Below are 57,671 nucleotides of genomic sequence, written 5' to 3'. Positions count from 1 at the left end.
GTAGGCTTAATTCTTACTTGCTTCGGTCTTGCTACAGTAATCGGTGGTAGAAAAGCCAGTGCTTTAAGGGAGGTATTAAATACTAAATTTGTTCCTTGTGCTGCAATTTTAGCAGTGGTTTCTCTAATGTCTTTAACCTTCTTCTCCTCCCCAATTGTGCTTTCTATTTCTTTGTTTGGCTTTGGCTACGCCTTTGTGTCCATTCATACTACTTTGGTTACCACAGCCCAAGGTCTTATGCCTAAACTTAGAGGTACTGTTATGTCTCTAGTTTCCTTTAATTTATTTGTAGGGGGTGCTATTGGTACTTCTATCAATGGTATCATTTTACAAAAAATCGGTATAGAATGGATATTTTCCTTAGCTATAATTTTTATGGCAGTTATTTTCTTTATTTCCCTATGGGTAATTGACCTTCGTCTAAAGCGCCCAGGAGACTCATCCTTAAAAAATCAGCTACCTCAAATATAGATGCAAAAATCCACAGTGTAAAAAATATCCGCCACAGCCCATCATTAAAATAATAGGTTGTGGCGGAACTGTTGGTGGAATCTTCACCTTAAAGTGCATTCTTAATAATTACTACACGAATATCTTCATAACTAATATCCTGAGGCAAAGCTTCTTTTATAGGTTTTAGTTTTTGTGCCCCTATTTTCTTAACCACCTCTATCACTGCCTCTTCCTTTGCTGGATCATCCATAAATCTTCTCCAATCAATTTCTAAGCCCTCCTGCTGACATCTTACTAGATGCTGAAGAATCGTTGCAGGCTTAAAATCTCTCTTACTAGCAATTTCTTCTAAGGACAAACCTTCTAAGTAACAATTGTAGGTTAGTTGATATCTACTATATTCTGTTTCTTCATTTGATTTATGAGACTTATCCTCCTGTAGGCTTGCATCTATTTTTTTCCTGATACAATAATCCTTAATCAGCTCAAGGAATTTTTCACCATAGTTTTCAAACTTCTTCATACCAACACCACTTATTTTAAGAAAAGCCTCTTGACTCTGAGGGAAACAAGATGCCATCTCTTTTAAGGTTCTGTCGTGAAAAATCATAAAGGGAGGCAAATTATGTTCTCCTGCTATGGTATGCCGCAGTTCCTTTAATAAGCTTAGCAATTCTTCATCATAGTCATCAGTTATTTTTTTACCTAAGACATCTTTTTTATTCTCTGATAATGATTTTTCTATCAAGTCTTTCTTATGGTAAACCTTTACTTTACCTTGAAGCACTTCTCTGGACTGTGAGGTTAACTTCAAAACAGGAAATTTATCCGTTGTGATATGGATGTAGTTCCTAGCAGATAAAGTCATAATGACTTCTCTTATAGCCTTCTCACTATAATCCTTCATAATATTATAGGTAGATACTTGGTTCAAACCTTGCTCTAATATTTTTTTGTTTTTGGACCCCCTCAGTACTTGTATAACAATATTCGCTCCATATCTCTGGTTCACCCTATAAATACAAGATAGTACTTTTTGAGCTTCGACTGTAATATCCATCATTTCAGATTGATCTAAACAGTTACTGCATTTACCGCAGTTTTCTTTTGTAACTTCTTCTCCAAAATAGCCTAGTATTTTGTTCCTAAGACAATCATTGGTATGACAGAAATCGATGAGATATTGCAGGTTTTTGTATTGTAATGCTTCGCGCTCTGCTGCAACCTCTTCCCCTGCTATCATCAGTTTTTGCTTCACCACATCAGAGGGAGAGTACATTAAAATACAGTGACTTTCCTCTCCATCTCTACCGCCTCTGCCGGCTTCTTGATAATAAGCCTCCATATTTTTAGGCATGTTATAGTGTATCACAAATCGAACATCTGGCTTATCAATGCCCATGCCAAAAGCATTGGTGGCTACAATAATTCTAGTTCTATTAAACATAAAACTTTCTTGATTCCTCTGGCGTACTTCCGTTTCCATACCACCATGATAGCCACTTGCAGAAATGCCCTTCTCCTTTAGTTTTTTTACCAAAGCCTCTACTGTTTTTCTTGTTGCACAATAAATAATTCCCGATTCCTCTTGAAAGTGGTTACTTAAATAATTTGTTAAGTAAGCCAGTTTATTTCCTTCCTTAACAACTTGGTAAAACAAATTAGGTCTATCAAATCCAGTAGTAACTTCCAAAGGCTTCTGCAAACCTATTAGTGCTTTTATTTCTACAATAATTTCCTTCGTGGCTGTTGCTGTAAAAGCTGCCACTACAGGCCTATCTTTAAATCTTTTAATAAATCTAGGGATTTCTAGATAGCTTGGACGAAAGTCATGTCCCCACTGACTAATACAATGGGCTTCATCAATAGCGATCAAAGAAACTTTTATATGTCTAATCATATTCATAAAACTATTGCTATTTAGCCGTTCTGGTGCTACAAATACTATTTTATACCTATTGGACTCTATTTCCTGCATTATTTCTACTAATTCACTGGTTTGTAGGGTACTGTTAATGCAAGCCGCCTCAATTCCCATCTCCTGCAATGCATCTACTTGATCCTTCATAAGGGATATAAGGGGTGAGACAACAATAGTTACTCCTTCTAATATTACAGCTGGCAGCTGATAACAAAGGGACTTACCTCCCCCCGTAGGCATGATGCCCAACACATCATATCCCTCTAATATTCCTTTGATTAACTTTTCTTGGCCCTTTTTAAACATATCATACCCAAAATAGGTTTTAAGCTGCTTATAGATATCCATAATTCTCCTCATTTCTTACTACCAATAAGTGCAAAGTATTAGATAACACTTTACTGCATCTAATAATTGTATAATAATATAGCAAAACTCTTCATAAAAACATTGATTCTATAGTAACATGTTTTTATCACTACTTCAAGAAAACCACTCTTTATTGCCTTGAAAAACATGCTTTGATTTATTTCTATCATAATAAGAAATGGTAGTTATGGATATCTTCTGCTTCCTTTACCTCCAATGGTTTACTAAAAAGGTACCCTTGAATATAATCACATTTTACTAGCTTTAACCGCTGATACTGTTGAGTATCTTCAATCCCTTCTGCCACAACTTTTAAGTTTAAACTGTGAGCTAGGGAAATAATACTCTCCATCACTGCAATATTGCTTAGCTCTAAGAATTTATCATTTAGAGACTTATCTAATTTTATTTTATGTACTGGCAAAAACGTCAGATATCTTAAGGAAGAATACCCTGTTCCAAAATCATCTAATACAATTTTCAAACCTAATGCCCTTAAGTTATTAAGAAATGTCATTGTTTCCTGCTTATTTTCTAAAAAAATACTTTCTGTAATTTCTATCTCTATATCATTAGGATCTACATTCTCTTCTTTAAATATATCCTCTAAAAAGTTGATATAACCTAAATCATTCATTTGTTTTGCAGAAAAATTAATAGCTATAGGTTTTATACTTATACCTTTCTTCTTCCAGCTAGTTATTTGTGAAGCTACTTCCTTGGTGATCCACCTTCCAATCTCTATGATCATACCCGTTTCCTCTGCTACTGGTATAAAGACAGCTGGGGATATAGCATGTTTTTTCAACCTTAAAAGAGCCTCGAAACCTATGACCTTTCTTGTAACGCTGCATACTTGAGGTTGATAGAGTAGTTTAAATTCCTCTTTCTCTATAGCTTCTCGTAAAACCGTTTCTATTCTCCTTTTTTCCTTCAAGTTATCAGTCAGTTCTTGATTAAACAGCTTGTAATTACTTTTTCCTGAGTTTTTAGCATGATACATAGCAATATCCGCATTCATAATCAGTTGGGTAACATCATTGCTATGGAGGGGATAGAGGGTTATTCCTATGCTACAACTTATATAGGCTTCTTCTTTAGTTGTAATTCTTTTTGTAAATATATCACTTATCTTTTGTGCGTAGTTTTGGATTTCAGCGATCTCTGTTTCTTCCTTTAGTAAAATAAGAAACTCATCTCCTCCAAATCTTGATATAAATAGTTTTTTATCTTTAATACTTAAAAGTTCTTGTGCAACTTTTCTTAATAATTTATCACCATATATATGGCCTAGCGTGTCGTTGATTCCTTTAAAATTATCAAGATCCAGTAACATTACAGCTCCAGACTTGTTTTTATCTATCTCTTTTTCCAACTCTTCCATAAACATAATTCGATTTGGTAAATCTGTTACGGGATCATGATAAGCAAGATGTTTTATATGCTTTTCCTGTTCTTTTAATTTTGTTATATCAAGAATAATACCGTTAATCATCTTTAATTGATTGTTTTCATCGAAAACTCCTTTTCCTCGAACTAGTATCCATTGTTGATTATTATTTTTATCTCTAATTTGCACTTGACTATAGATCTCTTCTTTTTTCCTTTTTATAGTCCATAAATTCTTTTATTAGCTTATCTTTTTCCTCTGATGTTAAAAGTTGATGGAAAATTTTTTCGATTTTTTCTTTCCCATCTATGGTTACACCATAAATATTTTTAAATTCTTCCGATAAGTAAATGCTTTTATCATTTAAATCATACTCCCATACAACACTGTTGGTACCTTGGATAGCTATCTGATACTTTTGTTTTAAACTTTCTAGCTTCTTTATGTAATTTTGAATTTCATCATATTGAGCCCTTAACTCTTCTTCAGAAGCTGTTAGTTGTTGATAAGCCACTGTAACTTCCTGGTTATAACTATTTAATACCTTTTGGTTTTCATTCAAGGTGTTATTGGCCTGTTTGAGTTCCTTGGTTTTTATAGCTACCATTCTTTTCAAAGTAGCTATCCATATAGCTAATAAAACCAATCCTATAGCTACAAAGCCTAAAATCCAACCATATTCCTTAATCTCTTGGATAAAGCTTTTTTCTTCATATACCCCTAACCACTTATCATAGATTTCTTGATATTCTCCTGTAGCCTTTAAAAGGTTTAATCCTCCATTTAATACGAAGAGCAGATCTTCATTATTACTTTGTACAGCCATACAATAGTCACTTTGGGCCATGGCTATATTGTTTGCCTGTAGATTTGGAATCCTTAGTTCTTCTATGATATAGTGTCCTGGAACTTTTAATACTGCTGCATAATCGTACTTTCCAATAGAAACTAGTCTCAAAGCTTCTTCGATTGTAGAAACCGGTATAAATGCTATATTTAAATTTTGTTTTCGCAGGTACTCATAAATTATATCATCTTCTTGCACTACTACAGCTAGTCCCTCTAGTTCCCTTATGTCCGAGATTTTTGTTCCCCTGCGGGTAAAAATATCTCCGCTAGTAACTGCGTGTCTTGTTGTAAAATCATAAATAACTTCTCTATCTGATGAATAAAACATCCCTGAAATCATATGAATTTCCCCTGCTGCTAACTGTCGCCTTATTTCGGTCCAATGATCTAGCCTGAATTCAGCCCTTAATCCCATTGTTCTTAAAACAGCTTCTGTCAGTTCAATATTAAAACCAGCAGGATTACCGTTTTTATCCAAAAAACTATAGGGGGGATAATTTATATCATCTCCAACAATGATGGTTTCCCTGAGAGAATTTTTTTTGTTTCTTGCATTGATGATTCTATATTTATAGGTATATCAGCATAGGAGTGTGTAAAACCAGCAAGTATAGCTATTATGCTAATAAAAACACATAGTGAAATAACATTTTTCATTTTCATTTTATCACCCCTCCTATCCGCCCCTTTAAATCATTGAATTATATGCAATAAACCTTCACGTTTAGAACATCATTGCATTTTAGTCATCTATGAAAATATTTATTTTTCCTTCAGAAAAATATTAATGTCAAATGCTCCGATTTGAGTTTTCAAAGGTAAAAGCAAGGCCTTTTCATTAGCCATAGAAAAGGATTTATATTCTCCTACAAAAATCTGTGGAGGCACAATATCACACTTATAGTTGTTTGATGCTAAAATTGTTACTGCATTACCTCCAATAATATTGGCTACTTCTCCTAATGCTGAAGAAACAAAACTGTCGATCTCATCCATTTCCATACCGCACATAATCTTCACCATTTCCAAAATCATCTCTTTTGGAAAGCTAAATAGAATGGTGCCTCTAAGGTCTCCAGTTACGCCTAAAACCACATTAGCATCTTTACTAAGGACCATGTCTTCTACAATCCCTAATTTTCCTTGTTCAATCCCCAAGTCCAACATCAATTTAAATACATCCTTTGTCGCTTGATAAAAGGAGTTTACACTTTCTGCTTTCATTATAATTCTCCTCTCTCTTGAGTATCTACATATTCTCCAATTTTTTGGTCCATTGCAGCAACGTGCATAATCAACCAAGCCACAAGTTTACCACTAAATTCCTGAACTAGCTCTTCACTGTAACCCTCCTCGTTAAAACGCTTAACGTAATTACCAACTGCTTCTTTAAATTGAATATGTTTTTGTTTGTGCTCATCCAAGTCAGGATACTGGATTTTTTCTTGATACATTTCTTCATCATCAAAATGAACTACCACATACTCCTGCATAAAAACCATAGTTTCTTTGACCTTGTCTATTTTTTCTTCCCATACACCTTTTTTTTGAACCGTATGAATAAAATCTGATACACGTTTAAAGAGTTCTTCGTGTTGCTGATCAACAATAGGTACCCCGATTTTATACTTCTCTTTCCACATCATTATTCATCCTACCCTTCATAATTAATAATCATTTTCTTTTACTGATGTTTCTAAACTAATAATTAAACGAAAAGTCTGAAAATTATTAGTTTAATTTTACCATTTTTACCCTCTGGTTTCAACTATCATGTCCTTTCTCATCTTTGTAAGTTGTAGATCCTAGGTACTAAAATTTTTAATCACAGATCTATGCCTATATATACCCCATAAACCTACCTTTAAAATATCTATATTATAGATTTTAAAAAGAAATTTTAAGCTATAACCATTGAGTTTTTAAAAAACCATTGAGTTCATCCTACTGTTATGGGGAGGATCTTTTATTGAAAAATAGAATCAGATGACTTTTGTCATAAAATTTATTATAATATCATTAGCGTTAATGTAAGCCATAATTTGTCATTTGGGGTAAAGGGAAGTCGGAAGTGATACGTATTCGGAAGGGGAGAGTAAACTTGATTATTAAAGCAAAGTGGGTTTCTCTTATAAGAGATTCTAAATATATTCTTAAGGACATCAATTGGTCTGTGTCAACTGGTGAGCATTGGGCTATTTTAGGATTAAATGGTTCAGGCAAAACTAGCCTTTTAAATATGATCAATGGATACATATTTCCTTCAAAAGGAGAAATGGAAGTTCTTGACAGTACCTTTGGAGCCTCTGATTTAAGAGAGTTAAGAAAATCCATTGGTTGGGTAAGCACAGCACTGCAAGAAAGGCTCTATGTTAAAGAATCTGCTGAGGAGATCGTTATGAGTGGTAAGTTTGCTATGATAGGCTTATTTGAAGAACCTAATAAAGCAGATAAGGATTTAGCAAATCATCTGTTGGAAAGATTAAATTGTGCTCATCTGGCAAAGCGTTCTTATGAGTCATTATCTCAAGGCGAGAAGCAAAAGGTGCTTATCGCAAGGGCTCTCATGTCCTCACCTCGTTTACTAATCCTAGATGAGCCCTGCACAGGCCTAGATATTTTTGCAAAAGAACAATTACTCTCTATGATTGAAGGTCTAAGCCAAGAAAAAAGTGCACCTACATTGATTTACGTTACCCATCGTACAGAAGAAATACTACCAATCTTCAACCATACGCTACTGCTGCGAAAAGGAGAAATCCACTCTTCTGGAAAAACAGAGGAGGTTCTAACCAGCAATAATCTTTCTAACTTTTTTGAAGCTCCTATCCTTCTTGAAAAGCTAAAGGGTCGAACTTGGTTACGGCTTGCTGATCAGTAGTACTAGACTTTTTTGAAAATGTTACAGCCCAGCTTTTCTATTGAGATGGGTCTATTTTGTTTTTAAGGTAGGTGGGATTTAAAATCAGGTGGAGTAGACTCTCCACCTGATTCCCTGATGTTTCAGCTTGCTGGAACAAATCCACTTGCTTACCTGAAACTTGCTGGTTTCAGTAGATTAGGAAAGTTTTTCTTCTTTTACGATAAAGTCTCCTAAAACACGCTTAACACTATAAGCAAAATCATCAGATGCACCCCAATCAAAGTTAAAAAACATACCCTGTGAACTCCCAGTGGCTATTGACCTAAGGGTTGATTCTCCTTTGATATTGTCAGCAATAACAATGAGTGCAGCTCTATTACCTGCTCTTAAATAGTACTTTTCAAAAACAAGTGTACCAGTAAACTTACCTTCTCCTAAATCAAAAAACTCTTCATGTACTAGATCTGCATCTTGCCCCTTTTTGACTAAGGCTAAAGCCTCCTTAGGTGTAATACTTATCTTAAAATTATATTTGCTCATTATAGCCCTCCTTTTTTCTATTTTTAGTTAAAGTATACCCCAAAACATAGAGATAACAGCTTAAATATCTATAAATCATATTGCTACATAGCTAATATGATTTATAGATATTTAAGCGTGGCTATTTCACAAATACTATCAATGAAGAAATGTTATAGAGTCAATGATCTTTTGAATAGTCCCTATACTCTCTTGATATTCGTTTTTATTACTTTGAAAGAATATATTCAATCTAATATTTTCTTTGTAAGCTATTATAATATCTTGTTTTATTATTGCATCTTTTTCTTCCTTTATGAAATGAATAGCATTACCAATGAAAGCATTGGCTATCATAATAGCCTGTTTTTCCTCTTGGTTTTCAACCTCAAATTGAAGTAGTATAGCTTCAAGGTCTTCCAATTTCTCAGGATTATATTTCATTTCATCAATAAAAATTTCCACTTCTTGGTATTCCTTTAAGTAGTTTTTTACTTCATTGTAAGAGGAGAGTTCTGCATTTAAGATGTAATAAAGCTGCTCAATCGTGCTATCCAATAGCTTGGTTTCTACTTTTAATTCTCTGGCCTTTTCTCCGTCTATAGTAATCTCTTGATCTTCAATTACCTTAATTGATATGATTTCTTCAGCCATCTTCCTATAACCTTCATATAAATCTTTTTCAATTTCTTCTTTTATTTCATCTTCATTTGCTACACCTTCTGCTGCTGCTTCTGCTTGAACTACAAATTGAAAATTAGCTTCCTTCTCAAAGAAAATCGTTTGATTATTGTGGGAGACATTGGTCTGTATGTGCCAATCAGATGGATAGTTCAAAGCAATGTAATCATTGGCATATTCTTCATATTCCTTTGCCTTGTCCTCTTGTTCCTTCACTGAACAAGCTGTTAGTATTATCAATACCATCAATATGGAAATTAAAATTGCTGTCTTTTTTTGCATAAACATTCCTCCTATGCTTTATCAAATTCCTCCATCCTATTTATCATTTATAGTTTTCTTATAAAGAACAAATATATTCGATTACTGGAGACGGTCTAGGTCGTGGGCAATTGCGAAAGGGATAAAAATAATGATTAGTATTAGCCCCAAATTTCTAGGAAGTATGCTTAGTCTATTCAAAAGCAAAACAACGCCCAAACAAAAAAGATACATAAACCTTTTAAATCTTTTATTTTTCTTTAATTCCACCAAGAACCACATCCTTTGACATAGTATTATATATTTACAATATAAGTCATCAACTTATGATTATAAAAAGAAGAAAATCGTGAAAAGTTCAAGAATTATTATCTGGAAAAGAAGATCTTATAAATAATTACTTCAACTTTTCTACTAGAAACCCTTTAATTTTCTATATTTTTTACCTTTTACTCCCCTAAGGATGACAAACTATGATTTAGGTTAAGGCAATGAAAAAAAGATACTTCCTTTAGGAAGTCAATTCCTAAAGGAAGTATCTTGAAGAACTTTTTATAATACTGTATACCCCTCTACAATATTTTAATGTAAGACCTCCTTAGCCCTTCAGAGAAGTCTCTCCCATCAAATATTCATCTATCGCCTTTGCTGCCTTTTGACCTTCCTCTATTGCAGAAACCACCAGGGATTGTCCTTTTCTCATATCCCCAGCTGCAAAAACTCTTTCAACTGTAGTTTCATACTTATGATTAGTAAATACATTACCTCTACCGTCTAACTCAACACCTAGTTGTTCTAATAAACCTGCTTTTTCTGGATGCAGAAATCCCATTGCTAGAAAAACCAAATCTACTTTTAACTCAAACTCTGAATCAGGAATTCTGTTGATAACCATATTTCCTGCATCATTCTTCTTCCACTCTACTTTACATCCATGCATAGTGGTTACTTTTCCGTTTTTTCCTGAAAACTTCAAAGTATCAATGCACCAATCCCTCTTACAACCTTCTTCATGAGAAGTACTTACCTTCAATGTTCTTGGGTATAAAGGCCATGGCATCGTGTCATCTCTAGTTTCTGGAGGTTTTGGCATGATTTCAAATTGATATACTTCTTTCGCTCCCTGTCTTACTGAAGTCCCAATACAATCTGAGCCTGTATCTCCACCACCAATCACCAGCACTGTTTTATTTTTAGCAGATATTTCATCTTCAATCGGTTTTCCTGCATTCTTTTTATTTTGCTGCGTTAAAAAATCCATTGCAAAGTGAATTCCTTTGAGTTCCCTTCCCTCTACTTGCAAGTCTCTAGGAACAGTAGAGCCACCTGTTAAAAGTACTACGTCAAAATCTTCCAGCAGCTGCTTTGTCTCATAATCAATTCCCACATGACTATTGGTTTCAAAAACAATGCCTTCTTCCTTCATAAGATCTACTCTTCTATCAATAACATACTTTTCTAACTTAAAATCAGGAATACCATATCTTAAAAGTCCTCCTACTTCATCAGCTCTTTCAAACACTGTAACACTGTGCCCAACAGAGTTCAACGCATAGGCAGCAGATAATCCTGATGGACCTGAACCAATGATGGCAGCTTTTTTCCCTGTTCTAACTCTAGGAGGATTAGGTTTAATCCACCCCTCTTTAAAGGCTTTTTCTATAATGTTTAGTTCAATTTCACGAATCGATACTGGTTCTCTGTTAATTCCTAATGTACAAGAACCTTCACATAGGGCAGGACAAATTCTTCCTGTAAACTCTGGAAAGTAGTTGGTAAGTCTCAGCCTTTGGTAAGCCTTTTTCCATTCTCCTCTATATACCAAGTCATTGAAATCAGGTATGATATTCCCTAGAGAACAACCCCAGTTGCAAAAAGGCGTTCCACAATCCATACATCTAGCCCCCTGCTGCATAAGGCTTTCTTCTGGAAATTCAAGGTATAGTTCTTTATAATCTTTGACTCTTTCTTCTACAGGTCGTTTTGGAGCAGTTTGTCTATTGTATTCTTTAAAACCGTATAGTTTTCCCATAACCTATGCCTCCTTACTGCTACAAACTTCCATTAGTGCAGTGTCTAATAATTTTCCTACCCTCTGCTGCTTCATTTTCTCAAGCACGGATTTATAAGCGGGAGATATGATTTTCTTTAACTTACTACTATATCCATCCCAATCTGCAAGAATATGACCTGCCTTTTCACTATTCGTAAGCTGATAATGTTCTTGAATCATACTATGAATTACTGCTAACTCCTCTATTTCCTTTACATCTTCCACCGTGACCATACTCTTATTACATTTTCCTTCAAAGTCTCCATCTACATCAAGTACATAGGCTACACCGCCACTCATACCTGCCGCAAAGTTTCTTCCGGTTTTTCCTAACACTACTACCATACCACCAGTCATATATTCACAGCAATGATCTCCTACCCCTTCAACAACAGCTAAGGCACCACTATTCCTAACAGCAAATCTTTGTCCTACAATCCCATTGATAAATACTTTTCCGCTGGTAGCCCCATAAAGAATAGTGTTTCCTGCAATTACATTCTCATCTTGTTTATAGGAAGCTGTTCGAGGAGTTTTGATAACCAGCTTCCCTCCTGATAACCCTTTACCAACATAGTCATTTGCTTCTCCTTCAAGAATTAAAGTTAAACCATTAGCACAGAAAGCACCAAAGCTTTGACCTGCTGAACCAGTAAGCTCAAAAACAATTGTATCCTCTGGCAACCCCTCTTCCCCATACTTTTTAGCAATCTTACCACTTAACATAGCACCGACAGAACGATCTACATTTTTTATTTCAAAACTTGCCCGTACTTTTGCCTTACTGTCAATAGCATATTGTGCTACTTGAAGTAACTTGTAATCCATCAGTTTATCTAAACCGTGATCCTGAGATTTTACACAGTAGGGTTTAATTCGCTTTGGCATATCTGGCTTATAAAGAATTGATGACAGATCTACTTTATTTGCTTTCCAATGCCTTAAATTTTTATTAGGCTCCAAAAGATCTACACGACCTATCATTTCATTCATAGTTCTGAAACCAAGCTGTGCCATGATTTCTCTTACCTCTTGAGCAATAAAGGTGAAGAAGTTAATGATATACTCTGGCTTTCCTCTAAAGTTCCTTCTGATTTCTGGGTCTTGGGTAGCTATACCCATCTCACAGGTATTTTCATGACAATTTCTCAGCATGGTGCAGCCTAAAACTACTAGAGCCGTGGTAGCAAAACCAAATTCTTCTGCACCCAATAGGGCAGCGATAGCCACATCTCTTCCGGTTTTCAATTGTCCATCTGTTTGAAGTCTCACTCTACTTCTTAGATTATTTAAAAGCAATACTTGTTGGGCTTCTGCCACTCCTAGTTCCCAAGGTGTTCCTACATGTTTTATTGATGAAACCGGCGATGCTCCAGTTCCTCCGTCATGTCCACTTATGAGGATAACATCTGCATGAGCCTTTGCAACACCAGCAGCTACTGTACCTACACCAACTTCAGATACTAGCTTAACACTAATTTTTGCAGAGGCATTTACGCTTTTTAAATCAAAAATCAGTTGAGATAAATCCTCAATAGAATAAATATCGTGATGTGGTGGTGGTGAAATCAAATCAATCCCCGGAGTAGAATTTCTTGTTCTAGCAATCGCCTTATCAACCTTACTTCCAGGCAGTTGTCCACCTTCTCCTGGTTTTGCCCCTTGTGCCATTTTAATTTGAATTTCATCAGCATTCACAAGATACTCTGCAGTTACCCCAAAGCGAGCAGAAGCTACTTGCTTTATAGCACTCCTTCTCAAATCTCCATTTTCTTCAATTTTGTATCTTTCAGCATCTTCTCCACCTTCTCCAGAGTTACTTCTAGCCCCTAATCTATTCATTGCAATAGCTATGGTTTCATGGGCCTCTTTACTAATAGATCCGAAAGACATGGCACCCGTACAAAATCTTTTTACGATTTCACTAATTGGCTCTACCTCATTGATAGGTATCGGATTATTCTCTTTAAACTTCAGTAATCCTCTAATAGTGCAAAGATGCTGATTTTGATCATTAATAACTTCTGCATACTCCTTATAAATACCATAGTCATTACTTCTTGTGGCAACCTGTAGTTTGTAAATCGTTTCTGGATTAAACAAGTGATACTCTCCATCTTTTCTCCAAGAATAGATTCCACCTGCATCAAGTTCTGCGATTGGCTTTCTTATTTTATTGAAGGCATTTCTGTGACGTATTAATACCTCTTCTCCAATGGTTTCAATGCCTACCCCTTCTACCCTAGAGGGTGTTCCTTCAAAATAGTCATTGATAAATTCACTAGATAACCCGATGGCTTCAAATATTTGAGCCCCGTGATAACTTTGCAGCGTTGAAATTCCCATTCTAGAAAGAATTTTCAATAAACCTTCTGATAATGCTTTTACATAATTTTTCTCAGCTTTTCCGAAGTCTATATCCTTTATATCGCCTTTTTTAATCATAGAATCTATAGACTCAAAAGCAAGATATGGGTTGATTGCTGTAGCCCCATAACCAATCAATAGTGCCATGTGCATAGTTTCTCTTGCTTCTGCTGTTTCCACGATAATAGAAATTTTTGTTCTGGTTTTTTCTTGAATAAGGTGATGCTGCAGGGCTGAAACTGCCAACAAACTCGGTATCGCTGCATCGTAAGATCCCACATTTCTATCGCTTAAAACAACGATATTGTACCCTTCCTCGATCCTTTTGGAGGCTCTTTCGCAAACTTGTTGTAAAGCAGCTTTAAAACCTTCTATACCAGTGTCATATTTAAAGGTAATTGGAATTGTCGTTGTCTTGAAATCTTTGTTCCGCAATCCTTTTATTTTTGCCATTTCTAAATTCGTTAGTATTGGTGTTTTGATTTTTATAAAGGCTTGGTTGGGAAGATTTTTGTTTAGTATATTTTCCTGTGTTCCAATAAAGTTTGTAAGGGACATTACCATTTCTTCTCTTATACAATCTATAGGAGGATTGGTTACCTGAGCAAACAATTGTTTAAAGTAGGTAAACAAAAGTTGTGGTCGATTGGATAAGACTGCCAGTGGAGTATCATTTCCCATAGAACCTATAGGTTCTTTACCGATACTAGCCATTGTTCCTAAAATCAACTTTAAATCCTCTAGTGTATAGCCAAAGGCCTGCTGCTTTTCTACCAAGCTCTCCACTTCGACTTCTGATTTTTCAACGTTGCTTTCCAATTGATCCAAAGTCATTCTGCAACTTTCAATCATCTCTTCGTAAGGCTTTTCTGTGCAGATTTTTTTCTTCAACTCATGGTCCGGTATAATTCTACCTTCTTTCGTATCCACCAAAAATATTTTTCCTGGTTTTAATTTTCCCTTAGACTCGATTTCTTTAGCGTCAAGTTCTAATGCTCCTGCTTCTGAAGCTAAAACTACAAGACCATTTTTGGTAATCACATATCGTGCAGGTCTTAAACCATTTCTATCTAAAACTGTACACACCTGCTCTCCATCTGTACAAGCTACTGCAGCAGGTCCATCCCACGGTTCCATAAAAGAAGCATGATATTCATAAAAAGCCCTTTTATAGGGTGCCATGACATCATTATCTCTCCATGTCTGAGGAATTAACATCATTAATGAATGGGCTAAACTTCTGCCGTCTGCAACAAGAAGTTCAAGAACATTATCAAAGGATGCTGAGTCACTGGCATTTGCTCCGATTATAGGGAATAGCTTATTAATTTCTTTTCCAAATACTTCCGATTTTAATACACCTTCCCTAGCATTCATCCAGTTTCTATTTCCTCTAATGGTATTAATCTCTCCATTATGAGCAATGTATCTAAAAGGATGGGCTAAATCCCATGTAGGAAATGTGTTGGTACTATACCTTTGATGTACTAGTGCAATAGCACTTTTGAAGTTAATATCGTTTAAATCTACATAGTATTGATTAATCTGATCTGCTAGTAAAAGTCCTTTGTAAACAATGGTTTTGCTAGACATGCTGCAAATGTAAAAATATTCTGAATTTCTTTCAATCAATCTTTTCACTTCATTTTCCGCTTTCTTACGGATAATATAAAGTCGTCTTTCAAAAGCCTCTTGATCTATGGCTGATGCTTTTTCTACAAACACCTGCCGAATAGTTGGTTCTGTTCCCTTTGCTGTTTCTCCAATACTCCTATTGTCTGTTGGAACATCCCTCCAGCCCAGTACCTTTTGCCCCTCTTCCTCCACAACACGTTCTACAATTCCTTCACATCGAAGGCGTAGGGCTGGCTCCTTCGGTAAAAATATCATCCCAATACCATACTCTGTAGAGCTAGGAAGACTAATACCTAAATTATCACAGTATATTCTAAAAAATTCATCTGGAATCTGTGTGAGAATTCCTGCACCATCACCTGTTTTAGGATCTGAACCTACAGCACCTCTATGCGTTAAGTTCACAAGAACCTTAAGACCTTTTTTTACAATGTCGTGGGTTTTTTCACCCTTAATACTGGCAACAAAGCCAACTCCACAGCTGTCTTTTTCAAACTGGGGATCGTAAAGTCCTTGTTTTGAAGGATACCCAATATTGTTCGTCATTTTTCTTTCCCCCTTTATTTAATTTTACAGTTCATATTCACCATAGCTTGTGCATCTGCAAAATTCCAGATTTATATCTCTCAATACATTATCTGCTTTATTTTTTTGTATGGTTCTTATAAGAACTTAGTTTTTATTCTTTATATATTACCACAAAATTTTAAATTTTCATAAAACAAAATCAAAAAATCTTGTTTTTTTTTCAGAACATTATAAATAATAATTTAAAACCGTCAAAACAAAACCTTCATCTTTAATAGACCTTGCTTAAAGCAATAAAAAAACTACCTCTTCTTTTTGCAAAAGGTAGTTAGAAAAATACGCCCTATTTGTATTGCTAGTTTTAAAGGGAACTTAAATTTTCTTGCGTAAGTTTAATAGGTTTCCAACTATTATGATTTATCTTCTCCAGTACCAATTTATAAATGTCTTCTCCCTCTACCTGCAAAAACACCTTTACAGAGTTGGCACTTTCTACGTTTGGAGCTAAATGAGCCATACCACTTAGCCAAAATTGAATTTGTCCAATTGTTATCGCTTTATTCGCCAACTCTCCTGAAAAAAGTTTTCCCATCTGGATTTTCTCTACCACTTCCTGTAGGATCTCTTCTACTTCTTCTCTTTCTGGGGAGTAAGGAAAAGTACTAAAACCTGTCACATACCAGTTGCCCTGGTACTTTATTAATTCCATAGCGTAATCCATTACAACCCCTCGACCATAAGGATTTCTTGTATTTACCCCGATTGTAACAGATGCATTATTAGTACCGATGTCATAGCTCTTTAGATGAATCTCCATGACAAAGTCTGAAATCTGCGATTTAGCATCTCTTTCTTGAAGTATCTTTTCCATGTCGAAATAAGCCCATTGTTCCGGTAGGCTGGTGTTTTTAAAGTACTTTTGTAAGTTGATCCTGCTTCCTTCTCCCTTTAACTCTAGGTTATAAAATGTAGTCATAGCTCCTCTAATGGTTGTGTAAATCTGTTGAAGTTCACCTATTTCTTCCTCTTCTATAAAGTCTAAGTCCTCAACGAACTTATTTTCCACAAAGTCTACCCTCTGCCATTTTGGTCCACTAATAAAACCTGACTTTCCATCTGGCAACACAGCAATACTACCACCATGTACCTTTAGCTTTTTCAACTCACTCCCTGTATTACTAACGATGTGTAAATAAAATAAGTTAGTTTCTATATCTTCTGCTTTAGTGGTATAAGCAATCTTTCCATCATCTATAAATTTAACATCATAAATATATTCTTTTGTCAAAGTTATTATCCTATCAGAAGCATTGATGTCTGGCATATAATATAACCCAAACCCTCTTTCACCAACTACCACCAGAGATTTTTGGTATGCATCTCTAAATCTTCCTGAAGTCAAGATTTTAATTATTTTTCCCTGCTTATCTAAGATTACTGTTTTTGTATCATCATTAGCCAAATCCCACTTTGTTCCATAGTAATAATTACTGTCTAGCTTTCCCTTATAGTAGGTCTCTTCCCTTGTTTCATAAGCCTCCACTTTTTTTTGGGAGTCTAAGTAATAAATGCTAGCGTTGGCTAAATCAAGCTGTTCGGAATAGAGTTTATTTTCATCGGTAGGGGACCAAAAAAAATTGGTAATTTTATCTTGTGCCAGTTTTTCTTCCACAACAACAGAGTTGTTCTTCACATCATAAATCGTTAACCTACCTCCGCCACCAAAAGCCACCATACTCCCCTCACTGTTCCACACTATCTTAGAAATAAAAGGAATGTTTTCTACGATTACCTGCTGTTCCTTACTGTTTATATCTTCCTTAACAATGATAACTTCTTCTCTTGTCTCTCCTTTAATTACCTGTAATAAGTTATCTGTTTCAACTCTCTCCATAAAATAAATTTCTTTTCCATTTGGAGAAATAGTTAATAGTATTCGACCTGAGTCATATTGATCTATCAAACTTTCGTTAACATACTTTTGAAAAGGAATTCTTCCCTCAATATTTACCATATCACCCAGCTGTTCTTCAGGGTGGTTATTATCCTTCATGACATAAACTTGTCCTTCTTTGATTTCCTGTTGTGTACAACCTACTAAAATAAAGATAAAAAAAAGCACAAAAACGATTCTTTTCATTCTACCCTTCCTTCCACTGGTTTCTCCCTTATTATACATTTTTTAAGGAATAAAGAAAAGAGACCTCTTTTAAAAGAGATCTCTTCTTCATTGATCTTAATTGATCTTATTAGTTTTCTTCAGCTTCTTCGTCTGTTTCTACATCTGTTTCTTCAACTTCTTCTACATCTGTTTCTTCAGCTTCTGCATCTTCTTCAGCTTCTGCATCTTCTGCATCTACTTCAGCATCTACTTCTTCCTCTAATTCAACTTCTTCCTCTACAGCTGGCTCATTTTGATCTGCTGGCTCCTCACTTTTAGTACAACCAACTAACATAGTTAGTCCAAGCATAAGAGCTAATAAGATTGCTAATATTTTTTTCATGTATAACATCCTCCCTCTCTTTTTATTCTACAAGAGTTATTATAGCAGGGAGTTTTATCCAACTTGACTCTGATTTGTAAAATTTTTGTAACATTTATCAGGAAAAATAATTTTTATTTTTGTTCCTATGCCCACAGTACTTTCTATATCCAGTCCAGCACCATGCTCCTCAATGATTTGATAGCAAATAGCTAAACCTAAGCCTACACCCCCTTCTTTTCTAGACCTTGCTTTATCTACACGATAAAATGGTTCTATTACCTTCTTTGTTTCCCACTCCTCCATACCTTTTCCTTCATCTGCCACAAAAACACGTATTTCCCCCGATACCTTCTCTACACCAATTGTTACCTTTTGTCCTGGGGCACTGGCATTTATCGCATTATCTACTAGATTGGTGATAACTATCTTAAATAAGTCCTTATCCAGCAGAACTTCTGCTTCTTCTCCTTTGATTTCTAGTAGTACCCCTTCTTTTTCTGCCTTTACTTCCATAATACGTTGTATTTGCACCAACAATGGCTTAAGTTTTTCTTTATTCAGTTGCAAGGGATTTTCACGGATCAAAATCATATCCATTAAAGTTTTAGCTACTTTTGACATTCGATTTCCTTCTGAATAAATATAGGTTAGACTCTTTTTGAAGACCTCTGGATTGTACTTTGCCTTTAGTAAATACTCAGCATAACCAATGATAGATGTAAGAGGGGTTCGAAGTTCATGGGTAAGATTATCGATAAAACGCTGCTGCCGCTGTCCTTCCGCCTTTAGTTGATTCATTTTCTGTTCAATCTTATCTGCCATAATATTAAGCTGTTCTGCCAAAAGCCCTACCTCATCTTTTCTATTAACCTTTGCCCTCACATGATAGTTTCCTGATGCAATATTTTTAGCGGTGGAATTTAATTCTCTAAAAGGCTTTAGAAGAAATGTACTTAAAGCCCATGTAATCAATGCCACAAAAGCTAAGCCTATTAATCCCGTTCTTATAAAAAGCAAATACTGTTCTCTTCTATGATGATCTAAATAAGTAATATCTTTTATAAGAGATAAGACAATTTTTTCATCATCAATTTCTAAAACATTTGAAACAAACAAATAAAGTCCTTCCTCATCCCTTCTTAAAACAAAGTTTTTCTGACCCTTTAAAGCTATATCTAGCTCCTCACGAGAAAAAAACCAAGCTCTTGGAGCATTTGTAGCCAAAAGACTCAATTTTTCGTCAAAGATTTCTAGATAATTTCTATCTGTCTTAATCATATCAACCATACTCTTGCTATAATTTTTTAATTCAATTTTTTCTAAAGCAATTCTTTGATTATTTAGTAGATATAAAGCCAATGTAGAATGGAGATTGCTTTCTTCTTCTAAACTTCGTTCAACTTCTTTTTTTAATAAGCTTCTGTATGTATTTTCTGTAACCACCATGCCGGTTACCGTTAAAGAAGCTACATAAATCCCCATACAGAGGAGGAAAATTTTCCAACTAAATTTCATCTTCTAATCCTCCATCCGATAACCAACTTTGTAAATGGTTTTGATCTTATCTGTACCCAACTTATTTCTAAGTCGCTGTATATGCATATCTACCGTTCTGGTGTTGCCTTCAAATTCATACCCCCAAACCAGCTCCAACAATCTTTCCCGAGACATAACATTCCCTTTATTTTCAATCAATAAACGTAGTAAATCAAACTCTTTATAAGTCAAATCTACCTCCTGTCCTCCCTTTAAAACCTTCCATTGCTCTAAACAGATTTCGATATCATCCATTACAATCTCTGTTTTTTCTTTCCCAGTTCTTCTTAAAACAGACTTAATCCTGGCCAACAACTCCACAGCTTCAAAGGGTTTTGTGACGTAATCGTCTGCACCCATATCCAAACCCTTAACCTTATCCTTCAGTCGATCTTTTGCCGTCAACATAATAGTAGGGATATTTTTCTTTAAAAGGATAGGTAAAAGCTCATAACCATCTTGCTTAGGAAGCATAATATCTAAGAGCACTAGATCTACCTTTTCATTGTTGATACATTTAAGACCCTCTTCTCCATCACAAGCTTCTAGTATTTCATAACCTACCATAGATAGGTTCAACTTAATCAGTTCTCGGATAGGTTCTTCATCTTCTATAACTAAAATTACACTCATCTTTTCACCTCATTTTAACTATTTTCTATACTTCACCTAGAATTTTATTTTATTCAAGATACTTTTGCAAGGAGATTTTTACAAAATAGAAATGAGTAGAGCTTGGCTTTTAGGGATACCCTCCAGCAGCCAAACTCTACTCATTTCTATTTTTTATATATATTGTCCTATAAATTCTTCTATGGCTTCAGCAGTACTCATTGCTAATACTTTATCTACTACTTGCCTCATCTTACTATAAGATAAGTTTTGTATTTGTCTTCTTGCTGAAAGAATCGATCCTGCACTCATACTAAATTCATCAAGCCCCATCCCTAGCAGTATTGGAATTAGACGTTTGTCTCCTGCCGCTTCGCCACACATTCCAACCCATATACCTGCCTTATGACCGTTATCAATGATGAGCTTTATCAGTCTCAAGACAGCAGGATTGAAGGGGTTGTATAGGTAGGAAACATTTTCATTCATTCGGTCTACAGCAGTTGTGTATTGAATCAAATCATTGGTCCCTATACTAAAGAAATCTACCTCCTTCGCTAATAGGTCAGAAATAATCGCAGCGGCTGGAATTTCAATCATAATACCTACTTCAATATCTGATGAATACCTTATACCTTCCTTCTCTAGTTCACTTTTTACTTCTTCTAGTATTTTATTGGCTTGTCTAATCTCCTCAATAGAAGAAATCATTGGATACATAATTTTCAGATTACCATACACACTTGCTCTAAGCAATGCCCTTAGCTGGGTTCTGAAGATCTCTTTTTCCTTTAGACATATTCTAATAGCTCGATATCCTAAGAAGGGATTCATCTCCTTGGGCAGGTTCATGTAGGGTAGTTCTTTATCCCCACCAATATCCAGTGTTCTAATAATGACTGGCCTTTTCCCCATAATTTCTAGTGCTTTTTTATATGCTGCAAACTGTTCTTCTTCTGTCGGCAGAGCCTTTCTATCCATATACAAAAATTCTGTACGATACAAGCCAATACCCTCTGCACCATTTTCACTGGCTTTTTCAGCATCCTTTTGCCCTCCTATATTTGCTCCTAATTCTACTGTTTTTTCATCCTTAGAAACAGTGGGCGTATTTACCAGCTTCATTAATTCTCTCTTCTCAAAGATTTGTTTTTCTTTGGATTTTTCATAGGCTGTAATTACCGATTCTTCTGGATTAATCATCACAGTTCCTTCATTACCATCAAATACAATAAAATCGCCTGTTTTCACTTCTTTTGTTATATTTCCTAACCCTACTACAGCAGGAATTTCCATGGATCTTGCCATAATAGCACTATGAGAGGTCCTGCCTCCAATATCCGTAATAAAACCTAACACTTTACTATTGTCCATTTGTGCAGTATCAGAAGGGGTAATATCGTAAGCCACAATGATCACTGGCTCCGTTAATTCTGCTAAGTTTAGCATTTCTTTTCCAAGAAGATTTGTCATTACTCTTTGTCCCACATCTCGAATATCAGCAGCCCTTTCCCTCATATATTCATCTTCCATTGATTCAAAAATAGAGATAAAGGTTTTTAGCGCATCCTCTAAAGCAGCTTCCACATTCAATTTTTTTGATGAAATTTTCTCTTCTACACTGCTAATAAACTCAGGGTCCTCCAAAATCATAATGTGAGCATCTAAAATAGTTTTTTGTTCATCCTTAGATTTATTTTTAATAGACTCAATTTGTTGTTTTGATAGGTTTAAAGCCCTCTGAAATTTACTTTTCTCCTCTTCAATATTATCTATAACAACAGACTGAATCACCACCTCATCTTTTTCTAAAACTAGAGCTTTTCCTACGGCAATTCCTGAAGAAGCACCAATTCCCTTAAACATATTTTCAACTCCTACTCTTCGCTAAAGTTAGATTCAAATAAATTTATGATTGCTGTCAATGCTTCTTTTTCATCTGGTCCTTCAACTTTGATTTCTATTTCTTCTCCTTGTTTTGCAGCCATAGCCATAAGTCCCATAATACTTTTTGCATTTACCTCATGTTCGCCTTTAATAAAGGTGATATCGCTTTGAAATTTAGATACTTCTTTAACAATCAATGTAGCTGGTCTTGCATGTATTCCTGAAGCATTTTTAACCGTTATATTTTTTATAATCATTTTTTCCCCTCTTTCTAATTGATCCACCCTATCATCTCATATGGGATAAAAATAGAATAGAAAAGCCTTCTATTCTATTTTTATAAAATTTTCTATACCTCATTAACTTTTTTCTTGAGAAAGCCTACTAAAAATGCCGTCACTATAGTACCTATTGCAATTGCCACCATATATCCAAATAAGTTTCCTACAGCGTTTGGTATGGGTAATACAAAAATTCCTCCATGAGGTGCTCTTAATGTTGCCCCCAATGTCATAGACAGAGCCCCTGCTACTGCTGAACCCGCCATAATAGAAGGTATCACTCTAAATGGGTCTGCTGCTGCAAAGGGGATAGCTCCCTCAGTAATAAAGGAAATTCCCAATACCCAAGCTGCTTTACCTGCCTCCACTTCAGCCTTTGTAAACTTATTCTTAAATAACACTGTTGCTAAAGCCAAACCTAGAGGAGGTGTCATTCCAGCCGCCATTACCGCTGCCTGCGGTTCAAAAACATTGGCACCTAAAAGACCCACCGCAAAGGTATATGCTGCTTTATTCACAGGCCCTCCCATATCAAAAGCCATCATTGCACCTAATATCGTTCCCAATAGTAAAGCATTTGTACCGGTTAAGCTTTGAAGCCATGCTGTCATAGCATCCATGATGCCTTTTACTGGTGCTCCAATCACATAAATCATTAGAAGACCTACAACTAACGAAGATATCAAAGGTAAAATCAGCACTGGTTTTAAACCTTCAAAGGTTCTAGGTAATTTAATTGTCCTCTTTAAAAAATCAGCTGTATAACCTGCAATAAAACCTGCAATAATTCCGCCTAAAAATCCTGCTCCTGTTTGTGAAGCAATCATTCCACCAATTAAACCAGGTGCCAATCCAGGCCTTTCTGCAATAGAATAGGCAATATATCCAGCAAGAACTGGTACCATTAAGGCAAATGCGGCTCCTCCACCAATCTGCATCAGTGCAGCAGCTAAAGTTCCTTCTTGTTGAAAGGCTTCTATACCAAATATAAAAGATAGAGCAATGGCTAATCCACCTGCTACCACCAAAGGCAGCATAAAAGATACCCCTGCCATTAAGTGTTTATAAGGGCCACTTCGCTCCTCACTTCTCTGCTTTTTAATTTCTTCCACTTGTTTCGATAAATTTTGTTTTCCAGCCTCTAATTTCAGTGCTTGATCAATGATATTTCCTGGATTTTTTATTGCTTCAGAAACTGCAACCTCTAGAATAGGTTTTCCTTCAAATCGCTCTCTTGAAACCGTTGTCCCAGCTGCAATAATTACTGCATGAGCTTTTTGAATGTCTTCTAAGGTTAGTTCATTCTCCACACCAACAGAGCCTTGGGTTTCAACCTTTATGTCAATTCCCTTTTCTTTAGCAGTTTTTTCTAAAGATTCTGCTGCCATGTAGGTATGAGCGATCCCTGTAGGACAAGAAGTTATTGCCACTAATTTCATAATAAATCCCCCTTTTTATAATAAGTAATCAATCAAATACTCTTATCACTTCTTCTTCACTTGTTGCTTGCATCAATTTAGTGCGCGTTTCTTCATGCATTAGCTTTCTTGATAGCTGGCTCAATACTTTTAAATGCTCATTATCTGATCCCTCTGGAACAGCAATGAGAAAAAAAATGTAACTTGGCTCACCATCCAAAGCTTCATAGTCTACACCTTCTTTTGACTTTCCAAAAACAATTGATGGCCTTGTCACCATGTCTGACTTTCCATGAGGTATGGCAATTCCCATGCCTATACCTGTTGTTGATAGAGTTTCCCTGTGCATGATTGTTTCAAAAAAGCTGTCTTGATTCTTTACAATTCCTTCCTTAACCAGTGGTTTAATTAATTCTTTTACTACCTCTTTTTTGCTTTGTGACTTTATGTCTAAAATCATTAACTTTGTATCAAGTACATCTTTGATTTCCATAGTAAACCTCCTTATTATTTTAATTTTCTCATCCTTACTTTTTCTTTAAATCCTTCTATTTCATGGATCTGATGCAGTGTAGTTCCCTTCTTAACACTTAAGGTTGCCGCTGCTACCGCCAGCTTGAAGGTTTCTTCTAGTGAATAGTCCTTCATCATGCCATAAGCAAAGGCCGCCACCATTGAGTCTCCTGCTCCTACTGTACTCTTTACTTCTACCGAAACTTTTTCTGCCCTTAGTACATGTTTGTTGCTGACTAACAATGCACCTTCTTCCCCCATGGATACTACAACAATGTGAATACCCTTTTGAATAAAATCTTTACAATAAGTTATAAGATCATCTTCATTATTTATTTTAACTTTTAGTGCATTTTCTAATTCATCAATGTTTGGCTTGATCATATAAGGCTTGGCACCAATTCCTTGTAGCAATTGCTCCCCTTCTGCATCTAGTATTGTTTTACATCCTTTCCTTCTGGCGACTTCAATTAAGTCTGTATAAATGGTATTTGTTAACCCATCAGGAATACTTCCAGCAAAAACCATTACTTCGCTTTTTTCAGCCCATTTTTCTACTTGGCCGTATAAGTCCTCTAAATATACTGCTTCTATAGGTTTTCCTCTATCATTGATATCGGTTATGATACTTGTTTTAGTATCTACAATTTTTATATTGGTTCTAGTTTCTTGATCAATCCATACAAAGTCTGTTTCTATTCCCTCATTCTTTAAGCACTGGTTAATCCACTTTCCATTTTCTCCACCTACAAATCCAGTGCTTAATGTGTCTGCCCCTAAAGATTTCAACACCTTCGACACATTGATTCCCTTCCCACCTGCCTCTATTCTAGTACCTGCTATTCTATTGACAGCACCGGGTTTGAAACCATGAATTTCTATAGTTTTATCAACTGCTGGATTTAATGTTACAGTTGTAATCATGTTTGCCTCCTTAACCGTAGATAAGCTGTATGTTGTTAGACTTATATTTTTCTATGATAGCTTCATCTATGCTCTTATCTGTAATAATGCCATGGATTTCATCTATGTCGGCAATTCTTGCAAAAGATATTTTGCCAAACTTACTGTGATCTGCTACAATATATGCCTCTTTTGCTGACTGAATCATCATATTCTTGGTATGAGCTTCATCTATATTGGGTGTTGTGCATCCGTCTTCGATGGTAATGCCATTGGTACCAACAAAGGCTTTATCCACCCGAAAACTTTGTATAATTTTATCTGTGATGGGTCCTACAATGGAAAGGATTTCCCCCCGTATATAGCCCCCTGTTACAACTACCTTAATATCTTTATTTTTAGATAAAGCTAATGCTATTAATATTGAGTTTGTCAACACAGTGACATTTTTAGCTTCTATATTCTTAGCAATTTGAAGTGTAGTGGTACCTGCATCTAAAATAACTGTATCATTATCTAGGATAAAGGCTGCTGCCCTCTTGCCAATTTCCATCTTCTCTTCTATATTTACAAGCTCCTTTTCATCCATTGTAGGTTCAAAGCTTGTATTTTCTAGCTTAACTGCTCCACCATGGGTTCTTTTCAACAATCCAGCTTGCTCTAAATCCTGTAAGTCTCTTCTGATGGTAGATTCCGATACCTGTAACTGCTGTGTTAAATCACTTACCTCAATGCGATCATTTTCGTTTACTATTTCCAAGATTCTCGTCTTTCGTTCCTCTGCAAACATTTATCTCCCTCCATAAAAGGTATTTTGAGGAATATTCTATACTTTGATTTATGTTTTATAATTGATTATGATTTATTTTGATTGTTTTTGATTTGTTTTGATTATATCATTGCTAACTCCTTGTGTCAAATGATTATTTTTGATTGTTTTAATTGTTTTTTTAATATTTTGATAATAGCTTCTATTAGCCCTGAATTTAAAGATTTTCATGACTCCGCTATTTTTAACAATCAAAAGCGAGCACACTTAGCATGCTCGCTTTTGATTGCTTCATTATCTAAAATAGTTTACACCCGCTTGGAATATTTTAAAATCTTTTTTACCATAAACATTTTTATGCACATGATTTCCTACCCGTTCCACATGGCCCATCTTACCAAAAATCCTGCCGTCTGGAGAAGTAATTCCTTCTATGGCTTCTACCGATCCATTGATATTATACTTGCCATCATAGGTAGGCAGACCCTCTTTGTCTACATACTGTGTAGCAACTTGTCCCTCTTCAATCAACTGTTGTACTACTTCAGTACTTGCATAGAAACGTCCCTCACCATGAGAAAAAGCTGTTTCATACATATTACCAACTTCTTCATTTGCAAGCCAAGGTGATTTTACAGAGGCTACTTTCACACTGGCCATGCGTGATACGTGACGATTAATTTTATTAAAGGTTAAGGTTGGTGAATCCTCCTGCAGATCTCTTATTTCTCCATAAGGCAGCAGACCTAACTTAATAAGAGCTTGAAAGCCGTTGCAGATCCCCAACATTAAGCCATCTCTTTCATTAAGAAGCTTCATCACTTCTTCTGCTACCTTAGGATTTCTTAAGACAGATGCGATAAACTTCCCTGAACCCTCTGGTTCATCTCCAGCACTAAAGCCTCCCGGTAAGGCTACTATCTGTGCTCTTTTAATCTTTTCAACCATTTCTTCAAGGGAAGCAACAACGTCACTTTGATTTAAGTTTTTGAAGACCATTGTTTCTACAACTGCTCCAGCTTTTTCAAAAGCCATATAGGTATCCACCTCACAGTTGGTACCTGGAAAAGCAGGTATAAAGACCCGTGGTTTTGCCACTTTAATACTAGGACGTTTGACCTCACGGTCATAATAAGCAATTACTTTTGCTGTTCCTTCATCCTGATGAACTGTTGGGAAGATGGATTCTAGTCTAGATTCCCAAGAAGCAAGAGCTTCTGATATAGATATAACAGCATCTTTTACTTCAAAGGAATTTTCTTCTTTTGTCTCTCCAACAATCATGAATCCTTCCTGTGCTATAAGCTGTTGAGCTACTTCCTCTGTTACTTCCAGCAGAATACTGCCATATGCTTCCTCAAAAACATCCACTGAGTTTTCAATTCTCACACCAATACCATTTCCGAAGGCCATCTTACTTATGGCAGCACATATTCCGCCTTTACCTATCGCATAGCTTGATAAAATCCTTCCTTCTTTCACGTAGTTATAAATATGATTGTACCCTACCAATAGATGATCAAAGTCCACCATTTCGTAGGCATCTCTTTTAGCATAAAATTGTACCAAAGTAGAATCAGTTCGTTTTAATTCAGGGGTAATTACCCGTCTTACATCCACCGGCGTTACAGCAAATGCAATAAGGGTTGGAGGAACATGAATATCTTTAAATGTCCCTGACATAGAATCTTTACCGCCAATAGCCGCTACTTTAAATTTTGTTTGTGCATAGCTGGCCCCTAACAATGCACTATAGGGTTTGCCCCACTTCTCAGGTATATCACCAAGCTTTTCAAAATATTCTTGAAGAGATAGTCTAACCCTTTGATAATCACCACCTGTTGCCAAGATTTTTGCTATAGCATCTACTACGGCATATAAGGCTCCATGGAAAGGAGACCATTTTGCCAACTGAGGATCATAACCATAGCTCATCATAGAACCTGTCTTGGTTTCTCCCTTTAAAACAGGTATCTTAGCTACCATCGCTTGGATAGGTGTACTGTAGTGCATCCCTCCAAAGGGCATTAAAACCGTGCCGCTGCCAATGGTGTTATCAAATCTTTCCACCAATCCCTTTTGAGAACAAACATTTAAATCATTTAAGGTGTCCAGCCACTGTTGTTTTACCGATACCTCCGACTTATTACTATTAAAGTAGGTTCGCTGTTTCGGTGCTTCAATATGGACGCTCGTCTCACCTTGAACGCCATTGGTATCTAAAAAGACTCTAGAAAGATTAAGAATTTCTTTTCCCTGCCACTTCATGATCAGCCTGCCAGTATCAGTAACATCGGCTACATGTGTCACCTCTAGGTTTTCTTCATGACAATAGCTTTTGAAAGCTTCTACATCTTCTGGTGCGATCACTACTGCCATTCTTTCTTGAGACTCTGATATAGCAATTTCTGTTCCATCTAAACCTTCATACTTTTTCTTAACTGCATCTAGGTTAATCTCTAAACTATCCGCCAACTCTCCAATAGCTACAGAAACACCCCCTGCTCCAAAATCATTGCATCTTTTAATCATTTTAGATAGTGCTGGTATTCTAAATAACCTTTGAATCTTTCTTTCCACAGGTGGGTTACCTTTTTGAACTTCTGCACCACAACTGGTCAAACTCTCTTCATCATGTTCCTTCGAAGATCCGGTTGCTCCTCCAATACCATCTCTACCAGTTCTCCCCCCTACTAGCAAAATAATGTCTCCAGCAGTTGGACGTTCTCTGACCACATTTTCTTTTGGAGCCGCTCCTACCACTGCTCCTACCTCCATACGTTTAGCAACAAAGTCTGGATCGTAAACCTCTGAAACCATGCCTGTAGCTAGTCCTATTTGATTACCATAAGAACTAAAGCCTGCAGCGGCTTGCTGCGTAATTACTTTTTGTGGCAGCTTTCCTTCTATGGTATCTGCCAAAGGCACTGTAGGGTCTGCGGCTCCTGTTACACGCATACTATGATAAACATAACTTCTTCCCGATAAGGGATCCCTAATAGCACCACCTAAACAAGTAGCAGCACCACCAAAGGGTTCAATCTCAGTAGGATGGTTGTGGGTTTCATTTTTAAACATCAAAAGCCAAGGTTCAGTCTTTCCATCGATATCTACAGGAATTTCAATACTGCAAGCATTGATTTCTTCAGACACATCTAGGTCTTCAAGTTCACCTTTTTTTCTTAAACTCTTCATGTTGATGGTAGCAATATCCATTAAACAATCTCTACGATCTTTACCTTCATAAACAAAATCTCTATCAGCTAGATAAGCTGCATAAGCATCTTTTATTGGTTGATTCATAGGTTGATCTTCAATGTTTACTTCCTTCACCGCTGTTAAAAACGTAGTATGACGGCAATGATCTGACCAATAGGTGTCGATAACCTTTAATTCTGTGATGGTAGGATTTCTTCTTTCTTCATTTTTAAAGTACTCTCTGACAAAGGCAAGGTCTTCAGCAGTCATAGCAAAACCCATTTTTTCTTTATACAATGTTATTCCTTGACTATCCAGTTCTATAAATCCCTCTACTGTTTCAACAGTATCTGGGGTAGCATAATTGATTTTTAATGTAGTAGGTATATCCAAGGAAACTTCCCTTGATTCTACAGGATTAATAAGATAGTTTTTAATACGGTTCATCTCTTTAGTATCAAGAACACCCTTTAATACAATCATTTTAGAAGAAACAATGGTAGGTGCATCCTCTAATGTAATAATTTCTATACATTGTCCGGCTGAATCTGCCCGTTGGTCGTATTGCCCAGGCAATAGCTGAATTCTAAAGGCTTGCTCTCCATCTGAAATAGCCACAGTATCCTCTGTTACCATATCAACATTTGGTTCAGACAAAACAAGTCCCTTAATATCTTCCAGCCTCTTTTTATTTACATCTTCCAGATCATATATATTGATAATTCTAACATTTTCTAATGTTTTTAGGTTTAAAGTATTCATAAGATCTTTTTTCAAACTTTCTGCTTCAACGTTAAATCCGAACTTTTTCTCAACACAAATTCTTTTAACCATCTTATACCTCCTAGTGTAGTCACTGAAAATCCTGTGTTTTCACATTTTATTTTTATATATTGTAACACAAAAACACAGAAAATGAAATCAATATTTATAATAAAGTACGTTCAAGAGTGAACATCACTTAATAAGGCTTGTATTTTATCTTTACTTTATGAATTTTTAGGATTTTTCATTCATCAACATTCCTGAAACATCTCCGTCTATAAAACCATCATATTGCTTGTTGACTGGATTCTTTGAGGGTAGTTTTATGTTTTTAAAGGCTTTATACAGTCTTATTACCATCCCTTTAACTGGTTCAAATAAAAATGTTAAGGTATTAGAGTAGTCTCCAATTTTTTTAACAAAGATATCCTCTTCCATGTTCATTTCTTTTTCTTCATTTAAGGTAATGCCAATATCCCTTAAGGCATCTTCAAAGGCCTCTAGGATCTCTTCAATCTCCCTCATACGATTTGTTCCTAGGGCTTTATCTAGGGTTTTCAAAGAATTCATAGCACTATTGTACTTTTCTATAAGGTTTTTCATATGATCTAGGAACTGATCATCATGATAATTTAACTCCTTTATCGCTTCTTCAAGTTTTCTATGATCATGATAAAATTTCTTATATTCTTTCTTCAATTCTTCTAAATTTTCATAAAAAGCATCTGACACCATTAAATAATTGGCGGATGGAAAAGCGGTTTGATTTTTTACTTTGCCTACAGGCTCCACTGCTTCTGTTTCTTCTGTCCTGCTTACACTGCGTACTCTGTCTACATAAAGATTATGTATTCTTCTGTTTGCAACGGAGGAAACCTTTGTTGTTCTCGTCATTCCCTTCACCCCTTTTATCAATATATACCCTATTTTTCTGCTTTCATTTACTCACAATAATCCAGATAAAATATTATTCTCTCTTGTATCTCATTATGCCTGCTATTTATTAAGACTAATTTAAAGTAGGATTGTTGGTTTAAAATAACTTACTTTACTTGAGTTGTGCAATTATTTAATGTAGAAGTGAAAATCAAAATAGCTGGAAAAATTGCACAAGTCCAGTTACTTCAGTTGGCTATCTATAAAATAATACGAAATAAAATTTGTCTATATTTATAAAGATTGTTTAATTTTAAAAACATGGGGAAAATAGTTTAAAAAGGGTATATTATAAAAAAACCTTACCCGAAAGGGTTTAACAACCAAATTTATATAAAAAGAAAGTGAGGAATATCTATGACAAAAAGAACCGGTGTTATTACAATGCAAGGAAATCCTATGACCCTCGTAGGGCAAGAAGTCAAGGTTGGTGATAAAGCACCTGATTTTTCTGCCCTCACACAGAACTTAAAAGCCTATACATTAAAGGATATGGGTAGTAAAGTAAAATTGATTAGTGTTGTGCCTTCCATTGATACAGGTGTTTGTGACCTACAGACTTTACATTTCAATGAAGAAGCAGCAAAGCTTAAGGATGTAGCTATCGTCACAATAAGTATGGACCTACCTTTTGCCCTTAGTCGTTATTGTGCAGCTAAAAATATCGATCAACTTGAAGCATTGTCTGATCATAAAGAAGCCTCTTTTGGTATCAACTACGGCTTTCTCATTGATGAGTTAAGGCTGTTATCTAGAGGTGTGGTGGTGATAGACAAAGACAATACTGTACGTTACATAGAGTATGTTCCAGAAGTCACCAATCATCCAAACTATGACCAAGCACTGGCGGAAGTACAAAAGCTTCTTTAAAAATAAGAGTACCTCCCTTTGTTTATAAACAAAAGGAGGTACTCTTATTTTTAAGGTGCAAAGCACCTCACCTGATTCCTTGAAGTTTCAGCTTACTGCAACCAGTTCATCTAAAGACAACAATTCTCTAATGTATCTTTAGAAGTTTCCTGATGTCTGGCTAAATCAATTACTCTATGGCATAGGCGTTTCATAAGATTTTTTTCATGACTTACTACTAAGACCCCTATATTTTGCTTCTTCGCCACATCAAGGACTACATGCCATATCTGTGCCTGGGTAATAGCATCCAACATGGTAGTCATCTCATCGGCAACAAGAAATTGTGTCTTGGAACCTAAAGCCCTTGCCACGCAAAACCTTTGTAGTTCACCACCTGACAGTTCATTGGGCCAACGTTTTAACCATGCCTTTTCTATCCCAAGGGCTGTAAGAATTTCTTCATGAGGTTCCCAACCTTCATTGACGGTATTCACCATGTGCCATCGACCATTCACCGCCTTCTCAGGGTGTTGGAATACCAATTGAACAGGATTGTATTCTCCTTTTTTAGGCAGTGGGGCACCATTTAGCCTTACACTGCCTTCTTGGGGTTTCTCATAACCAGCCAATATTCGCCCCAGTGTAGTTTTTCCGTAGCCACTAGGGGCCATAATTCCTACAATTTCACCGGATTCTATCGTAATATCAACGTTTCGTAATACCCACGGACCTTTGCCATAACGAAACCCTATATTTTTTCCTTCAAGTAGCATGAATACACCTCACCATTCCATTTCTTAATATACGCGTCTCTGGTCGCCCTTGGGCACACTGAGGGGTAGCCATATGACAACGTGGCTCAAACAAACAACCAGATGGTAAAGCACTGGGTAGGGGCTGGAATCCAGGAATAGGTTCAAAATCATTTTGAGGCAATGCCCTCCATAGGGCTTTGCTATAAGGATGGCGAAGTGCTCCACCCTTTTCGGTAAAATCCTTTGCTGATGCCACTTCAACAGTGGTGCCTGCATAAAATACTGCAATCCGATCTGCAATTTTAAGAGCTGTTTCAATATCGTGGGTGATTAGCATAATAGAGGCTCCTTTATCTGCTAGTTCACGAAAACAACTAAGAGCTTCTTTGATCACCCCTTCATCCAATCCTGGGGTTGGTTCATCGGCAATAATTAGTTCTGCTCCACTTACCACCGCTGTAGATACTAATACCCGCCGTGCCATGCCTCCTGATAGTTGAAAGGGAAAAAATTTTTCCACTTGGGGTTGTAGATGATATCTAGCAAAAACTTCTCGCTGTGTTTTAGTAGCTCCTCCCTTTCTCACAGCTGTCCGAACTTGCTTTCCCACCCGCATAAGAGGATCAAGATAATTTACCGATTGGGGTACAAGTGCAATCTCTTGCCCCCGTAATCTTTGTTGAAGCTTAGATGTTAGCTCTTGTCCTTTATAAGTAATAGTACCGGTTACAGCAGCATTGTTGGGAAGAATACCTAAAATCCCATGGGCAAGCAAACTTTTACCAGATCCACTTGATCCCACCACCGCCAATATTTCACCTGGAAAAATCGTCAAGTCCAGACTAGTGATGACGTCAAGATTTTTCTGTTTTAATCCTTTTGTGTATTGCGTAAAAGATATACCAAGATTCTCTACTTTTAAGATGGGCTGCATTTCTTGGGGAACCGTTAGTGACTTCGGAATCTTTTCAACTTTTTGTTGTTTAGGTATCTTTAAGGTTTTTTGCTTTTTATTAAGCTCCGATGCTAAAGACATGATCCTAATCTCCTTCCCTATTTTTAATACTGTTTGTCGATACTTTATTCATGTCCTCTATGAGGGTCAATAAGCATGTGCAGATTATCACCAAGAACATCAAAGGCCCTTACCATAATCAATAGGGACAATCCGGGAAAAAAAGCTAACCACCACATCCCTGTAGATAGATAACGCATAGATTCCGATAAAATAATACCGATTGCAGGCTGATGAGGAGATAAACCAAAGCCTAAAAAGGTAATAGCTGCCTCATGCAAAACAGCATGGGGAAATAGCAGTACCAAGCCTACAAAAAATTGTGGGATTAAATGAGGTAGGATATGTCTTATAGCTATCCACCAAGAAGATTTTCCAAATTGTCGTGAAACCCCTACAAATTCTGCAGAACGAAGTTGCATTACTTCTGCACGAATCACCCTTGAAAGGCTAGGCCAGTGGGTTAATGCCACACCTACCACCACGCCTTTTATACCCCCACCCAATGTAAAGGCAATGAGAATCAAAGCTACAAGATGTGGTACACTAAGGAATAAGTCCACCAACCAAGAGATCATTCCATCAACAGTTTTTCCCATAGTAGCAGCCAACATCCCTAGAACTAATGCTATCAATACACTGACAACAGAGGCAAGCATACCAACACCTAAACTTAAGGTGAGCCCTTTTAAGGTACGGGCAAACATATCTCGACCTAGCCAATCCGTGCCAAAGGGATGCCTTAGTGAAGGAGATAGGTTTCTAATTTCAAGATTCGTAACAATACTTTCACTAGGAATAAGCAACCCTCCTGTTACAATAGCTATTAGGAGTATAGCTGCAAATACTGTAGAGATGATGGTACGCTGTCTTCTATTAAATTTTGGTAGAGAGATAAAAGGAGCTTCTTTAACCACAATAGTCTCTGCATTCTTCATAGGGAACCTCCTTCTCTAACTCTTGGATCAACAATACGATAAATCAAGTCTGCTATTAAGTTGCCTGTAAATACAAACAACGCACTAAACAACACAATACCTAGAAGTAAGGGCACATCTCCCCTTAATCCTGCTTGCACAGTGGTTTGTCCAAGACCTGGATAGGAAAAAACCTGTTCTGCAAGGACTGCTCCTCCAAATAGTTCGCTAAAAGCAGTAAACTGTAGTGTAATAGCCGGTAAAGCTATATTCCTTAGCCCATGACGCCACAGCAGTAAAAAACCTTTTTCTCCCTTTGCACGAGCAAATAGTATATAATCACTGGCTAGGACATCGATCAATTTTTGTCGTGTATGCATGGCTACATTGGCAACACCTAAAATACTTAATGTCAATGCTGGTAAAATCAAATGTTGTATTCTATTGCCCATGGTTACATCTTCTGCCAAAACCCCTGCTGGTACCCCTAAACCTATAGGAAACCACCCTAGACCCATTGCAAATACAATAAGCAATAATAGGCCTAACCAAAAGGTAGGGGTAGAAGCCAAAGTGAGACAGTACCACTTTATCAGTTTATCCATCCAAGTTCCTTGTTTCATCCCTGCAATAATTCCTAAGGCAAAACCTATCAGTCCCGAAAGCAACCAAGCAATCATCATTAAAGCTAGCGAGGCAAGGAATCGTTCTCTGATTACAGTTACTACTGGACGTCTAAATATCATTGAGGTACCCAGATCTCCCTTTATTACAGCCATACCCCAACGCATAAATTGTTGCATCGGTGGCTTATCTAAACCCCAGTATTCCGCTATCTTTGCCCTCTGCTCAGGACCTACCCGCATCATATCAGCCCCTACATATGCTTGAATTGGGTCGATAGGAGAGTAGCTTACAAGCAGGAAGGAAAGCAGAGAAATTGCTATTAATAATGTAGCTAATCGTAACGCTTTTTTCACGACAAATGCCAATAAATTTGTAGATTCCATCCTCCTGTCAGCCTCCCTTTTTCTCTATTCATTCCAATGCCATTCTACAATATTGTCTGTCATTGGCCATCCGTGTCCATGGGGCTGGATCTTTGGCCTTCCTATCTCGAGATTTTCTCTCACTAAATACAAATGATCAAGGTTAACCAGCCATGCCCAAGGGGCGTCTCCTTTGGCACTAAATCCAGTTGTACCATCCCACTGTGCCTTTTTCCAATATTCAATAGCTTCTTCTTCAGTAATAGCTCTAAGGGCCTTCTCCATATATGCATCAACAGTAGCATTGCTATAGAAACCTGTATTGTACCATCCTTCACCAGCAGTTTCACTGCTATGAAGATTGTACATTTCTAGTGGATCATAGCTCCCCCAACCAAAGAGTATGGCATTGGAATACATCATTTTTTGAATATCATCCCAACTCTTACCCTCAGCTATAGCATTAATACCAAGAGGTTTCAACATATCAGCTACTGCTATGGCCAAGGATTGACGGGTTTGATCACTGGCAGGATAAATCATTGTAAACTCAGCCTTTAGGGAATCTTTTTCTAAAATACCATCACCGTTGATATCTTGCCATCCAGCATCCACTAGTATTTTCTTCGCTTCTTCTAAATTATTGTCTTGAATCACTGTATCAGGATTCCACCATGGCATACCATCACAAACACTGTAGGCTGGTGTTCCATAGCCTTCTAAAATACCATTCACCAAAGCTTTTCGATCAACCGCTACATTGATGGCCTTACGGATGGCTATATCTGCTGTTACGTCGTTTCCAATCGGGAATCCTTCTTCAGTCTGTCCGCCTGAAGGTACAAAAGGAAATAATATACCACGATTGTCCACACTTCTTAGATTAAGCAGTTTCATGCTAGGTACCTGTTGTTTTGAAAAAGCTGAAGGTATAGCTGCCATATCTACTTGCCCTGCCTTAGCAGCAGCAAAAGCTCCATCTTCTCCTAAAAATAGAAAAGTTAATTTCTTAAAATACGGTTTTTCTCCATAATACTCTGGATTTGCTTCTACAATAAGCTGTTGCCCTTTGTCCCACTGTACAAATTTAAAGGGACCAGAACCAACAGGGCTTTCAGCATAATTATCTCCATGTGCATGCTTTGGCACAATTCCTGTAGTCGCCAAGGTATTGATGAAGGTGGATTGTGGCTGCTGAAGGGTAAACTTAATAGTATATTCATCTACTGCTTCAACACTTTCCATGATATTAAGGTCAACAACCGATCCACTTTGGGCGGTTTTTTCATATGTATATACAACATCACTGGCTGTTAAAGCCACCCCATCAGAAAATTTTACATCTTCCCTTAACTTAACGGTCCAAACCAAACCATCTTCGCTGATTTCATAATCAGTAGCCAGGTCATTCATTACTTCAAAATCCTTATTTCTAGTAAATAATGTGCTTTGGAAAAGAGGAGAACCATAACGTCCCCACCCATTGGTAGGGTCAAACCCATCATCAGGCTCACTTCCTATGGCTAAAATAAGTTCCTCTTTCTTAAGGTCTTCTTCTGGAGATGTAACAGTTTCGTCTGTTGAGGAACAACCTGTGAACAAACTAGTAGATAGTACTAGTGTAAAAATCGTTATCATCATCAGTATTCTTTTAAACATATTCTATCTCTCCCATCTTTTGTAATATAATTCTTAAATTCTTCTTAAATTCTTTATATAATTTTTACTTTGATGAACCCTTTAAAATAATGTATGTTTTTCATAATCCCCCTTTTACGTTTTCTAAAAACCTAGTTTTTTGCAAAAAATAAAAACCAAAAAGATCAATCCTTCTCTTCATGAGAATTATTTAACCTTCATGGTTTAAATTATATAAGCAATATTATGTTTTATTGATAGTACATCAAACTTTGTTATTATTATATCAAACATTTTTTCCTATTTCAATACAATTTTCTATTTATTTGAATCAAATCAATTTTCTTCCATTTTCTTAGGCTAAAGGATTCATTATGGCTAAAATAGATTCACTGCCTAAGCCGTTAGCCAAGCAAGCAGGTTTTGCCAGAATTTATCATAGTACTCCCATTTAACAAAACCTTCAGGTCCCCAATGGGGAGCACAGTCGGAAGTAAATACAGCGGTTTTGCCTTTGCCAAATTCCTGGACAGCTATAAAAGGATCGCCATTAATCGTTGCAAGTATTTCTGCCTCTTCTTTTTCAATGGTTTTATTATATCCTAAGAAAAATGGCCATTCCTTCGGTATCCCTGCTAAAACAGGATGCTCTTTTACTACTTCAGGAAAGATTCCCTGTGGTTTTTCAACACGATCGTCTATATCCAGCATTTTTATTGGTAAAATATCTTGAATGGCCGTTTGTCCATATCGTGCTTTTCCATCAATGCCTGTAAAGGACATATAGCCTCCCACCATGATAAAGGCACCGCCATTAGCTACATAATCTTTAATCAGCTCCAATCTGTCAGGCACTCTTAGACCCTTTGCAAAGACGTCATTAGGCAACAACAAAGTATTAGCACCAATATCTGAGAGAATCACTAAATCATATTTGCTTAATTCCTCTAGTGTCATAGGAAATTTTTCTGAAGCATAGTGATTTGGTAAAAATTCGACTTCTGCTCCCCCCTTTATAAAGGCGTTTCTTATAAACTCAATCCCTTCACCATAAGCTGAGGTTGTAAAAGTATCAAACCCTTTAATATGAATAGTATGCATTGTCCATGACTCACCAGCGATCAATATTTTTTTACTCATTTTTTCATTTCCCCCTTAAAAGTTTTTATAATCACAAAAATCTAAAATTAATTTTGCATATTTCAAGATATAATTTATATACATATCAACGCTGACATACTCATTCACAGCGTGACATTGTTCTAGATTACCGGGACCTGCGATGATGGTAGGAATTTTCCCGATATTATGAATTAGTCTTGCATCATTCCCCGCTGGACTTCCGGCAATTAGGGTTTCACTTATATTCTGAAAAGCCTTTAAAGCTGTTTGTACAAAATGATGCTCCTGGGCTATTTGAAACCCTCCCCCCGCCTGATAAATTTCCCAGGTAGGTCTATGTTCTTTTAACCAAGTATCTTGATCTGAAATTGAATTGATTTTTTCTGTAATTTCCTCTACAACGGAATCATAACTCATCACTTCAGGTAAATAGTGTACACATATTTTTATGCTGCAGGAACTAGCTACAGTTGATCCAGCACTTCCACCATGAATTTCCCCGACGTTTAAATTAGGTAATGGCAATAAGGGGTTGGTGTATTGGGTTTTCCAATCCTCTTCAAGTTCATCTAAGCCATTGATTATCTTCATCATCTTTTCAATAGCACTTACACCTCTCCACTTGTTACCAGAATGAACTGCTAAACCTTGTGTTTTTATGTCAAAAAACACAAAACCCATATGTGCGATAATGATTTTGTTTCCAGTAGGTTCGCAAACAACAGCTCCATCTGCTTGATTACCATAGAGCATGGAGGTTAATGTCCCGTTACCTCCCCCTTCTTCATCCACCACAGAGTTTATCAAAACCTTACCTTTAAGGTTTATGCCCGCTTCTTTAATTAAATCATAAGCAGCGATGGAGGCCATCAACCCTGCCTTCATATCTGCGGCTCCCAGACCATACAATAGTCCATCTTTTATTTCTGGTTCCCATGGATTTATATCCCAGTCTTGTAAATCTCCTGGGGGCATTGTATCTACATGTCCATTAAATAACAAAGTATTTCCATCTTCAATTCCATCAAACCTACCATAGACATTGAACCTATCCCTATAGTCATGACCTAAGTTTCCCTCTTGGTAGCAGCTTACGCCTTTTAAAATCCTCTCTTCATCCAGTTGATCTCTCTCAATGACTGCTCCTAAGCTTTTAAGAAGACCTTCAATATATTCTTGTCCATTTTTTTCCCTTCCACCTTTTATACCATGACCAATAACCTCTGTATTAATTGAAATTAAATGTTTCAGCCACCCTATATATTTATCTCTATTTATTTGCAAAGTTTCCTTCAGCCTTTCAATCACTTAGCACCCTCCACTCTAGAATCCTTTTTCTCTTTTAATATTCTACGATAAAGCGTAATGGAAAATACTGCAATAGTGATGATATAAGGGAGCATCAGTACAAATTGCGATGGTATAGAGTAAATCTGCAGTACATTTCCTACCGCCCCTGAAAAACCTAAAAGTAGCGTTCCAACATAAGTCAACACTGGATTTGCGCCACCGAAATACATGGCAGCTACACCCATAAATCCTCTACCGTTTGTCATGTTTTCAACAAATAAAGTGGAATACCCTAATGCCAAGTGGGCTCCAGCCAAACCCGCTAATATACCAGAATAAATAATTACCTCGTACTTCCTTTTTTCAACATTAATCCCTGCTGATTCTGCAGCTTTTTCATTAAGTCCTACACTTCTAGTATGTAAACCCCAGACGGTCTTATATAAGATGTACCACATAAAAATCACTACAAAGATTCCTAAAAACTCAAACATAGAATAGCGATTAAAAAGCTTGTCCAGCACTGGATACCTTTCCAAAAACGGAAAGTAAAATCTAGGAAGAGGCACAATTTTGTCAGAAATAAAACTTCCCGCTACACCAAATATTCTTCTTAGTGCAAATCTTGTAGATGCTAAGGCAAACATATTTAGTGCCATTCCTACAACAAATATATCTGCTTTAAACTTTATATGTGCAGCACCAAGGATGATGGATAGAATAATTCCGCAGAAAACAGCAGCTAAGATTGCCAAAACCCAGCTTCCTGTAAAGAAGCTGACTAGAACCGCCACAAAGGCACCCATCAACATGATTCCCTCAATACCTACATTTAAAATATTTGCCTGTTGTGTAATGACTGCACCAAGGGCTACAAATAAAATAGGCGTGGAAATTCTAATGGTGGCACTGACCACATTTAAATTGAATATGTTTTTTAATATCTCTAGCATTGCCTAGCCCTCCACTTCCTGCATGGGATTATTATCATCTGCTTTTTTGTTCTTCGACTTAAATTTAAAAATATTGAATAAACCCTCCATAGCTGCTAAAAAGATAAATATTGAAATAATCATATCTATTGAAGATTTTGGTATATTTGTCTGTCTTTCTAACCCAAGAGAACCAGACTTTAATACTGCAATAAAGAATGCCATAAAAGGAATCTTTTTTAGATCGTTCTTAGATATTAATGAAATCAGCATTCCGTCAAAGGCGATCCCATAAGAAAAACTATCTAAAAAGTAACGATAGACCCCTAAACTTTCAATTCCTCCGGCAAGTCCTCCAAAGGCACCGCTTAGCATCATACCGATTACCATAAACTTCTTTGAAGAAATACCTATATAATCCGAGAAATAAGCGTTAAGACCAACACTTCTAATTCTATAACCAAAGGTAGTTCTATAAAGAACATAATATATAGCTATAAAGGCAGCTATTGCAATGAATATTCCTGCATTAGCTCTACTCGGAGATAAGAGTCTAGATATTTTTGCACTATCCATTACCTCAGGGGTTCGAGGTGAGCTGCTTTTTCCTGACATCGGACCACTAACCAAATAAGAAGCAAGGTAGATAGCAACATAGTTCATTAGAATTGTTACCGTCACTTCGTTTACACCGATATATGCTTTTAAATATCCTGGGATCAATGCCCACAATGCTCCCACCAACATACCAAAGGAAAGTGCCAGTGTAATATGCAACACTGAGGGTATGCCTACAAATCTATAACCAACCCATGCAGCTGCCAAAGCTCCTAGAATCAGCTCTCCTTCAACTCCTACATTAAATACATTCACTTTAGCTGATATTGCAAAGGCAATAGCTGTTAAAAAAAGGGGCGTAAATAGTTGTAAAGTGGTTCCAAGATTTAATTTACCTTTGAAAGCTCCTGTTAGAAGCCTCGAATAGGCTTCGATGGGGTTGTACCCCATAAAGGTGATCACCAGGCCGCCAATGATAAAGGCAGCAAAGATTGATAACAGCGTATTATTATTTTTGAGTTTCAACTTCATCAGGTTTTCCCCCCGTCATCATAAGTCCTATTTTTTCAACATCAGCATCAGCAGCATCAACAATGTCCACAATTTGACCTTCGTATAATACAGCAATCCTATCGGAAAGACTCATTACTTCTTCTAAATCTGCAGATATCAGCAGGATAGCACTATTATTCATTCTAGCCTTCATCAGATACTTTCGAATCTCTTCAATAGAACCTATATCAACCCCTCTAGTAGGTTGAGCAGCTATAAGTAGTTCAGTTTCAGCTCCTACTTCTCTAGCAACAATCACTTTTTGAGCATTTCCACCAGAAAGTCTACCAGTTAGAGTATTTATATCTCTTGGTCTTATATCAAATTGTTCTGACCTTAAATTGGCAAAGTTATTGACTTCTTTGTTGTTAAGAATACATTTTTTTGCAAAAGGTTTTTTATAAAAGTCATTGGCAATTAGGTTATCCCTTATGCTCCACGCCTTATTTAGTCCTCTTAAGTTTCTATCTTCAGGAATATGTGCAATTCCAGATTTTCTTATTTGTACTGGAGAAATGTTTTTTATAGATTTCCCCTTAAATATTACTTCACCACTTTCGATTTTTCTCAGTCCCGTAATACCTTCTATTAATTCAGTTTGTCCATTACCGTCAACACCTGCAAAACCTAATATTTCCCCTGCGGAAATGTCAAAACTGATGTTTCTAATTTTTGATAATTCTCTATTACTAGGAATAAAAACATTTTTTACTTCTAAGACCACATTGCCTTTTTTCATAAAGGGTTTCTTCACTTCTAAAAACACTTCTCTGCCAACCATTTTCTTTGCTATTTCTGGTATGGTTGTTTCTTCTTTTTTTACTGTATCGATATACTTGCCACTCCGCATTACACTAATCCTATCACTTATATCCATCACTTCTTTTAACTTGTGGGAAATAAATATAATCGACTTGCCATCTTCCTTTAGCAAGCGTAGTATTTCAAAAAGTTTCAGTGTTTCCTGCGGCGTTAATACTGCCGTTGGTTCATCTAAAATAAGTACATCTGCCCCTCTGTAAAGTATTTTTAATATTTCAACTTTTTGTGCCTCTCCTACTGGGATGTTCATTACCTTTTTTTCTAAATCTACATTCATATCGTAGGTTTTTATATAATGATTTATTTCTTTATAAGCTTTTTCGTAATCGATCCTTCCCTTTATATGGGGCTCAAAACCTAAAATGATATTTTCAATGACTGTAAGCTCTTTTACCAACATAAACTCTTGGTGTACCATACCAATTTTATTTTCTATTGCTTTTTTAGGGGTAAAATTACTTACTGCTTCTCCTCTAATGATTAATTCTCCACCATCGGGATTTTCCATGCCATAGACAATTTTCATAAGCGTTGACTTTCCTGCACCATTTTCTCCTACTAAAGAGTGAATTTCCCCTTCTACTAAGTCAAAGTGCCCCTCTATAATTGCCTGAACATGTCCAAAGTTTTTTTCTATGTGGTTCATTTCAATAATTTTTGTCTTCATCATTTACCCCCCTTATTGACAAAACAGCTTTTATTTTATTAGAGGGGCATAATGCCCCTCTTTGATTATTTTTAGTTTCTTCCAAACCCTTCGTAGTTTACCACCACAATCTCACCATTTTTAACTAATTCTTCAATTTCTTGAATTCTGGTTAGTATATCTTCTGGGAACTGATCCCCAAGGGCATTTTTCATGACACTCATATCCGTTAAACCAACACCACCATTATTGATATCCATATAAAGTGTTTCTCCACCTTCAAAGGTATCATTAATTACAGAACTTATAATTTCATATGTAGTAACATCCACTCTTTTTAACATAGATGTTAAAATATGTCCTGGTTTTAGTCCATCTTGATCGATGTCTACCCCGATGGCATAAAGACCTCTTTCTTCTGCTGCTTCTAATAAGCCATTACCAGTACCAGATGCAACATTCATGATAATATCTATGTTTTGATCATATAATGCATTGGCTTGTTCTTTACCAGCCACTGGATCAGAGAAGGTTCCTACAAACACAGATACTACTTCTACCTCTGGGTCAATGTAAGCAGCTCCCTGCTTATATCCACCTAAAAAATCATGTAATACAGGAATATCTGAACCACCTAACCATCCAATTTTTTTATCAGGGTTTACACCATCAATCTCTGTTCTTGTAGTAAACATAGCTGCTGCTGCTCCAGCAAGAAAAGATCCTTCATTTTGAGCAAAGATTGCAGAAACAACATTGTCCATTGGATTTCCATTGTCATCAGTAACTACACCATCAATCACTGCAAATTTGCTTTCTGGATACTGAGGTGCAACACTTTTAAGTACATCTGAGTAAACATAAGATACACCTAAGATCAGATTATACCCAGCTTCTGCCGCTGCAATGGCGTTTGGCTCCCATTCAGATGCAACATCTGTTTCAAATTCTCTGATTTCTACATTGTCATACTCCGCTAGTATTTTTTGTAAACCTTGATGCGCTGAATCATTGAAGGATTGATCTCCTAAATACCCTGAATAAAGAACAGCAATTTTGTAAGAATTTTCTCCTTGTGTTTTTGTTTCTTCTGAACCACATGCTACCAACGACAACATCAGTACAACCACTAAAATTAAACTCAATTTTCTTTTCATGACATTCTCCCCTTGATTTTTATTTTCCTTTTCCCCTTTTTTCTTGTTGCATATCTCCTTGTAGCAATGACTATTTCTTTTCAGCTATGAATTTTTCTACGTCAGAAAGCATAGGTATTGAATCTTGTGCACCTTTAGTTTGTACTGCAATTGCACCAGCTGCATTAGCAAACCTCATAGACTTTTTTAAATCACCTCCTTTTACAAATGAGGCTATTAATGCTCCTGTAAAAGTATCTCCAGCAGCGGTAGAGTCAATTGCATTCACTTTAAATGCTTCTTGGTATTCTACTTTGTAACTAGCATCCATATATATCGAACCTTTAGATCCCAAGGTAGCAATTACACATTTAACACCCTTATTAACCAGTACAGACATTGCTTTTTGTATATATACGTCCTCTACAACTTGTATACCGGACAGTTCTGATAGTTCAGTTTCATTTACGATTAACATATCTATTTTTTCATACAGCGTTTCTTTGATCTGTGCCACAGGCGACGGATTCACGATAACCTTAATGTCCTCTTCATAGCATTTTTCAATTGCAAGCTCTACCGTTTCAATTGGGACTTCATACTGCAATAAGCAGTAATCAGCTACTCTAAATGCAGAGGCTTTTTCATTTATATAGTCCTTATCCACTGAATAGTTTGCACCAGGGTCAACAACAATGGTATTTGTCCCTTCCTTATCTACATTGATGAAGGCAGCACCAGTTAAAACCCCTTCCTCAATCCCTATGTACTCTGTTGTCACCCCTTCTTTTTCAAGACTAGCTATTAAGGCTTTGCCGTTTTCGTCCTTACCTATTTTCCCAAGCATAATTGCATTAGCACCGAATCTTGCTATAGCTACGGCTTGATTACTTCCTTTCCCGCCACAGAATTTATTTACTTCCTTTGCAATAATCGTTTCTCCATCTTTTGGCAGGTTTTCCACGGTGATCACCGTGTCCATGTTCAAACTGCCTATTACAAGAATCTGGCTCATAGCATGTCCTCCTCATTGAGTTCTATTTTCTTCTTCTTGATGTGGTTTCTCTTATAACAAGCTCTGTTTTTAGCACCAACTTTTCAGCATCTACTTTCTTTTTCTCTACCAAATCAATCAATGTATTTATAGCCTTACTGCCTATAGCATAGCTTGGCTGTCGAATCGTTGTAAGTTCTGGTGTCATAAGGGATGCTAAGGAAATATCGTCAAACCCTACAACACTGATGTCTTCGGGAATTTTGTAACCTCTTCTTGTCAGCCCTTTGATTACACCAAGTGCAATCATATCATTACCACAAAAAATTCCAGTCGCCGCTTTATTCTTTACAACTTCTGCAACAATTTGCTCGCCAAATTCACTAGAATAATCTCCAAAAAATATATTTTCTTCTTTATAAACTAACCCATGATCAACATGTGCTTTTTTATACCCCTCTAGCCGCTCTGTCGTAGGTTTAATTCCCAGTGAGCCAGAGATATAAATAATTTCTGTATGTCCTAAACTAATCAGATGATTCAAGGCATCATATGCACCTTGAAGGTTATCAATAGATATTTCTCCAGCAATATTCGTGAAGTTCACATCCCTATCAACCACAACCACTGGGATAGATAGTTTATATTCTTTCTCTCTTTTCTTATCACGATGGCTTGCACCAGCTAATACGATACCATCTACTTGTTTTTCAATGAGCATATTCATATAGCTAATTTCTTTATCTAAATCATCATCAGTATTACAAAAAAAGATATTATAGCCCCTTTCATTTGCAGCATCTTCTGCCCCTCTTACCAATTTAGTAAAATAAGGGTTTTGTACATCTGGAATGATCAGTCCCACCGTCTTTGTTTTTTTTAAGACCATACTTCTTGCCAACCTGTTGGGGGTATAATTTTCTTCCTTTATTATTTTTCTCACTTTTGCAACAGTGGCATCACCAATATCATCTATTTTGTTGTTTACAATCTTTGAAACTGTTGTCGTTGAAACATTCGCAATTCTCGCTATGTCTTTAATTGTGACAGGCATCTTAACACTCCTATATAATCTACTTAAACGTTTTAGTTAAACGTTTAAGTAGATTATACCATGTGTTCCTTTTTTATGTCAATAATCCACAATGTAAATTTATCATATAATTTGAAAACATCTAAATATTTTTTCAATACTTTAATACTTAAATCATAGACATTAGCTTAACACAATTATTACGAAATTTTTCTTGAATTGTCATTCTGCTAATACTAAAATCCCTCAACTCCGCTTTGCTCCCCTAAGAATGACAAATTATGGTTTAGGTTAACGCTAATGATGCTTAAAAAATAGAGGAATGAATCTATGCTGAAGTTTATAAGGCATAGTTTCATTCCTCTAATCTGCTATTTTGTTAATTTCACTCTTACTCTTTTTAAAACTTTGTGTTTATACAAACAGTACATTTCATAAAGCAGTGAACTCCTACAACGTCATACTGTTCAATAAATCTCTAAGCTTCTTCAACTCCTCAGCTGTTAAAGTAACCCCTTTTCCCATCTTCTGGTGCTCTGGGTCCCAATCTCTTAAATCATACTTTGCTTCCCTTCCATTCCAGCTTATTAGGTTTAACTCCTTTTTCCATCCCTTTGCAGATTCAGAAATTTCCCCAAGGTTTTTTTGTATTTCAAACTTTAATTCCGCCATGCTATCCATCCTTTCTTTATCTGATTTTTTTCTTTTAAGATTAAGACCTCCACCTCTAAGCGTTAGCGTAGGTGGGCTTTTCAAATCAGGTGGAGTAGACTCTCCACTTGATTCCCCAATGTTTCAGCTTGCTGAAACGAGTTTACTTTATAAGTCCTAATTCATATAATTTATCTATCACTATTCGATCTGTTGGAAAGGCTAGTACTGGTATATCCTCATAGTAAAAATAATCCACCTTATCTAAATCATCTCCTGCTGCTAAGCTTCCATCCACTACCTCAGCTAAAAACCATATACCTACTGTATGCTGCTTAGGATTATGAAAATTAGACAACACGTGAAAGATCTCTTTGGTTTTGATATGAAGCCCTGTCTCTTCTTGGAACTCCCTAGCCACCGCCTCATAGACATCTTCATCCCATTCAACATAGCCACAGGGAATACACCATGTTCCACTATAACTACTATTTCTTTTTCCTAATAACACTTTCCCCTCCTGTAAAACAATTGCAGCTACGCCTACAATAGGGTTTTGATAAAAAACGAATCCACAGTCAACACATTTAGGCTTGTTTATCTCCTTAACATCATTGATGGATAATTTACCACCACATTTGGGACAAAATTCAAACCTCATGTTTTCATCCCCTCCCTCTTAATTTGTCTTATAGATATGCGCTTCTAAAGTTAAATTTTAATATACACGGTCTACGGTTTCGCCTCAAAACCGCAGGCTGCAAATGTAGCCCTTAGTATATTAAAATTTAGGGGCGCACATCTATGTTAGTTTCTTCTATCAATTGCTTTACAAAGGGAACATCCGCTGGTGCAAAAACATAGTTTTGTAACTCTTGGGGTTTTATCCATAAAACCTCATCATGATCCTTTAGTTGCATATCTCCCATCAAAATTTTAGCTAAATAGGCAATTAACTTAATTTTAATATTACCATAATCATGTATATTGGTAGCATAGTAGGCTTCTACTTGAATTTGCAGGTTCATTTCTTCTAACAGCTCTCTTTGCAAACTGATTTCTGGCTCTTCCCCCTCCTCCACCTTACCTCCGGGAAACTCCCAAAAGCCTGCTAAAACCTTACCTTCTTTTCTTTTGGCAATCAAAATTTCTTCCTCTTGATTTTTAATGATGGCTGCTACTACTTCAATCATTTAATTCTTCCTTTCTATCCTTTATACCTTTTTTTATGAAATATTTTTATACATAAGTTGCAATAAAACTTTTTATATATTACCCTTATTATAGAGGAAAGAGACGATAAAATATTTACAAAATATCAATTGAACATATTTCCAAATAAAAGCAACCTGACTTCCCTTCAATAGGAGTCAGGTTGTTTTAGGGTTTTCTTGGTTTTTATGAAGTAAATCTTTATTTAATACCTAAATGATAGCCTTGAAGAGACTTCATCTCACCTTTATTTTCAAAGGCTTCTCTATAAGCTTCAATCCCTTTAGCAGTGGCACTGGCAGCAGCAATCGTCGTAATATATGGAACTTTATGCTTGATAGCAGCCTTTCTTATATAAGAATCATCCTTTTCACTCAACACTCCAGTTGGTGTATTAATAATTAAATGAATCTCCTTGTTGGTTACACTGTCCATAATATTTGGTCTGCCTTCATATAACTTTTTAATCACTGTAGATGCTACACCGTTTTCTCTTAAGAAATTATTTGTTCCCTCAGTTGCTTTTATTTCAAAGCCTAGTTCATCAAATTTACGAGCTACCTGCAGCACATCCTGTCGGTCTTCTTTTCTTACACTGATTAAAACCGTACCAGAGGTAGGCAATAACCCTTGTGTTGCCTCCTGAGCCTTGAAGAAAGCTAACCCGAAGGAATCAGCTATTCCTAAAACCTCACCAGTAGATCGCATTTCTGGTCCTAATACAGGATCTACCTCATGGAACATATTAAAAGGAAATACAGCTTCTTTTACTCCGTAATGTGGAATATTTCCAGTCTTCATACTAGATACAGCAGGTTTTTTTCCTGTTTCACCAGACATCATGATTTCAGTAGCAATACGAGCCATAGATATATTACATATCTTTGAAACCAGTGGAACAGTTCGAGATGCCCTTGGATTCGCTTCCAACACATAGACACGATCATTTGCAATAGCGTACTGTATATTCATTAGACCTACTACCTTTAATTCTTTTGCTATTTTTTTCGTATATTCGTTGATAGTTGTTAAGTGCTTTTCAGGAATACTAATTGTAGGTATTACGCAAGCGGAATCTCCTGAATGAACCCCTGCATATTCTATATGTTCCATCACTGCAGGTACGAAAGCATCTACGCCATCAGAAATTGCATCTGCTTCAGCTTCAATAGCGTTATCAAGAAACTTATCAATCAAAATAGGCTTTTCAGGAGTGATGTCTACTGCTGCATTAATATATTGACAAAGCATTTCTTCGTCATGTACAATCTCCATTCCTCGTCCTCCCAAAACATAAGAAGGTCTTACCATCAGTGGATAACCAATAGCAGTGGCAATAGAAATCGCTTCTTCAAGATTACTTGCCATACCGGATTCTGGCATTGGTATTTCTAATTTCTCCATCATGTTTCTGAATCTGTCTCGATCTTCAGCAAGGTCGATGGCATCTAGTGCTGTACCTAGAATCCTCACCCCTGCTTTTTCAAGTTCTCCAGCAATATTTAAAGGCGTTTGACCTCCAAATTGTACAATCACCCCGATAGGTTTTTCTTTTTCATAAATACTTAAAACATCCTCTACAGTAAGAGGTTCGAAATATAACTTATCTGATGTATCATAATCTGTAGAAACTGTTTCAGGATTACAATTAACAATAATGGTTTCAAAGCCCATATCCCTTAAGGCAAATGCCGCATGTACACAGCAGTAGTCAAACTCAATCCCTTGTCCAATTCGGTTAGGACCTCCACCTAAAACCATAACCTTTGGCTTATTACTAGCAGTGGTTTTATCCTCTGCATTGTATGTGGAATAATAATATGCAGCATCCTCCACACCACTTACAGGTACTGGTTCCCATCCTTCTACTACGCCTAAAGCAGTACGGCGACTTCTAATTTCCTGCTCTGGCAGGTTTAGCAGTTTAGCTAGATAGCGATCAGCAAAGCCGTCTTTTTTTGCGCCAATTAATAAATCATCCGGTAATTGAGCATCTTTGTATTTTAATATCTCTTCTTCTAATGATACTAACTCCTTCATTTGTTCAATAAACCATGCTTTAATATGGGTTAAACGATGAAGTTCATCAACTGTGGCTCCTTTGCGTAGGGCTTCATACATGATAAACTGACGTTCACTGGAGGGCTCTGCTAGTAATGCCATTAACTCCTCTAGTGTACGTTTGTTAAAATCCTTGGCAAACCCTAGACCATATCGTCCTATTTCAAGGGAACGAATGGCTTTTTGAAAGGCTTCCTTATAGTTTTTACCTATACTCATAACTTCTCCAACAGCCTTCATTTGCGTTCCTAGTTTATCTTCAGCTCCTTTAAACTTTTCAAAAGCCCAACGAGCAAATTTTACAACTACATAGTCTCCTGATGGTGTATATTTATCTAACGAACCATCTCTCCAGTAGGGAATCTCATCTAGTGTTAAACCAGCGGCTAACATAGCAGAGATAAGTGCTATTGGAAATCCTGTAGCTTTTGAAGCTAGAGCAGAGGATCGAGAAGTACGTGGATTTATCTCAATAACCACGATACGATCTGTTTTAGGATCATGGGCAAATTGTACATTTGTCCCTCCAATTACTCCAATGGATTCTACTATATCATAAGCATGTTTTTGTAAACGCTGTTGTAATTCTTGGCTAATGGTTAGCATAGGAGCTGTACAAAAAGAATCTCCCGTATGCACACCTATAGCATCAACATTTTCTATGAAACATACTGTTATCATTTTATTATTGGCATCTCGAACTACTTCTAATTCTAGTTCTTCCCAGCCTAAAACAGATTCTTCTACAAGAATTTGACCTACAATACTTGCCGCAATTCCACGCTTAGCAATCAGTCTTAGCTCATCAATATTATAGACAAGTCCACCGCCTGTGCCCCCCATCGTATAGGCAGGTCTTATAACCACAGGAAAACCAAGCTTCTTAGCGATTTCTTCCGCTTCCTCTACACTATAGGCAGGTTCACTTTTAGGCATTTCAATACCCAGCTTTTTCATGGCTTCTTTAAATACGATACGGTCTTCGCCTCTTTCTATAGCATCTAACTGAACACCGATGACCTTTACTGCGTACTTTTTCAACACACCAGCTTTCTCTAATTCTATACTAAGGTTTAGAGCTGATTGCCCTCCTAAGTTTGGTAATAATGCATCAGGTCGTTCCTTCTCAATAATCTCCGTTAATCTTTTTACATTAAGGGGTTCAATATAGGTTGCATCAGCGGTACCTGGATCAGTCATAATAGTGGCAGGGTTAGAATTTACTAATACAATCTCATAACCTAGGTTTCTAAGGGCTTTGCAGGCCTGTGTACCTGAATAATCGAATTCACCAGCTTGTCCAATGATAATTGGTCCTGAACCAATGATCATAATCTTGTTAATGTCTAAACGCTTTGGCATAAGTAATACCTCTTTTCCTCATTATTTTTTCTGCATAGAAATATTATGAATTATTGCATACGAATATACTCATAAAAATAAAACATTTCTTATAATTATACATTTTGTAGTAAATACCTGTCAATATAGAATTTGTAATATGCAGTTTTATAATGCGAATTTTTTGGTTGGAAATGACTGGTGACCCAACAACCCAGAAATATCTACTGAGTGGGGTTACGTAGGAAGGTATTAATGTGCCAATTTTCTCCATATAATATGTTTTTTCCATTCCTAGCAACCATAAAATTTTTATACCCTTCTGAATATTTTTACAGACATTTTAAAACTGCAGTAGAAAGAAACTCAGCGATCTAACTATGGATTTTAGCTGAAGTACGCTAAAATAGAGTCCCTTGCTACTTTAATCATCAATTGAATCTCATCATCGTTTATTACATAAGGCGGCATAAAATAAATAATATTTCCTAAAGCTCTTAATAAAACACCCTTTTGAACAGCTATTTTATATATTTCGTATCCTACACGCCGCCTCCAATCAAACTCTTCCTTAGTTGTTTGATCCTTCACTAGCTCAATAGCTCCAATCATTCCAATTTGCCTAAATTCTCCTACATAAGGAAGATCTTCTATCATTTCCTGAACCTTTATTTTTAATAATTTCGATTTTACTTTATTTTTCTCTATGATATTTTCTTCCTCAAATATCTTTAGGGTTTCTACAGCAACAGCACAGCCAAGGGGATTGCCTGAATAACTATGACTATGTAAAAACGCCTTCATAGTAGGATAATCATCATAAAAGGCATCATAGATTTTATCTGACATCATGGTTAAAGACAAAGGCAAATAGCCTGCTGTTAATCCTTTAGATACACACATGATGTCTGGGGAAATACCAGCATGATTACAGGCAAACATTTCTCCCGTTCTTCCAAATCCAACCGCTATTTCATCCGCAATGAGGTTTATATCATATTTATCACATAATTTTCTCAACTTTTTAAGATATTCTGCAGGATATATTTTCATGCCAGCCGCCGCCTGTACCATCGGCTCTATGATCATGGCAGTGATTCCTTCATGTTGTTCTTCGATTGTTTTTTCCATATGCTGAAAGCATTCAACACTACAATCATCTCTATTTCTTCCATATGCACATCTGAAACAGTCTGGTCCCTGCACTCTAGTAACATCTAGAAGTAGTGGTTTATATATTTTATTATATAAATCCACACCTCCTACAGAAAGTGCACCTATAGTCTCTCCATGGTAGGCATCTGTTAAGGCTGCAAATTTTGTTTTCTTGGTTTTACCAATTTGCTGATGATATTGAAAACTAAGCTTTAAGGCAATTTCTACGGCTGAAGAGCCATTGTCGCCAAAAAACACTTTACTTAGACCCTTCGGTGAAACTCCAATGATTTTCTCTGCTAAGGCTATAGCAGGCTCATGAGAAAAGTTTGAAAAAATAACGTGTTCTAATTTGTTGGCTTGGGTATATAATGCATCATTTATTCGTTGATTGGAATGTCCAAACAAATTTACCCACCATGATGATACTGCATCTAAGTACTTCTTTCCATCCATGTCTTCAAGAAATACCCCTTCTCCCCGCTTGATGACAATAGGAAGGAAAGTTTCATAATCCTTCATTTGTGAACAAGGATGCCAAATGTACTTTAAATCCCTCTTTTGAAAATTCCTCATCTCACTCATTCTATCTTCTCCTTGTACAGCTCAACTTTTTTTACATTAGCGTTAATTTAGATCATAATTTGTCGTTTAAAAATCTTTCTATAGTCTGATTCAGAGCAACAAGCTTCTTCCCTATTGCAAGATCCTTCGCTATGCTCAGGATAACAACTTGAGAGGATTTTTTGAAATAATTAGCTTGAGTTGTTATCTATGACTTTGTTTATTGATTTTAGATTCAATACTTAATCAAACAAATTCAAAACCCCTTCTACTGTTAAACTTTTTTCAAAGATTTTTCTTATATTGATCACAGCTTCCTGCTCTTCTTTTAAATCAATTTTATGAATGATAGCTACAGCATTTAGTCCTGTAATCTTCTTAATCACTTCTATGTTATCTTTTTCGTAATAGCTTCCATGATATTGATTGATCACAAATCCCTTTATCTCCACCCCTAGTTTCTTAAGAAAATCCACCGTTAGTGCAGTATGATTAATCGTTCCTACTCCAGCCCTTGCAACAACTACAACAGGAACATTAAAATCCCTGATCATGTCGTAAATATAGTATCGATCCCTAATCAACGGTACCACCACCCCACCTGCACCTTCTACCAGCACATAATCATAGGCTGCCTTCAACCTCTCATAATCATCAATGATTTTATTAATATCGATCTTCACCTTCTCCTGTTCAGCAGCTATATGAGGCGATACTGCCTCCTTTAGGCAGTAACTATTCATGACAACATCCTCTTCCTCTATGGCAGCTACTTCCTTTGCGAAGGCTGCATCTGTAGCTACTAACTTGTCATTTTTAAGGATCCCTCCACTTTGTACTGGTTTAAAACTTATTGCTTTAAAACTGTTTTTCCTTAAAAGATGGGTCATTCCTGCTGTAACAAAGGTCTTTCCTATATCAGTATCTGTTCCTACGATAAACAGTCCTTTTCCCAAAGTCCTGCCTCCTTTCAGCACACTTATAAACTAGATAATACCTAATTCCATTCCTGCCTCTTTTAAACTATCTAAAACATGCTTGAGTTCTTCCCTACTGTGAGTAGCCATCAATGTAATCCTCAATCGACTAGTATCCTCCGGTACAGTAGGTGGTCTAATTGCTGTAATAAAAATACCTTTTTTAAACAATTTTTCACTTAATTTTGTAGCTTTTTCCGCACTTCCTATAATAAGTGGGATAATTGCTGTATTACTTTCCAAAACACGAAATCCTAGTTTCCTTAATTCCCCTTGAAACCATTGTGCATTCTCAAGAAGTCTAATTCTTTTGTTTTTTTCATTTTTTACAATATCTAAAGAACACAATGAAACTGCAATCGTAGCTGGAGATAATGCAGTTGAATAAATAAAACTCCGAGCTTTATGTCTTAAATAGGTCACCAGACTTTTGCTGCCAACCACAAATCCTCCTTCACTGGCAAGGGCTTTACTAAGGGTTCCTACCTGTATATCCACCTGCTCCTTAAAATTGAAATATTCTACACAGCCTGTGCCATTGTCACCTAAAACCCCTGTACCATGAGCATCGTCAACCATTGTTAAGATGTTATTTTCTTTAGCTAGCGCTATTATTTTATCTAATGGTGCTATGTCCCCATCCATACTAAATACGCCGTCTGTCACAATGAGTCTCTTATTGCCTTCATAAGCCTTTATTTTCTTCTGCAAGTCCTCCATATCACAATGCTTATAGACAACAATCTTAGCCCCACTTAACCTGCATCCATCAATAATGCTTGCATGGTTTAATGCATCACTAAATAGAGTCCATTCCTTATCTGCTATCGCTGTTATGGTGCCTATATTTGCCATATATCCTGTATTAAAAAGAATGGCTGCCTCTGTATTCTTGAAATCAGCTATCTTCTTTTCCAGTTGATCATGAAGTTCATAGCTTCCTGTCGTTAGTCTAGATCCCCCTGACCCTACTCCATATGTACGAATTGCTGCCTCTGCTGCCTCCTTTAATCTATCATCATTACATAGGTCCAAGTAATTATTAGAAGCCATTAATAACACTTTTCTATCCCTTATTGATATATATTTACTTTGGGGACCACTAAAAAATTTAAACTCCCTATATAACCCTCTATCTTTTATATCCTTTAAGTATTCATCTATAAACCTCATCTACGTTTCCCCCGAAAAATCCTTATAGGAGATACAACCTTTTACTGCTGGTAGCTTATTGACTAGTGTCACTTTCTCTTGTAAATATTCTATGCATGCTTCTATAGATGTCTTTGATGCATCAAAGCAAAAGATTCTTCCACCGGTAGCATCCCCTAAAGCCTTTAATTTGCTGATTCTAACATAGCCCGTGTTTTGAGATGCTACATAACCAGTAACATAATGTGGGTCATCTGACCAGCACAATTCAGCAACAATGCCTGAAGCATTTGAAACTTTGCTTGCAAGTGCAACCGCCTCTTTTACATGACTATTATTTAAGCCCTCTTTTTCTAATACGCTATCTAAATCTTTTTTTAATCTAAAGCTCCAATCAATGTTGGTAGCCCTCAATCCCCTGTCTTTATCTGGTTCAATCCTTTCTAAAGAGTGAATATCTAGAAGTACTGCTCCTCTCATAGGATTGCAAGTCTTTAATATATTGAGTATTGTTTGAGAGGCTTTATAGGATAAGCCAATTTTTTGCAGTACTTTCACTGCACATTCTCTTCCCTGAATATAATCATCTACCATAATCGTTGTTATATCTAGAGGGGCAATATATTCAATAGTCTCATCCGCTATATTTTGTATGGTTATATTTATAAAATCTGGCCTACCTTTACTATGATCTAGCGCTCTTATTGTTAGTTGCTGCACTACACTTTCTACCTCTTGTTCTAAGACAATTTTCTCTCCGCCTGAAATATGTTTTCCTTTTCTGGCGGCCCTCATTTTCACACTATATAGATTTTCCTTCATAGGACATCTCTCTAAAAGGAGTATAACTTTTTATCTTAATCAGCAGTTTACTTAAAGACCAAGCAGTTATAGCAGTATATAGCATTCCTGGCAACCCTGCTATGATCATTACACCAATAGGACTCTTCAACAGCAATCCCAGTACCATCCTTGCCACTATAGATCCTAATGGCCCTGCAATAGTAATAGATATAAATCTAGGCTTAAAGAAGTGCAGGATTCCTCCCGCCACAACTCTAAATACCATAGCAATCACTACATTAATAATCGTATGGGTTCCAAGCGTTAAAGTAATGGCACTAGCGATCATGCCGGCTAGTATGTATCTCTTGAATCCAAAAGACACTGCAATAGCCACTGCTATAGGTGCAGACAACTGAAATTCTGTTCCCGGTAAAGGTCCCGGTATTTTAAAGGACCCTGAAATTGCAATGATCACTGCTAACAAGCTTATTAATGTTATCTCTCTTGTTTTATTCACATAATTTCCTCCTTTTTCCAATTGTGAGTTAATACTTAAGTCCCAAGTCTTCAATCATTGCTAGGTCCTCTGAAATTCCCTGACCTTTTGTGGTAAGGTAATTTCCTGTAAGCATGCCATTGATCCCCGAAACAAGTCCTAATGCCTGAAGACTTCGCAGATTTACTTCCCGACCACCAGCAAACCTTATATTGGTCTTAGGCAAAACAAACCTAAACATCCCTATGGTTTTCAGTACTTCCAAGGGAGAAAGTGGTTTCTTACTTTCTAACGGTGTGCCTAGGATAGGATTCAATACATTTAAAGGTGTGCCTAGGATAGGATTCAATACATTTAAAGGTGTGGAATCAACCCCTAAATCTCTAAGTGCAAAAGCAAATTCAACCCTTTGAGCAAAAGTCTCCCCCATGCCGATAATCCCTCCGCAACAAACCTCCATACCAACTTTTTTAACCGCCATAAGGGTTTTCTCCCTCTCCTTATAGCTGTGGGTAGAAACAACTTGAGGAAAGAAGCTCTCGGCAGTTTCTAGATTATGATTGTACCTCGTAACCCCTGCATCTTTAATAGCTCGAGCCTCTGCCTCTCCAATAACCCCCAAACAGGCACATAACTGCAATTTAGTTTCCTTACGCAATTTTTTAAAAATATCTAAAAGGGCAGCAAATTCAGGATCACCTAACTTATATCCTTTACCGCTGGTTACAATATCAAATCGGTGTACCCCTGCTGCTTCCATAGTTTTCGCCCTTTTTAAAATTTCATTTTTATTAAAGTTCACTTCTACTTTTGTGCCTGTTTCATGATGGAC

The 57,671-nt window shown here is 36.5% G+C and carries 48 protein-coding genes (2 of these 48 cut by a window edge); 3 read left to right on the top strand and 45 right to left on the bottom strand.

Annotation, left to right across the window (positions count from 1 at the left end; genetic code table 11):
* Positions 1 to 471, top strand: partial view of an MFS transporter gene (locus tag CACET_RS06825; RefSeq protein WP_242846882.1) — the 3' end only. 735 nt of this gene lie to the left of the window's left edge; the window shows 471 of its 1,206 coding nt (coding positions 736-1,206); its start codon lies off the left edge, out of view; it ends in the stop codon at positions 469 to 471.
* An 88-nt stretch (positions 472 to 559) separates the two neighbouring features.
* Here CACET_RS06825 and recQ read toward each other — a convergent pair whose 3' ends face one another.
* From recQ to CACET_RS06805, 6 genes are all read right to left on the bottom strand, one after another.
* Positions 560 to 2,722, bottom strand: a complete 2,163-nt coding sequence (gene recQ / locus CACET_RS06820; RefSeq protein WP_044823631.1) for a DNA helicase RecQ — start codon at positions 2,720 to 2,722, stop codon at positions 560 to 562.
* A gap of 187 nt (positions 2,723 to 2,909) precedes the next feature.
* Entirely contained in the window at positions 2,910 to 4,322 is a 1,413-nt protein-coding gene (locus CACET_RS19395; protein WP_053072940.1) for a putative bifunctional diguanylate cyclase/phosphodiesterase, read from the bottom strand.
* A gap of 4 nt (positions 4,323 to 4,326) precedes the next feature.
* The gene (locus CACET_RS19390) at positions 4,327 to 5,460 is read right to left on the bottom strand and encodes a transporter substrate-binding domain-containing protein (RefSeq protein WP_053072939.1); all 1,134 of its coding nucleotides are present in this window, start codon (positions 5,458 to 5,460) and stop codon (positions 4,327 to 4,329) included.
* 20 nt (positions 5,461 to 5,480) lie between these two features.
* Positions 5,481 to 5,645 (bottom strand): hypothetical protein, encoded by a 165-nt coding sequence (locus CACET_RS20390; RefSeq protein WP_158385989.1) that lies wholly within the window; start codon positions 5,643 to 5,645, stop codon positions 5,481 to 5,483.
* 99 nt (positions 5,646 to 5,744) lie between these two features.
* A complete protein-coding gene (locus CACET_RS06810; protein WP_044823630.1) occupies positions 5,745 to 6,206 on the bottom strand; it encodes a chemotaxis protein CheX in 462 nt (153 codons plus the stop codon).
* Entirely contained in the window at positions 6,206 to 6,625 is a 420-nt protein-coding gene (locus CACET_RS06805) for a bacteriohemerythrin (protein ID WP_423229824.1), read from the bottom strand. Before CACET_RS06805 ends, CACET_RS06810 begins: the two co-directional genes overlap by 1 nt.
* 458 nt (positions 6,626 to 7,083) lie before the next feature.
* Here CACET_RS06805 and CACET_RS06800 point away from each other — a divergent pair, with 458 nt between their 5' ends.
* Positions 7,084 to 7,863, top strand: coding sequence for an ABC transporter ATP-binding protein (locus CACET_RS06800; RefSeq protein WP_201774906.1), 780 nt, complete (start codon positions 7,084 to 7,086; stop codon positions 7,861 to 7,863).
* Positions 7,864 to 8,040: 177 nt separating this feature from the next.
* Here the strand turns inward: CACET_RS06800 and CACET_RS06795 are convergent, their stop codons facing one another.
* From CACET_RS06795 to CACET_RS06720, 16 genes are all read right to left on the bottom strand, one after another.
* Positions 8,041 to 8,385: a DUF6054 family protein gene (locus CACET_RS06795; RefSeq protein WP_044823628.1), complete on the bottom strand. Its 345-nt coding sequence runs from the start codon at positions 8,383 to 8,385 to the stop codon at positions 8,041 to 8,043.
* Positions 8,386 to 8,523: 138 nt separating this feature from the next.
* On the bottom strand, positions 8,524 to 9,327 hold the full coding sequence (locus CACET_RS06790; protein ID WP_044823627.1) for a hypothetical protein: 804 nt from the start codon (positions 9,325 to 9,327) through the stop codon (positions 8,524 to 8,526).
* Positions 9,328 to 9,904: 577 nt separating this feature from the next.
* Positions 9,905 to 11,338 (bottom strand): glutamate synthase subunit beta, encoded by a 1,434-nt coding sequence (locus CACET_RS06785; protein WP_044823626.1) that lies wholly within the window; start codon positions 11,336 to 11,338, stop codon positions 9,905 to 9,907.
* Positions 11,339 to 11,341: 3 nt separating this feature from the next.
* Positions 11,342 to 15,907, bottom strand: coding sequence for a glutamate synthase large subunit (gene gltB, locus CACET_RS06780; protein ID WP_044823625.1), 4,566 nt, complete (start codon positions 15,905 to 15,907; stop codon positions 11,342 to 11,344).
* A gap of 343 nt (positions 15,908 to 16,250) precedes the next feature.
* Positions 16,251 to 18,029 carry a hypothetical protein gene (locus CACET_RS06775; RefSeq protein ID WP_144414735.1) on the bottom strand — a complete coding sequence of 593 codons (1,779 nt, stop codon included), beginning with the start codon at positions 18,027 to 18,029 and terminating at the stop codon, positions 16,251 to 16,253.
* A 109-nt stretch (positions 18,030 to 18,138) separates the two neighbouring features.
* Complete coding sequence (locus CACET_RS06770; RefSeq protein ID WP_044823623.1) at positions 18,139 to 18,393, bottom strand: hypothetical protein; 255 nt, start codon at positions 18,391 to 18,393, stop codon at positions 18,139 to 18,141.
* A 54-nt stretch (positions 18,394 to 18,447) separates the two neighbouring features.
* Positions 18,448 to 19,890 carry a sensor histidine kinase gene (locus CACET_RS06765; protein ID WP_044823622.1) on the bottom strand — a complete coding sequence of 481 codons (1,443 nt, stop codon included), beginning with the start codon at positions 19,888 to 19,890 and terminating at the stop codon, positions 18,448 to 18,450.
* A 3-nt stretch (positions 19,891 to 19,893) separates the two neighbouring features.
* A complete protein-coding gene (locus CACET_RS06760) occupies positions 19,894 to 20,544 on the bottom strand; it encodes a response regulator transcription factor (RefSeq protein WP_044823621.1) in 651 nt (216 codons plus the stop codon).
* 153 nt (positions 20,545 to 20,697) lie between these two features.
* Complete coding sequence (gene ptsP / locus CACET_RS06755; protein WP_044823620.1) at positions 20,698 to 22,389, bottom strand: phosphoenolpyruvate--protein phosphotransferase; 1,692 nt, start codon at positions 22,387 to 22,389, stop codon at positions 20,698 to 20,700.
* Between the two features lie 11 nt (positions 22,390 to 22,400).
* Positions 22,401 to 22,694 (bottom strand): HPr family phosphocarrier protein, encoded by a 294-nt coding sequence (locus tag CACET_RS06750; RefSeq protein ID WP_278287093.1) that lies wholly within the window; start codon positions 22,692 to 22,694, stop codon positions 22,401 to 22,403.
* Positions 22,695 to 22,759: 65 nt separating this feature from the next.
* A complete protein-coding gene (locus CACET_RS06745) occupies positions 22,760 to 24,130 on the bottom strand; it encodes a PTS fructose transporter subunit IIC (protein WP_423229823.1) in 1,371 nt (456 codons plus the stop codon).
* Between the two features lie 28 nt (positions 24,131 to 24,158).
* Complete coding sequence (locus CACET_RS06740) at positions 24,159 to 24,602, bottom strand: PTS sugar transporter subunit IIA (RefSeq protein WP_044823618.1); 444 nt, start codon at positions 24,600 to 24,602, stop codon at positions 24,159 to 24,161.
* Between the two features lie 14 nt (positions 24,603 to 24,616).
* Positions 24,617 to 25,546, bottom strand: coding sequence for a 1-phosphofructokinase (pfkB, locus tag CACET_RS06735; RefSeq protein ID WP_044823617.1), 930 nt, complete (start codon positions 25,544 to 25,546; stop codon positions 24,617 to 24,619).
* A gap of 10 nt (positions 25,547 to 25,556) precedes the next feature.
* The gene (locus tag CACET_RS06730; protein ID WP_044823616.1) at positions 25,557 to 26,315 is read right to left on the bottom strand and encodes a DeoR/GlpR family DNA-binding transcription regulator; all 759 of its coding nucleotides are present in this window, start codon (positions 26,313 to 26,315) and stop codon (positions 25,557 to 25,559) included.
* A gap of 273 nt (positions 26,316 to 26,588) precedes the next feature.
* The gene (locus tag CACET_RS06725) at positions 26,589 to 30,326 is read right to left on the bottom strand and encodes a phosphoribosylformylglycinamidine synthase (protein ID WP_044823615.1); all 3,738 of its coding nucleotides are present in this window, start codon (positions 30,324 to 30,326) and stop codon (positions 26,589 to 26,591) included.
* A 165-nt stretch (positions 30,327 to 30,491) separates the two neighbouring features.
* A complete protein-coding gene (locus CACET_RS06720; RefSeq protein ID WP_044823614.1) occupies positions 30,492 to 31,151 on the bottom strand; it encodes a hypothetical protein in 660 nt (219 codons plus the stop codon).
* A gap of 399 nt (positions 31,152 to 31,550) precedes the next feature.
* Between CACET_RS06720 and tpx the strand changes: the two genes are divergently transcribed.
* On the top strand, positions 31,551 to 32,063 hold the full coding sequence (gene tpx, locus CACET_RS06715) for a thiol peroxidase (RefSeq protein ID WP_044823613.1): 513 nt from the start codon (positions 31,551 to 31,553) through the stop codon (positions 32,061 to 32,063).
* Positions 32,064 to 32,173: 110 nt separating this feature from the next.
* Here the strand turns inward: tpx and CACET_RS06710 are convergent, their stop codons facing one another.
* From CACET_RS06710 to bioB, 23 genes are all read right to left on the bottom strand, one after another.
* Positions 32,174 to 32,818, bottom strand: coding sequence for an ABC transporter ATP-binding protein (locus CACET_RS06710; protein ID WP_044823612.1), 645 nt, complete (start codon positions 32,816 to 32,818; stop codon positions 32,174 to 32,176).
* Positions 32,808 to 33,836 (bottom strand): ABC transporter ATP-binding protein, encoded by a 1,029-nt coding sequence (locus CACET_RS06705; protein ID WP_082058109.1) that lies wholly within the window; start codon positions 33,834 to 33,836, stop codon positions 32,808 to 32,810. Before CACET_RS06705 ends, CACET_RS06710 begins: the two co-directional genes overlap by 11 nt.
* A gap of 44 nt (positions 33,837 to 33,880) precedes the next feature.
* The gene (locus CACET_RS06700; RefSeq protein ID WP_044823611.1) at positions 33,881 to 34,753 is read right to left on the bottom strand and encodes an ABC transporter permease; all 873 of its coding nucleotides are present in this window, start codon (positions 34,751 to 34,753) and stop codon (positions 33,881 to 33,883) included.
* Complete coding sequence (locus CACET_RS06695) at positions 34,750 to 35,742, bottom strand: ABC transporter permease (RefSeq protein ID WP_044823610.1); 993 nt, start codon at positions 35,740 to 35,742, stop codon at positions 34,750 to 34,752. Before CACET_RS06695 ends, CACET_RS06700 begins: the two co-directional genes overlap by 4 nt.
* Before the next feature lie 24 nt (positions 35,743 to 35,766).
* On the bottom strand, positions 35,767 to 37,380 hold the full coding sequence (locus CACET_RS06690; RefSeq protein WP_044823609.1) for an ABC transporter substrate-binding protein: 1,614 nt from the start codon (positions 37,378 to 37,380) through the stop codon (positions 35,767 to 35,769).
* A 375-nt stretch (positions 37,381 to 37,755) separates the two neighbouring features.
* On the bottom strand, positions 37,756 to 38,499 hold the full coding sequence (locus CACET_RS06685; RefSeq protein ID WP_044823608.1) for a glutamine amidotransferase: 744 nt from the start codon (positions 38,497 to 38,499) through the stop codon (positions 37,756 to 37,758).
* Positions 38,500 to 38,514: 15 nt separating this feature from the next.
* Positions 38,515 to 39,789 carry a M20 family metallopeptidase gene (locus CACET_RS06680; protein WP_044823607.1) on the bottom strand — a complete coding sequence of 425 codons (1,275 nt, stop codon included), beginning with the start codon at positions 39,787 to 39,789 and terminating at the stop codon, positions 38,515 to 38,517.
* Positions 39,786 to 40,724, bottom strand: a complete 939-nt coding sequence (locus CACET_RS06675; protein ID WP_044823606.1) for an ABC transporter permease — start codon at positions 40,722 to 40,724, stop codon at positions 39,786 to 39,788. Before CACET_RS06675 ends, CACET_RS06680 begins: the two co-directional genes overlap by 4 nt.
* A gap of 3 nt (positions 40,725 to 40,727) precedes the next feature.
* Entirely contained in the window at positions 40,728 to 41,792 is a 1,065-nt protein-coding gene (locus tag CACET_RS06670; RefSeq protein ID WP_044823605.1) for an ABC transporter permease, read from the bottom strand.
* Positions 41,770 to 43,302 (bottom strand): ABC transporter ATP-binding protein, encoded by a 1,533-nt coding sequence (locus tag CACET_RS06665; RefSeq protein ID WP_144414734.1) that lies wholly within the window; start codon positions 43,300 to 43,302, stop codon positions 41,770 to 41,772. The genes CACET_RS06670 and CACET_RS06665 overlap by 23 nt, the downstream gene beginning before the upstream one ends.
* A gap of 71 nt (positions 43,303 to 43,373) precedes the next feature.
* Positions 43,374 to 44,438: a BMP family lipoprotein gene (locus CACET_RS06660; protein WP_044823603.1), complete on the bottom strand. Its 1,065-nt coding sequence runs from the start codon at positions 44,436 to 44,438 to the stop codon at positions 43,374 to 43,376.
* A gap of 70 nt (positions 44,439 to 44,508) precedes the next feature.
* Entirely contained in the window at positions 44,509 to 45,432 is a 924-nt protein-coding gene (gene rbsK / locus CACET_RS06655) for a ribokinase (protein WP_044823602.1), read from the bottom strand.
* A 22-nt stretch (positions 45,433 to 45,454) separates the two neighbouring features.
* Entirely contained in the window at positions 45,455 to 46,465 is a 1,011-nt protein-coding gene (locus CACET_RS06650; protein WP_044823601.1) for a LacI family DNA-binding transcriptional regulator, read from the bottom strand.
* 429 nt (positions 46,466 to 46,894) lie between these two features.
* Positions 46,895 to 47,116, bottom strand: coding sequence for a YdbC family protein (locus CACET_RS06645; protein WP_044824048.1), 222 nt, complete (start codon positions 47,114 to 47,116; stop codon positions 46,895 to 46,897).
* A gap of 142 nt (positions 47,117 to 47,258) precedes the next feature.
* Complete coding sequence (locus tag CACET_RS06640) at positions 47,259 to 47,756, bottom strand: nucleotide triphosphate diphosphatase NUDT15 (RefSeq protein WP_044823600.1); 498 nt, start codon at positions 47,754 to 47,756, stop codon at positions 47,259 to 47,261.
* A 127-nt stretch (positions 47,757 to 47,883) separates the two neighbouring features.
* The gene (locus tag CACET_RS06635; protein ID WP_044823599.1) at positions 47,884 to 48,288 is read right to left on the bottom strand and encodes a (deoxy)nucleoside triphosphate pyrophosphohydrolase; all 405 of its coding nucleotides are present in this window, start codon (positions 48,286 to 48,288) and stop codon (positions 47,884 to 47,886) included.
* A 220-nt stretch (positions 48,289 to 48,508) separates the two neighbouring features.
* Positions 48,509 to 51,730, bottom strand: a complete 3,222-nt coding sequence (gene carB / locus CACET_RS06630; RefSeq protein WP_044823598.1) for a carbamoyl-phosphate synthase large subunit — start codon at positions 51,728 to 51,730, stop codon at positions 48,509 to 48,511.
* Positions 51,731 to 52,096: 366 nt separating this feature from the next.
* Entirely contained in the window at positions 52,097 to 53,449 is a 1,353-nt protein-coding gene (gene bioA, locus CACET_RS06625; RefSeq protein WP_479722657.1) for an adenosylmethionine--8-amino-7-oxononanoate transaminase, read from the bottom strand.
* Positions 53,450 to 53,670: 221 nt separating this feature from the next.
* Positions 53,671 to 54,384, bottom strand: a complete 714-nt coding sequence (gene bioD / locus CACET_RS06620) for a dethiobiotin synthase (protein ID WP_044823597.1) — start codon at positions 54,382 to 54,384, stop codon at positions 53,671 to 53,673.
* A gap of 30 nt (positions 54,385 to 54,414) precedes the next feature.
* Complete coding sequence (gene bioF / locus CACET_RS06615) at positions 54,415 to 55,578, bottom strand: 8-amino-7-oxononanoate synthase (protein ID WP_044823596.1); 1,164 nt, start codon at positions 55,576 to 55,578, stop codon at positions 54,415 to 54,417.
* Positions 55,579 to 56,379 (bottom strand): 6-carboxyhexanoate--CoA ligase, encoded by an 801-nt coding sequence (locus CACET_RS06610; protein ID WP_044823595.1) that lies wholly within the window; start codon positions 56,377 to 56,379, stop codon positions 55,579 to 55,581.
* A complete protein-coding gene (locus CACET_RS06605) occupies positions 56,360 to 56,860 on the bottom strand; it encodes a hypothetical protein (protein ID WP_044823594.1) in 501 nt (166 codons plus the stop codon). The genes CACET_RS06610 and CACET_RS06605 overlap by 20 nt, the downstream gene beginning before the upstream one ends.
* A gap of 28 nt (positions 56,861 to 56,888) precedes the next feature.
* Positions 56,889 to 57,671 carry the 3' portion of a biotin synthase BioB gene (bioB, locus tag CACET_RS06600; protein WP_044823593.1) on the bottom strand. The gene runs 228 nt beyond the window's last position, so 783 of the gene's 1,011 nt are visible here — the last part of the coding sequence; the start codon falls outside the window, past its right edge; it ends in the stop codon at positions 56,889 to 56,891.

Source organism: Clostridium aceticum, assembly GCF_001042715.1.
Lineage (GTDB): Bacteria > Bacillota > Clostridia > Peptostreptococcales > Natronincolaceae > Andreesenella > Andreesenella acetica.
Note: the sequence above shows the minus strand (reverse complement) of the source record. Positions and strands in the feature narration are given on the sequence as shown.

Bases quoted from the DNA above. Each gene is read 5' to 3' on its own strand.
- recQ (WP_044823631.1), bottom strand. From the start codon at position 2,722: ATGGATATCTATAAGCAGCTTAAAACCTATTTTGGGTATGATATGTTT.
- CACET_RS20390 (WP_158385989.1), bottom strand. From the start codon at position 5,645: ATGAAAATGAAAAATGTTATTTCACTATGTGTTTTTATTAGCATAATA.
- CACET_RS06810 (WP_044823630.1), bottom strand. From the start codon at position 6,206: ATGAAAGCAGAAAGTGTAAACTCCTTTTATCAAGCGACAAAGGATGTA.
- CACET_RS06805 (WP_423229824.1), bottom strand. From the start codon at position 6,625: ATGTGGAAAGAGAAGTATAAAATCGGGGTACCTATTGTTGATCAGCAA.
- CACET_RS06795 (WP_044823628.1), bottom strand. From the start codon at position 8,385: ATGAGCAAATATAATTTTAAGATAAGTATTACACCTAAGGAGGCTTTA.
- CACET_RS06790 (WP_044823627.1), bottom strand. From the start codon at position 9,327: ATGCAAAAAAAGACAGCAATTTTAATTTCCATATTGATGGTATTGATA.
- CACET_RS06785 (WP_044823626.1), bottom strand. From the start codon at position 11,338: ATGGGAAAACTATACGGTTTTAAAGAATACAATAGACAAACTGCTCCA.
- gltB (WP_044823625.1), bottom strand. From the start codon at position 15,907: ATGACGAACAATATTGGGTATCCTTCAAAACAAGGACTTTACGATCCC.
- CACET_RS06775 (WP_144414735.1), bottom strand. From the start codon at position 18,029: ATGAAAAGAATCGTTTTTGTGCTTTTTTTTATCTTTATTTTAGTAGGT.
- CACET_RS06770 (WP_044823623.1), bottom strand. From the start codon at position 18,393: ATGAAAAAAATATTAGCAATCTTATTAGCTCTTATGCTTGGACTAACT.
- CACET_RS06765 (WP_044823622.1), bottom strand. From the start codon at position 19,890: ATGAAATTTAGTTGGAAAATTTTCCTCCTCTGTATGGGGATTTATGTA.
- CACET_RS06760 (WP_044823621.1), bottom strand. From the start codon at position 20,544: ATGAGTGTAATTTTAGTTATAGAAGATGAAGAACCTATCCGAGAACTG.
- ptsP (WP_044823620.1), bottom strand. From the start codon at position 22,389: ATGTTTAAGGGAATTGGTGCTTCTTCAGGAATTGCCGTAGGAAAAGCT.
- CACET_RS06745 (WP_423229823.1), bottom strand. From the start codon at position 24,130: ATGAAATTAGTGGCAATAACTTCTTGTCCTACAGGGATCGCTCATACC.
- CACET_RS06740 (WP_044823618.1), bottom strand. From the start codon at position 24,602: ATGGAAATCAAAGATGTACTTGATACAAAGTTAATGATTTTAGACATA.
- pfkB (WP_044823617.1), bottom strand. From the start codon at position 25,546: ATGATTACAACTGTAACATTAAATCCAGCAGTTGATAAAACTATAGAA.
- CACET_RS06730 (WP_044823616.1), bottom strand. From the start codon at position 26,315: ATGTTTGCAGAGGAACGAAAGACGAGAATCTTGGAAATAGTAAACGAA.
- CACET_RS06725 (WP_044823615.1), bottom strand. From the start codon at position 30,326: ATGGTTAAAAGAATTTGTGTTGAGAAAAAGTTCGGATTTAACGTTGAA.
- CACET_RS06720 (WP_044823614.1), bottom strand. From the start codon at position 31,151: ATGACGAGAACAACAAAGGTTTCCTCCGTTGCAAACAGAAGAATACAT.
- tpx (WP_044823613.1), top strand. From the start codon at position 31,551: ATGACAAAAAGAACCGGTGTTATTACAATGCAAGGAAATCCTATGACC.
- CACET_RS06710 (WP_044823612.1), bottom strand. From the start codon at position 32,818: ATGCTACTTGAAGGAAAAAATATAGGGTTTCGTTATGGCAAAGGTCCG.
- CACET_RS06705 (WP_082058109.1), bottom strand. From the start codon at position 33,836: ATGTCTTTAGCATCGGAGCTTAATAAAAAGCAAAAAACCTTAAAGATA.
- CACET_RS06700 (WP_044823611.1), bottom strand. From the start codon at position 34,753: ATGAAGAATGCAGAGACTATTGTGGTTAAAGAAGCTCCTTTTATCTCT.
- CACET_RS06695 (WP_044823610.1), bottom strand. From the start codon at position 35,742: ATGGAATCTACAAATTTATTGGCATTTGTCGTGAAAAAAGCGTTACGA.
- CACET_RS06690 (WP_044823609.1), bottom strand. From the start codon at position 37,380: ATGTTTAAAAGAATACTGATGATGATAACGATTTTTACACTAGTACTA.
- CACET_RS06685 (WP_044823608.1), bottom strand. From the start codon at position 38,499: ATGAGTAAAAAAATATTGATCGCTGGTGAGTCATGGACAATGCATACT.
- CACET_RS06675 (WP_044823606.1), bottom strand. From the start codon at position 40,724: ATGCTAGAGATATTAAAAAACATATTCAATTTAAATGTGGTCAGTGCC.
- CACET_RS06670 (WP_044823605.1), bottom strand. From the start codon at position 41,792: ATGAAGTTGAAACTCAAAAATAATAATACGCTGTTATCAATCTTTGCT.
- CACET_RS06665 (WP_144414734.1), bottom strand. From the start codon at position 43,302: ATGAAGACAAAAATTATTGAAATGAACCACATAGAAAAAAACTTTGGA.
- CACET_RS06660 (WP_044823603.1), bottom strand. From the start codon at position 44,438: ATGAAAAGAAAATTGAGTTTAATTTTAGTGGTTGTACTGATGTTGTCG.
- rbsK (WP_044823602.1), bottom strand. From the start codon at position 45,432: ATGAGCCAGATTCTTGTAATAGGCAGTTTGAACATGGACACGGTGATC.
- CACET_RS06650 (WP_044823601.1), bottom strand. From the start codon at position 46,465: ATGCCTGTCACAATTAAAGACATAGCGAGAATTGCGAATGTTTCAACG.
- CACET_RS06645 (WP_044824048.1), bottom strand. From the start codon at position 47,116: ATGGCGGAATTAAAGTTTGAAATACAAAAAAACCTTGGGGAAATTTCT.
- CACET_RS06640 (WP_044823600.1), bottom strand. From the start codon at position 47,756: ATGAGGTTTGAATTTTGTCCCAAATGTGGTGGTAAATTATCCATCAAT.
- CACET_RS06635 (WP_044823599.1), bottom strand. From the start codon at position 48,288: ATGATTGAAGTAGTAGCAGCCATCATTAAAAATCAAGAGGAAGAAATT.
- carB (WP_044823598.1), bottom strand. From the start codon at position 51,730: ATGCCAAAGCGTTTAGACATTAACAAGATTATGATCATTGGTTCAGGA.
- bioA (WP_479722657.1), bottom strand. From the start codon at position 53,449: ATGAGTGAGATGAGGAATTTTCAAAAGAGGGATTTAAAGTACATTTGG.
- bioF (WP_044823596.1), bottom strand. From the start codon at position 55,578: ATGAGGTTTATAGATGAATACTTAAAGGATATAAAAGATAGAGGGTTA.
- CACET_RS06610 (WP_044823595.1), bottom strand. From the start codon at position 56,379: ATGAAGGAAAATCTATATAGTGTGAAAATGAGGGCCGCCAGAAAAGGA.